Annotated in this window: 46 protein-coding genes; 32 read left to right on the forward strand and 14 right to left on the reverse strand. The window is 71.0% G+C overall.

Annotated elements, in window-relative coordinates:
• Positions 1 to 133: 133 nt before the first annotated feature.
• From meaB to ACIBZJ_RS24045, 8 genes are all read left to right on the forward strand, one after another.
• On the forward strand, positions 134 to 1,123 hold the full coding sequence (gene meaB / locus ACIBZJ_RS24010) for a methylmalonyl Co-A mutase-associated GTPase MeaB (RefSeq protein ID WP_395933102.1): 990 nt from the start codon (positions 134 to 136) through the stop codon (positions 1,121 to 1,123).
• A gap of 10 nt (positions 1,124 to 1,133) precedes the next feature.
• Positions 1,134 to 1,565, forward strand: coding sequence for a DUF6313 family protein (locus tag ACIBZJ_RS24015; protein WP_395933104.1), 432 nt, complete (start codon positions 1,134 to 1,136; stop codon positions 1,563 to 1,565).
• The gene (locus ACIBZJ_RS24020; RefSeq protein ID WP_395933106.1) at positions 1,558 to 1,899 is read left to right on the forward strand and encodes a hypothetical protein; all 342 of its coding nucleotides are present in this window, start codon (positions 1,558 to 1,560) and stop codon (positions 1,897 to 1,899) included. The genes ACIBZJ_RS24015 and ACIBZJ_RS24020 overlap by 8 nt, the downstream gene beginning before the upstream one ends.
• A gap of 10 nt (positions 1,900 to 1,909) precedes the next feature.
• The gene (locus ACIBZJ_RS24025; protein WP_395933108.1) at positions 1,910 to 2,722 is read left to right on the forward strand and encodes a pentapeptide repeat-containing protein; all 813 of its coding nucleotides are present in this window, start codon (positions 1,910 to 1,912) and stop codon (positions 2,720 to 2,722) included.
• Between the two features lie 52 nt (positions 2,723 to 2,774).
• Positions 2,775 to 3,104, forward strand: a complete 330-nt coding sequence (locus ACIBZJ_RS24030; RefSeq protein ID WP_395933110.1) for a DUF3817 domain-containing protein — start codon at positions 2,775 to 2,777, stop codon at positions 3,102 to 3,104.
• A 16-nt stretch (positions 3,105 to 3,120) separates the two neighbouring features.
• Positions 3,121 to 3,543, forward strand: a complete 423-nt coding sequence (locus ACIBZJ_RS24035) for a hypothetical protein (protein ID WP_395933112.1) — start codon at positions 3,121 to 3,123, stop codon at positions 3,541 to 3,543.
• 26 nt (positions 3,544 to 3,569) lie between these two features.
• Positions 3,570 to 4,493, forward strand: coding sequence for a thioredoxin (gene trxA / locus ACIBZJ_RS24040; RefSeq protein WP_395933114.1), 924 nt, complete (start codon positions 3,570 to 3,572; stop codon positions 4,491 to 4,493).
• Positions 4,494 to 4,682: 189 nt separating this feature from the next.
• Positions 4,683 to 9,692: an NAD-glutamate dehydrogenase gene (locus ACIBZJ_RS24045; RefSeq protein WP_395933117.1), complete on the forward strand. Its 5,010-nt coding sequence runs from the start codon at positions 4,683 to 4,685 to the stop codon at positions 9,690 to 9,692.
• 68 nt (positions 9,693 to 9,760) lie between these two features.
• Here ACIBZJ_RS24045 and ACIBZJ_RS24050 read toward each other — a convergent pair whose 3' ends face one another.
• The 5 genes from ACIBZJ_RS24050 to ACIBZJ_RS24070 form a co-directional block, all read right to left on the reverse strand.
• Complete coding sequence (locus tag ACIBZJ_RS24050; RefSeq protein WP_142705173.1) at positions 9,761 to 9,967, reverse strand: hypothetical protein; 207 nt, start codon at positions 9,965 to 9,967, stop codon at positions 9,761 to 9,763.
• Between the two features lie 171 nt (positions 9,968 to 10,138).
• Positions 10,139 to 12,550 (reverse strand): 1,4-alpha-glucan branching protein GlgB, encoded by a 2,412-nt coding sequence (glgB, locus tag ACIBZJ_RS24055; RefSeq protein WP_395933119.1) that lies wholly within the window; start codon positions 12,548 to 12,550, stop codon positions 10,139 to 10,141.
• 26 nt (positions 12,551 to 12,576) lie between these two features.
• Positions 12,577 to 13,977 carry an aminoglycoside phosphotransferase gene (locus ACIBZJ_RS24060; protein WP_395933121.1) on the reverse strand — a complete coding sequence of 467 codons (1,401 nt, stop codon included), beginning with the start codon at positions 13,975 to 13,977 and terminating at the stop codon, positions 12,577 to 12,579.
• 58 nt (positions 13,978 to 14,035) lie between these two features.
• Complete coding sequence (gene treS / locus ACIBZJ_RS24065; protein ID WP_395933123.1) at positions 14,036 to 15,850, reverse strand: maltose alpha-D-glucosyltransferase; 1,815 nt, start codon at positions 15,848 to 15,850, stop codon at positions 14,036 to 14,038.
• Positions 15,851 to 15,859: 9 nt separating this feature from the next.
• On the reverse strand, positions 15,860 to 17,833 hold the full coding sequence (locus tag ACIBZJ_RS24070) for an alpha-1,4-glucan--maltose-1-phosphate maltosyltransferase (protein ID WP_395933125.1): 1,974 nt from the start codon (positions 17,831 to 17,833) through the stop codon (positions 15,860 to 15,862).
• Between the two features lie 208 nt (positions 17,834 to 18,041).
• Here ACIBZJ_RS24070 and glgP point away from each other — a divergent pair, with 208 nt between their 5' ends.
• Both glgP and ACIBZJ_RS24080 read left to right on the forward strand, forming a co-directional pair.
• Complete coding sequence (gene glgP / locus ACIBZJ_RS24075) at positions 18,042 to 20,603, forward strand: alpha-glucan family phosphorylase (protein WP_395933127.1); 2,562 nt, start codon at positions 18,042 to 18,044, stop codon at positions 20,601 to 20,603.
• 25 nt (positions 20,604 to 20,628) lie between these two features.
• Positions 20,629 to 21,333: a hypothetical protein gene (locus ACIBZJ_RS24080; RefSeq protein ID WP_395933129.1), complete on the forward strand. Its 705-nt coding sequence runs from the start codon at positions 20,629 to 20,631 to the stop codon at positions 21,331 to 21,333.
• Positions 21,334 to 21,385: 52 nt separating this feature from the next.
• Here the strand turns inward: ACIBZJ_RS24080 and glgX are convergent, their stop codons facing one another.
• Positions 21,386 to 23,521, reverse strand: coding sequence for a glycogen debranching protein GlgX (glgX, locus tag ACIBZJ_RS24085; protein WP_395933131.1), 2,136 nt, complete (start codon positions 23,519 to 23,521; stop codon positions 21,386 to 21,388).
• 249 nt (positions 23,522 to 23,770) lie between these two features.
• Here glgX and ACIBZJ_RS24090 point away from each other — a divergent pair, with 249 nt between their 5' ends.
• The 3 genes from ACIBZJ_RS24090 to ACIBZJ_RS24100 all read left to right on the forward strand — a co-directional run bounded on the left by ACIBZJ_RS24090 (position 23,771) and on the right by ACIBZJ_RS24100 (position 28,024).
• The gene (locus ACIBZJ_RS24090; RefSeq protein WP_395933133.1) at positions 23,771 to 24,658 is read left to right on the forward strand and encodes an ABC transporter ATP-binding protein; all 888 of its coding nucleotides are present in this window, start codon (positions 23,771 to 23,773) and stop codon (positions 24,656 to 24,658) included.
• A gap of 85 nt (positions 24,659 to 24,743) precedes the next feature.
• Complete coding sequence (locus tag ACIBZJ_RS24095; RefSeq protein WP_395933135.1) at positions 24,744 to 27,155, forward strand: protein kinase; 2,412 nt, start codon at positions 24,744 to 24,746, stop codon at positions 27,153 to 27,155.
• Positions 27,156 to 27,241: 86 nt separating this feature from the next.
• Positions 27,242 to 28,024 (forward strand): enoyl-CoA hydratase/isomerase family protein, encoded by a 783-nt coding sequence (locus tag ACIBZJ_RS24100; RefSeq protein ID WP_395933137.1) that lies wholly within the window; start codon positions 27,242 to 27,244, stop codon positions 28,022 to 28,024.
• Positions 28,025 to 28,030: 6 nt separating this feature from the next.
• Here the strand turns inward: ACIBZJ_RS24100 and ACIBZJ_RS24105 are convergent, their stop codons facing one another.
• The gene (locus ACIBZJ_RS24105; RefSeq protein ID WP_395933139.1) at positions 28,031 to 29,242 is read right to left on the reverse strand and encodes an acyltransferase family protein; all 1,212 of its coding nucleotides are present in this window, start codon (positions 29,240 to 29,242) and stop codon (positions 28,031 to 28,033) included.
• A gap of 178 nt (positions 29,243 to 29,420) precedes the next feature.
• On the opposite strand from ACIBZJ_RS24105, the gene ACIBZJ_RS24110 reads away from it, so the two are divergent.
• From ACIBZJ_RS24110 to ACIBZJ_RS24140, 7 genes are all read left to right on the forward strand, one after another.
• Positions 29,421 to 30,470 carry a hypothetical protein gene (locus tag ACIBZJ_RS24110; RefSeq protein WP_395933141.1) on the forward strand — a complete coding sequence of 350 codons (1,050 nt, stop codon included), beginning with the start codon at positions 29,421 to 29,423 and terminating at the stop codon, positions 30,468 to 30,470.
• Positions 30,471 to 30,532: 62 nt separating this feature from the next.
• Positions 30,533 to 32,152 (forward strand): acetolactate synthase, encoded by a 1,620-nt coding sequence (locus ACIBZJ_RS24115; protein ID WP_395933143.1) that lies wholly within the window; start codon positions 30,533 to 30,535, stop codon positions 32,150 to 32,152.
• A 225-nt stretch (positions 32,153 to 32,377) separates the two neighbouring features.
• Complete coding sequence (locus tag ACIBZJ_RS24120) at positions 32,378 to 32,995, forward strand: dihydrofolate reductase family protein (RefSeq protein ID WP_395933145.1); 618 nt, start codon at positions 32,378 to 32,380, stop codon at positions 32,993 to 32,995.
• A gap of 26 nt (positions 32,996 to 33,021) precedes the next feature.
• The gene (locus ACIBZJ_RS24125; protein WP_395933148.1) at positions 33,022 to 33,375 is read left to right on the forward strand and encodes a YciI family protein; all 354 of its coding nucleotides are present in this window, start codon (positions 33,022 to 33,024) and stop codon (positions 33,373 to 33,375) included.
• Between the two features lie 5 nt (positions 33,376 to 33,380).
• Positions 33,381 to 34,589 carry an RNA polymerase sigma factor gene (locus ACIBZJ_RS24130; RefSeq protein WP_395933150.1) on the forward strand — a complete coding sequence of 403 codons (1,209 nt, stop codon included), beginning with the start codon at positions 33,381 to 33,383 and terminating at the stop codon, positions 34,587 to 34,589.
• A gap of 44 nt (positions 34,590 to 34,633) precedes the next feature.
• On the forward strand, positions 34,634 to 36,055 hold the full coding sequence (locus ACIBZJ_RS24135; protein WP_395933152.1) for a diguanylate cyclase domain-containing protein: 1,422 nt from the start codon (positions 34,634 to 34,636) through the stop codon (positions 36,053 to 36,055).
• A 4-nt stretch (positions 36,056 to 36,059) separates the two neighbouring features.
• On the forward strand, positions 36,060 to 37,466 hold the full coding sequence (locus ACIBZJ_RS24140; RefSeq protein WP_395933154.1) for a diguanylate cyclase domain-containing protein: 1,407 nt from the start codon (positions 36,060 to 36,062) through the stop codon (positions 37,464 to 37,466).
• Here ACIBZJ_RS24140 and ACIBZJ_RS24145 read toward each other — a convergent pair.
• The 5 genes from ACIBZJ_RS24145 to ACIBZJ_RS24165 form a co-directional block, all read right to left on the reverse strand.
• The gene (locus tag ACIBZJ_RS24145) at positions 37,463 to 38,749 is read right to left on the reverse strand and encodes an RNA polymerase sigma factor (RefSeq protein WP_395933156.1); all 1,287 of its coding nucleotides are present in this window, start codon (positions 38,747 to 38,749) and stop codon (positions 37,463 to 37,465) included. The two genes, ACIBZJ_RS24140 and ACIBZJ_RS24145, sit on opposite strands and share 4 nt — an antisense overlap.
• Positions 38,746 to 39,102 (reverse strand): YciI family protein, encoded by a 357-nt coding sequence (locus tag ACIBZJ_RS24150; protein WP_395933158.1) that lies wholly within the window; start codon positions 39,100 to 39,102, stop codon positions 38,746 to 38,748. The genes ACIBZJ_RS24145 and ACIBZJ_RS24150 overlap by 4 nt, the downstream gene beginning before the upstream one ends.
• An 11-nt stretch (positions 39,103 to 39,113) precedes the next feature.
• Positions 39,114 to 39,647: a dihydrofolate reductase family protein gene (locus ACIBZJ_RS24155; protein WP_395933160.1), complete on the reverse strand. Its 534-nt coding sequence runs from the start codon at positions 39,645 to 39,647 to the stop codon at positions 39,114 to 39,116.
• 108 nt (positions 39,648 to 39,755) lie between these two features.
• Positions 39,756 to 41,237: a DUF885 family protein gene (locus tag ACIBZJ_RS24160; protein WP_395933162.1), complete on the reverse strand. Its 1,482-nt coding sequence runs from the start codon at positions 41,235 to 41,237 to the stop codon at positions 39,756 to 39,758.
• A 17-nt stretch (positions 41,238 to 41,254) separates the two neighbouring features.
• Entirely contained in the window at positions 41,255 to 41,806 is a 552-nt protein-coding gene (locus ACIBZJ_RS24165) for a class I SAM-dependent methyltransferase (protein WP_395933164.1), read from the reverse strand.
• A gap of 213 nt (positions 41,807 to 42,019) precedes the next feature.
• Between ACIBZJ_RS24165 and ACIBZJ_RS24170 the strand changes: the two genes are divergently transcribed.
• From ACIBZJ_RS24170 to ACIBZJ_RS24205, 8 genes are all read left to right on the forward strand, one after another.
• Positions 42,020 to 42,799 carry an electron transfer flavoprotein subunit beta/FixA family protein gene (locus ACIBZJ_RS24170; protein WP_395933166.1) on the forward strand — a complete coding sequence of 260 codons (780 nt, stop codon included), beginning with the start codon at positions 42,020 to 42,022 and terminating at the stop codon, positions 42,797 to 42,799.
• 14 nt (positions 42,800 to 42,813) lie between these two features.
• Positions 42,814 to 43,770 (forward strand): electron transfer flavoprotein subunit alpha/FixB family protein, encoded by a 957-nt coding sequence (locus ACIBZJ_RS24175; RefSeq protein ID WP_395933168.1) that lies wholly within the window; start codon positions 42,814 to 42,816, stop codon positions 43,768 to 43,770.
• 105 nt (positions 43,771 to 43,875) lie between these two features.
• Positions 43,876 to 45,291, forward strand: a complete 1,416-nt coding sequence (locus ACIBZJ_RS24180) for an MFS transporter (RefSeq protein ID WP_395933170.1) — start codon at positions 43,876 to 43,878, stop codon at positions 45,289 to 45,291.
• A 13-nt stretch (positions 45,292 to 45,304) separates the two neighbouring features.
• Entirely contained in the window at positions 45,305 to 46,480 is a 1,176-nt protein-coding gene (locus tag ACIBZJ_RS24185) for a cysteine desulfurase family protein (RefSeq protein WP_395933172.1), read from the forward strand.
• Positions 46,481 to 46,543: 63 nt separating this feature from the next.
• Positions 46,544 to 46,972, forward strand: coding sequence for a helix-turn-helix domain-containing protein (locus ACIBZJ_RS24190; RefSeq protein WP_395933174.1), 429 nt, complete (start codon positions 46,544 to 46,546; stop codon positions 46,970 to 46,972).
• A gap of 5 nt (positions 46,973 to 46,977) precedes the next feature.
• A complete protein-coding gene (locus ACIBZJ_RS24195; RefSeq protein WP_395933176.1) occupies positions 46,978 to 47,712 on the forward strand; it encodes an ATP-dependent Clp protease proteolytic subunit in 735 nt (244 codons plus the stop codon).
• A gap of 87 nt (positions 47,713 to 47,799) precedes the next feature.
• On the forward strand, positions 47,800 to 48,891 hold the full coding sequence (gene mnmA, locus ACIBZJ_RS24200) for a tRNA 2-thiouridine(34) synthase MnmA (RefSeq protein WP_395933178.1): 1,092 nt from the start codon (positions 47,800 to 47,802) through the stop codon (positions 48,889 to 48,891).
• Between the two features lie 51 nt (positions 48,892 to 48,942).
• Positions 48,943 to 51,021 (forward strand): ArnT family glycosyltransferase, encoded by a 2,079-nt coding sequence (locus tag ACIBZJ_RS24205; RefSeq protein ID WP_395933180.1) that lies wholly within the window; start codon positions 48,943 to 48,945, stop codon positions 51,019 to 51,021.
• Between the two features lie 27 nt (positions 51,022 to 51,048).
• Here ACIBZJ_RS24205 and ACIBZJ_RS24210 read toward each other — a convergent pair whose 3' ends face one another.
• Entirely contained in the window at positions 51,049 to 51,540 is a 492-nt protein-coding gene (locus ACIBZJ_RS24210; RefSeq protein ID WP_395933182.1) for an ArsR/SmtB family transcription factor, read from the reverse strand.
• A gap of 48 nt (positions 51,541 to 51,588) precedes the next feature.
• On the opposite strand from ACIBZJ_RS24210, the gene ACIBZJ_RS24215 reads away from it, so the two are divergent.
• The 4 genes from ACIBZJ_RS24215 to ACIBZJ_RS24230 all read left to right on the forward strand — a co-directional run bounded on the left by ACIBZJ_RS24215 (position 51,589) and on the right by ACIBZJ_RS24230 (position 56,502).
• Positions 51,589 to 52,491: a S41 family peptidase gene (locus ACIBZJ_RS24215; protein WP_395933254.1), complete on the forward strand. Its 903-nt coding sequence runs from the start codon at positions 51,589 to 51,591 to the stop codon at positions 52,489 to 52,491.
• A 94-nt stretch (positions 52,492 to 52,585) separates the two neighbouring features.
• Positions 52,586 to 53,599, forward strand: coding sequence for a methionine synthase (locus ACIBZJ_RS24220; RefSeq protein ID WP_395933184.1), 1,014 nt, complete (start codon positions 52,586 to 52,588; stop codon positions 53,597 to 53,599).
• Positions 53,596 to 55,833, forward strand: a complete 2,238-nt coding sequence (ligA, locus tag ACIBZJ_RS24225) for an NAD-dependent DNA ligase LigA (protein WP_395933186.1) — start codon at positions 53,596 to 53,598, stop codon at positions 55,831 to 55,833. Before ACIBZJ_RS24220 ends, ligA begins: the two co-directional genes overlap by 4 nt.
• 390 nt (positions 55,834 to 56,223) lie before the next feature.
• On the forward strand, positions 56,224 to 56,502 hold the full coding sequence (locus ACIBZJ_RS24230) for a hypothetical protein (RefSeq protein WP_395933188.1): 279 nt from the start codon (positions 56,224 to 56,226) through the stop codon (positions 56,500 to 56,502).
• Between the two features lie 208 nt (positions 56,503 to 56,710).
• On the opposite strand, the gene arfB is transcribed toward ACIBZJ_RS24230, so the two are convergent.
• Complete coding sequence (arfB, locus tag ACIBZJ_RS24235) at positions 56,711 to 57,145, reverse strand: alternative ribosome rescue aminoacyl-tRNA hydrolase ArfB (protein WP_395933256.1); 435 nt, start codon at positions 57,143 to 57,145, stop codon at positions 56,711 to 56,713.
• Positions 57,146 to 57,671 lie beyond the last annotated feature (526 nt).

The raw sequence follows: 57,671 nt of genomic DNA on the forward strand, positions 1-57,671 counted from the left end.
AGCGCGTTTCCTTGAGATACCAAGGCCGAGGTCTCGGCGTCGGGCCGCTCGACTGTCAGACTCGCCCTCAGCGGGCTCCGGCGCCGTAGCAGGTACAAAAGCCAGTGGCTTTTCCGGACGGAGGACGGTCGGCTTGCGGTCCAGTCGGCGCGATGCGGACGTCCCGGCGCTGGTCGAGGCAGCTCGGGGTGGGTCGGCGCGGGCGGTGGCCCGGCTGGTGAGCATGGTCGAGGACGGCCACCCGGGGCTGCGGGAGGTGGCGGCAGGACTGGCTCCGCACACCGGGCGCGCCTACGTGGTCGGGCTGACCGGGTCGCCCGGCGTCGGGAAGTCGACCAGCACGAACGCGCTGGTCTCGGCGCTGCGCCGCCGGGAGCGACGGGTCGGCGTGCTGGCGGTCGACCCGTCCTCGCCGTTCTCCGGGGGAGCGCTGCTCGGCGACCGGATCCGGATGGAGGAACACGCCACCGATCCCGGGGTGTTCATCCGCTCGATCGCCTCCCGCGGGCAGCTCGGCGGGCTGTCGTTCGGGACCCCGCAGGCGATCCGCGTGCTGGACGGCGCCGGCTGCGACGTGATCCTCGTCGAGACCGTCGGCGTCGGGCAGGCCGAGATCGAGATCGCCTCGCTCGCCGACACGACGATCGTGCTGCTCGCGCCGGGCATGGGCGACGGGATCCAGGCCGCGAAGGCCGGCATCCTCGAGATCGCCGACGTGTACGTCGTCAACAAGGCCGACCGGGACGGCGCGGACACGACCGTGCGCGACCTGCAGGGCATGCTCGGGCTGGCCGGACGCTACGGCGTCGACCCGGACGACCGCTGGCGACCGCCGATCGTCAAAACGATCGCCTCACGGGGCGAGGGCGCCGACGACGTGCTGGCGGCGATCGACGCACACCGCGAATGGCTGGAGAAGACCGGCGGTCTCCGGGACCGCCGCCGCGCCAGGGCCGCCCGGGAGGTCGAGGCGATCGCGATCGCCGAACTGCGCGCGCGGATCGGCGGCCTCCACGGTGGCTCCACTCCCGACTCGCTCGCCGACCAGGTCCTCGACGGCGAACTCGACCCCTATTCGGCGGCCGACCGTTTGTTGCGCGAATCCGCTCGCGAAACCCACTAGCGTTCAGTGCATGGCCGACGTGCCGGCGGACTTCCCCGCGGTGACCGCCGTCGCGCGCGAGCGACGGCGGGAACTGCTGCGCCGGTGGTGGCGCTCGCAGGGCCACCAGCGCAACCTGCGGTACTGGTTATTCTTCCGCGGGCTGCCGGTGCTCTCGGCGCTCGTGGTGCTCTACGTGGTCACCGGGTTCGTGGTCGGCTGGCGGGACGCGTACGACGTCAGCCTCGGTATCGAGTCACCGGCCGAGACGTCGGCACCGGTCCTGGCCTGGTTCCTCTCGGTGGCCGGCTGGCTGGTGATGCCCGGCGTCGCCGGTGCGGTCGCCGGCTACGTGGTGAGCGACTCGATCGGCTCCCGCCGGTCACGCTCCCTGACCGACTCGTTCCCCCAGATCAACAAAGACGATCTGCGCGAGATCCTGCGAGAACTCGACGATGAGTGAGCTCATCCCGTTGCTCTGGGAACTCGGAGAGCAACAGTCCAACGGCAACCGCCGCAGCTTCGTGGCGCTCCCGCCGCCGGTCACCGGCTGGCCGGGCGTGCCGACGGAGTTCGTCCCGTCGTTCGTCGGACTGCACAATGGACCACGAACCGCCCAGGAACATTGGGAAATCGTGGTCGCCCGAGTGCTCGACACCGACGTCGTCAAACCCAATGTGTCCGGAGAACTCGCGATTCGTCGAGCAGTTCGTGCTTCCGCGCTACTCTTGAACAAGATGGCCGGACTCGGGCGCTGCCCGATCTGCCCGCAGCCCGCGTTGACGAGCTCCCACTGAGGAGGCGGCGATGGCACCTCCCGAGCACCTGCGGGGTAGCTTCCGCGAGCTGAGCCGCGAACTGTTCGACGCGGCTTTCCCCGAGGCCCGGCACGGCTGGGTCGATCAGCAGGTCGCCACCGCCGTTCTCGAAATCGGCACCTCACTCGACGTCCGCCTGTTGCCGTCCGACGCCGATCTGCGCGCGGGCCGGCTCGACGGCATCGACCTGCGCGGCGCTGACTTGCGCGACGCGCAGCTCGAGAAGGCCGAGCTGACCGGCGTCGACCTCCGGGAGACCTGCCTGGCCCGGGCCGACCTGAGGGGTGCGGCGCTCCGCGGCGCGAACCTGCGGTCGGCCAACCTGCGCTCCGCCCGCCTGGCCGACGCCGACCTGGTCCGCGCCCAGTTGCGGCGGGCCGACCTGGTGGCGGCCGACCTGGCCGGTGCCGACCTGCGGGAGGCCGATCTCGGTCTGGCCGAGCTCGTCGGTGCCGACGCCGCCCGGGCACGCTTCGACGGCGCGACGCTCCCGGGGGCCGACCTGTCGAACGCCTCGCTGGTCGAGGCGAGCCTGGCCGACGCGAAGCTGCGCCGGGTCGTGCTCGACCAGGCCACGCTCACCGGGGCCGACCTCCGGAACGCCGACCTCACCGCGGCCGTGCTCACCGGCGCCGTGCTGGCCGACGCCGATCTCACCGATGCGGAGCTGTCCGGCGTCGTGTGGTCGGCCGAGACGCGCTGGCCGCTCGCACTCTCGGCGTCGATCCGCTCCCGCTCCGAACGGATCGGTCCCGGCGCTTTCCGGGTCCGTCCGGCCGCGAGCACACGCATCCCGGCCTGACCCGGTCGCCCGCGCGGCCGCCGCGCCACTCGATCGTCTACGCTATGTCGTCATGTCGACGGCATCGAGCACCACGTTCCGCCTGTTCCGCCTCGCGGCCTTCGCCGAGGCCCTGTCCTGGACCGGGCTCCTGATCGGGATGGTCTTCAAGTACCTGATCGTCGAGAACGAGATCGGGGTCAAGATCTTCGGACCGATCCACGGCGCGCTCTTCATCCTCTACGTGGTCTCGGTACTGCTGACCCGTCCGGTCGCGGGCTGGAGCACCCGGGCGACGTTCGTCGGGCTGCTGGCGTCGATCCCGCCGCTGGGGACGCTGGTCTTCGAACGCTGGGCGGTCAAGAAGGCAGCCGAGCAGCCACTGGAGCCGGTTGCGATCTGACGGTTGGATCGAAGGCGTGCAGACGTATGCGACGAGCAGGCACGCCGAGCTCGCGGCCTGGGCCGACCGGACGACCCGTCAGTTCGTCCACCGCTCGGGCGGCCCGCGGGCTCCCGAGCCGTCGATCCGGTGGTCGGCCCACCTCGACGCGTCCGTGCTCTGGTATTTGGAACAACTGCACCCCGACCATGACTTCTGGTCGCTGATCCTGCTGGCCGAGTCGCGCATCAGCCTCGACCTCGACGACACCTACGCGTTCCTCCGGGAGGTCAGGATCGGCGCCGAGCAGTTCGACGCGGGGCCGAGCCGGGTCGCGGTGGTCGAGTCGCTGGACGACCTTTTCGGCAATCCGCGGCCGTGGGATGAGGCGCTCGGACTCACCCGCGCGCTCTTCGCCGAGCTGTCGAGGGACTACCTGCAGGCACACCGTCGGCAATGACGTTCCGGGAGTGGAAGACTAGGGACATGCGACAGCCGAATCCCCGCATGACGGCCGCCTCGCTGGCCGGCGCCGTCGACCTTTCCGCACTGCGTTCCACTCCGCCCGCGGCTGCGCCGGCCGGTGGCGGACCGGCAGGAGCAGCCGGAACGGACGCGCCGCCGTCGAGCGACTCGCCCTACGTCATCGACGTCGACGAAGCCTCGTTCCAGGCCGAGATCCTGCAGCGCTCGCTGCAGACCCCGGTCGTGATCGACTTCTGGGCCGAATGGTGCCAGCCCTGTAAACAGCTCTCCCCGGTGCTCGAGAAGCTCGCGATCGAGGCCGACGGAGCGTTCGTCCTGGCCAAGATCGACATCGACGCCAACCCGCGACTGGCGCAGGCGTTCCGCGTCCAGAGCATTCCGTTCGTGATGGCGATCGCGAACGGGCAGCCGGTCGACGCGTTCGCCGGCGTGCAGCCGGAGGCCAACCTCCGCCAGTGGCTGGCGGCGATCCTGCAGGCGGCCGGAGGGGAGGCCCCCGAGCTGCCTGCCGACCCCCGCCTGACCGACGCGGACGACAAGCTGCAGTCCGGTGACCTCGACGGGGCGGAGGCCGCCTACCGGGCGATGCTCGCCGAGACGCCGAACGACCAGAACGCGACCAGCGGCATCGCCCAGATCGGCCTGATGCGCCGGCTGGAGAACGTGACCGACGGTCGCGCGGTGCTGGCCGCCGCCGAGGCGGCGCCGACCGACATCGACGCCCAGACGCAGGCCGCCGACGTCGAGTTCGTGTCCGGGCTGGCCGAACAGGCGTTCCAGCGTCTGATCGCGCTGATCCGCCGAACGGCGGGTGATGATCGCAACAGGGTACGGACCCATCTGCTCGATCTGTTCGCGATCGCTCCTCCCGACGACCCCATGGTCGCCAAGGCGCGCCGCGACCTGACCAGCGCACTGTTCTGAGAAAGCCCGTTCATCCGGGGCCACGCGAACCCGCGTGGCCCCGGTTTTTCGTACGCGGTGCCGGGTCACCGCGGACCCGAACCGGATGCTGCCACGGGTTAGGGTGACCGCTGACACCCACGGGTAACCGGGCGTCACCGTCCGAGGGCACCCGTGTGTGGTTCGCAGTGTCGCGACGAGGGAGCGTAAATGGAGCGGCGTGCGCTGTCCGCCCGGCAGGCGGACGACCCAGGCCTGGAAGCACTGGTCGACCCCCAGCTGGGCCTCGACCCCAGCGACCCCAGCGACCCCAGCGACCTCCTCGCCTCGGTCGACGAAGTGGAAGCCCACAAGGACGCGCTGATCGCGAAGTCCGCGGCGACCACCGACGACCCGATGGTCGCGGCCCTGTTGCCGGTCTACTACCGGTACGTGGGGGCCGAGGAGCTGCTGAACCGGTCGCCGGCCGACCTGATCGCGGCGACGGTGTCGCACCGGGAGCTGGCCCAGGAACGGGCCCGCGGCGAGCTCAAGCTGCAGGTGCGGACGCCGACCACCGACACCGGCTGGTGCGGCGGGCACACGGTGATCGAGCTGGTCACCGACGACATGCCGTTCCTGGTCGACTCGGTCACCGCCGAGCTGGCCCGGCACGAGCTCGGCGTCCACCTGCTCGTCCACCCGCAGATGGTCGTCGTCCGCGACGAAGCGGGTGTGCTGACCGAGGTGCGCCCGGTGGGCGACCCGGACGCTCCGGTGGCCGGTGAGGTCGTCGAGTCGTGGATGCACATCGAGATCGACCGGCGGCCGAACCGCGGCGCCGAGGAGCAGCTGAAGACCGACCTCGGCCGGGTCCTGGACGACGTCCGGGCCGCGGTGACCGACTGGGACGAGATGCGCGGCCGCGCGCTCACGATCGCCGACGGGCTGACCCACAAGGCGCTGCCGGTACCGGACAAGGACGTGACCGACGCCCGGGAGCTGCTGCGCTGGCTCGCCGACGACCACTTCACGTTCCTCGGTTACCGGGAGTACTCGCTCGAGGGCGAAGACCGCGCTCTCGTCGCCGTACCCGGCACCGGGCTGGGCATCCTGCGCGAGGGCCCGAGCCGGGGCCGGCGGCTGGCCGACATGCCCGACGAGGTCCGCGCCAACGTCCTCGCGAAGCGCCTGCTGATCATCACCAAGGCCAACTCCCGCTCGACCGTGCACCGCCCGGCCTATCTCGACTACGTGGGCTTCAAGACGTTCGACGCCGACGGCAACGTCACCGGTGAACGGCGCTTCCTCGGGCTGTTCTCGTCCGCGGCCTACCTGGACAGCGTCCGGGCGCTGCCGGTCATCTCGCGCAAGGTCGACGAGGTGCTGGCCCGCTCCGGACTCTCGCGCAGCAGCCACTCCGGCAAGGACCTGCTGCAGATCCTCGAGACGTACCCGCGCGACGAGCTGTTCCAGATCGCCACCAGCGAGCTGTTCGAGACCACGATGGCGGTGCTGCGGCTGGGCGGGCGGCGCCGGTTGCGTCTGTTCGTCCGCCGGGACGCCTACGGGCGCTTCATCTCGTGCGTCGTGTACCTGCCCCGCGACCGGTACACCACCCAGAACCGCCTTCGCATGCAAGACCTCCTGATGGATGCACTGCACGGCGTCGGCGTCGACTACACGACCCGGGTCACCGAGTCCGTGCTCGCCCGGGTGAAGTTCGTCGTCCGCACCGACCCGAACACCTCGGTCGGCCCGATCGACGTCGACGCGCTGCAGCAGCGGCTGACCGACGCGACCCGCAGCTGGGACGACGAGTTCGCGTCCGAGATCCGCCGGGAGATCGGCGAGGAGCAGGCCGGGCGGCTGCTGCGCCGGTACGGCAACGCGTTCAACGCCGCTTACCAGGCCGAACACTCGCCGGCCGAGGCGGTCGAAGACCTGTCCCGGATCGAGGTGCTCGAGGAAGACGGCGACCTCGGCGTCAGCCTCTACCGCACCGCCGACCGCGGCCTGCGGTTCACGGTCTACCGGCTCGGTGACGCGATGGCGCTCTCCGACGTGCTGCCGGTGCTGCACTCGCTCGGCGTCGAGGTGGTGGACGAGCGGCCGTACCGGGTGCAGCGCACCGACGACAAGCCGACCTGGGTCTACGACTTCGGGCTGCGCGTCCGGTCGGGCAGCGACGTGCCGCAGATCGGCGGGCCGATCGGGCGGGCGATGACCGAGTCCGGTCCGGCGGCGGCGCCCGGCCCGGTCGACGTCCGCCGGGTGCACTCGGCGATGGAGAACGCGTTCGCCGCCTGCTGGCGGGGCGAGTGCGAGGTCGACGGGTTCAACGCGCTGGTGGTCTCGGCCGGGCTGGCCTGGGACGAGGTCGTCGTCCTCCGGGCCTACGCGAAGTACCTCCGGCAGGCCGGCAGCCGCTGGTCGCAGGAGTACGTCGAGCGGGTGCTGGCCGAGAACCCGCAGATCGCCCGGATGCTCGTCGATCTGTTCACGTCGCGGTTCGACCCGCACTTCCGGGGTGACGACGACGCCAGGGCCGCCGCTTGCGACGCGCTGCTGGTGAGCCTGACCGAGGCGCTGGACGCGGTGCAGAGCCTGGACGCCGACCGTATCCTGCGCAGCGTCCTCACGCTGATCACCGCCACGCTGCGCACGAACCACTTCCAGCGTGGCAAGACCGGGCGGCACAAGCCGTACCTGAGCCTGAAGATCGACCCCCGCGCGGTGCCCGACCTGCCCGCGCCGCGTCCGAAGTTCGAGATCTTCGTGTACTCGCCCCGGGTCGAGGGCGTCCACCTGCGGTTCGGCGCGGTCGCCCGCGGTGGCCTGCGCTGGTCCGACCGGCGCGAGGACTTCCGTACCGAGATCCTCGGCCTGGTCAAGGCGCAGATGGTCAAGAACACCGTGATCGTGCCGGTGGGTTCCAAGGGCGGGTTCGTGGTCAAGAACCCGCCGCCGGCCGGCGACCGCGACGCGCTGATGGCCGAGGGCATCGACTGCTACCGGACGTTCATCCGGGGGCTCCTCGACGTCACCGACAACCTGAAGGACGGCCAGACCGTCGTGCCGCCGGTCGACGTCGTCCGGCACGACGGGGACGACTCGTACCTGGTCGTGGCGGCCGACAAGGGCACCGCGACGTTCTCCGACATCGCCAACGAGGTCGCCGCCGAGTACGGCTTCTGGCTCGGCGACGCGTTCGCGTCCGGCGGCTCGGTCGGGTACGACCACAAGGCCATGGGCATCACCGCCCGGGGCGCCTGGGAGTCGGTGAAGCGGCACTTCCTCGAGCTCGGGCTCGACACCCAGACCGAGGACTTCACGGTCGTCGGCGTCGGCGACATGTCCGGTGACGTCTTCGGCAACGGCATGCTGCTCTCCGAGCACATCCGTCTGGTGGCCGCGTTCGACCACCGGCACATCTTCGTCGACCCGACCCCGGATGCCGCGACCGGCTTCGCCGAGCGGCGGCGGATGTTCGACCTGCCCCGGTCGAGCTGGGCCGACTACTCCGCCGACCTGATCTCGGCCGGCGGCGGAGTGTTCCCCCGGTCGGCCAAGGCGATCGACGTGACGCCGGAGATGCGGACGGCGCTGGGGCTGCCCGACACCGCGACCCGGCTGAGCCCGGCCGAACTGATGCGGGCGATCCTGCTCGCCCCGGTCGACCTGCTCTGGAACGGCGGCATCGGCACCTACGTCAAGGCGTCGGACGAGACGCAGGCCGACGCCGGCGACAAGTCCAACGACGCGGTGCGGGTCAACGGCAAGCAGCTGCGTGCGCGGGTCGTTGGCGAGGGCGGCAACCTCGGCCTGACCCAGAAGGGCCGGATCGAATACGCGCTGGCGGGCGGCCGCGTCAACACCGACGCGATCGACAACTCGGCCGGGGTCGACACGTCCGACCACGAGGTCAACATCAAGATCCTGCTCAACCAGGCCGTGCACGAGGGCGAACTCGACACCGAGGCGAGGAACACGCTCCTCGCCGAGATGACCGACGAGGTCGCCGAGCTCGTCCTGGCCGACAACTACAACCAGAACGAGGCCCTGTCGCTGGCCCGGCACCTCGCCCCGCGCCTGTTCGGCGTCCACCGGCGGCTGATGTCCGAGCTGGAGCGGGCCGGCCGTCTCGACCGCGCACTGGAGTTCATGCCGGACGACGAGACGGCCGCGACGCGAGAAGCGCTCACCTCGCCCGAGCTCTCGGTGCTGCTGGCCTACGTCAAGATCGGGCTGGCCGACGACATCCTCGCCGGGACGGTGCCCGACGACCCGTGGTGCCGCCCGATCCTGCGTGACTACTTCCCGACCGCGCTGCGCGACCGGTATGCACGGTATGCCGAGACCCACCCGCTGCGGCGGGAGATCATCACGACCGCCGTCGTGAACGAGGTGGTCAACCACGGCGGCATCTCGTTCGTGTACCGCGCGGTGGAGGAGACCGGTGCGACCCCGGCCGACATCGTCCGGGCGTACGTCGTGATCAGGGAGATCTGCGGGCTGGGCGAGCTGTGGACGGCCGCCGACGAGCTCGACGTCTCGGTGCCCGCCGGTGCTCAGACCGCGGTGATGGTGCAGGCCCGCCGGGTGCTCGACCGTGGTGTCCGCTGGCTGCTGCAGAGCCGTAGCGGAGCGCTCGACGTCGAGGCCGAGATCGCCCGGCTGAAGCCGGGAATGGACGAGCTGACCGCGGAGATGGGCAGCCTGATGCTCGGCCGGGAGGCCGACCGGTACCGGGGGTTCGTGCGGAGCCTCGAAGAAGAGGGTGTGCCCGCCGATCTCGCCGACCGGGTCACCGCCGCGCTCTACGGGTTCGGCCTGCTCGACGTCGTGGAGCTCGCGCACCACACCGAACTGTCCGGACGCGACCTGGCGAAGTTGTACTACACGCTGTCCGAGCGGTTCCGGGTGGACGAGATGCTCGACCGGATCTCGGCGCTCCCGCGGGCCGACCGCTGGCAGGCGCTGGCCCGGCTCGCGCTGCGCTACGACCTCTACAGCGCGCTCGACAGCCTCACCCGCGAGGTGCTGCGCCGGGTGCCGGGGGAGATGACGGCTCAGGAGCGGGTCGACCGCTGGGCGGACGCGAACGCCGACACGATCAGCCGGGCCCTGACGACGCTCGGGCTGCTGGCCGAAGACGCCCCGTCCGATCTCGCGACGCTCACGGTCGTGCTGCGTCAGATCCGGGCCGTGGTCCGGGCGTCGTCCGCCCACACCGGCTGAGGGCGGCTCGGGCGGTCTTGCCGCAGAAGGGGTCCCTGGCGATGCCAGGGACCCCTTCTGTCAGCCGCTCAGAGCAGTTCTTCGTCTTCCTCAGGGAAGTAGTAGTAGAGCGTCACGTGCGGACGGTTGGCGCCGGCCTCGAGGTCGTAGTGCAGCAGCACGTCCATCACGCCGATGGGGCCGTCGGTCTCCATCTCCTCGATGGTCGCCGCGGCTGCCCTCAGCAGGTCAGGTATCCGGTCCTGACCCGGTCCCTCGGGCAAGGCGATATTCACGTGACGGCATTGGAAGCCGTGGTGGATCCGATCGTGTGCCATCGCCTGTGATCATGCCGTGTAGGTAGGGGATGTCTGCAACCGGCTCCGGAGAGTCGGTGCGGAGGTAATTCGCGTCCTGCTCACAAAGGTGACTTTCCGTCCTGAGTTTTCGTGGGGAAGGTGCGGAACCTAGTCTTCCTCGGTGCGCGGCCCACGGCCAGAAGCGTCCGCGCCGGGGACAACAGCGCCTGGATCGTCAGCCCCGGGAACGTCAGCCCCGGGAACGTCGTCCTTGCCCGGGTCGCGTCCGGCGGCGGCCCCCGGGCCGCTCTCGGCGGCCGCGCCGCTCTTCGGGGCGGGCACCACGATCGTCTCGATCGACACCGCGGGGGCGGGCGGCTCGACGGCGGAGGCCGACGGGCGCAGCCAGATGACGCCCATCGGCGGCAGCGTCACCGACGCCGACGCGGGCTCTCCGTGCCACGGTGCCGCCTCGGCCACGACCGCGCCGAGGTTGCCGACCCCGGAGCCGCCGTAGGTGTCGGCGTCGGTGTTCACGACCTCGTCCCAGGTCCCGATCCGCGGCAGGCCGACCCGGTAGTCGTAGTGCGGGTGACCGGCGAAGTTCGCGATGCAGGCCAGCACCGACCCGTCCGCGCCGTGGCGCAGGAACGAGAACACGTTGCTCGACGCGTCGTTCGCGTCGATCCACGAGAACCCGGCCGGATCGACGTCCTGGGTGTAGAGCGCCGGGCTCTCCCGGTAGACCCGGTTGAGGTCACCGACGAGCTTCTGGACGCCCGCGTGGTCGGGGTTGTCGAGCGTCCACCAGTCCAGCGAGCGGTCTTGCGACCACTCGCCTTCCTGCGCGAGCTCGCCGCCCATGAACAGGAGCTGCTTGCCGGGGTGCGCCCACATGTAGGCGTAGAGCGCACGCAGTTGCGCCAGTTTGCGCCAGCGGTCGCCGGGCATCTTCCCGTAGAGCGAGCCCTTGCCGTGCACGACCTCGTCGTGCGAGAGCGGCAGGACGAAGTTCTCGCTCCACGCGTAGACGAGCGAGAACGTCATCTGGTGGTGGTGGTACTGGCGGTGCACCGGATCACGGCTCAGGTAGTCGAGCGTGTCGTGCATCCAGCCCATGTTCCACTTGAAACCGAAGCCGAGACCGCCGACGTGGGTCGGACGGCTCACGCCCGGCCACGACGTGGACTCCTCCGCCACCATCATCGTGCCGGGGTGGTGCCGGTAGACGGTGGCGTTGAGCTCCTGGAGGAACTTCACCGAGTCGAGGTTCTCGCGGCCGCCGTACTCGTTCGGCAGCCACTCACCCTCCTTGCGCGAGTAGTCCAGGTAGAGCATCGAGGCCACCGCGTCGACCCGGAGGCCGTCGACGTGGAACTCCTCGAGCCAGTAGAGCGCGTTGGCGACCAGGAAGTTGCGCACCTCGTTGCGGCCGACGTCGAAGACGTACGTGCCCCAGTCGGGGTGCTCGCCCCGGCGCGGGTCGGCCGGCTCGTAGAGCGGCGTCCCGTCGAAGCGGGCCAGCGCGAACGCGTCCTTGGGGAAGTGGGCGGGCACCCAGTCGACGAGGACGCCGACCCCGGCGGCGTGCAGCCGGTCGACCAGGTAACGGAAGTCGTCCGGCACGCCGTACCGCGACGTCGGAGCGTAGTAGCCGGTGACCTGGTAGCCCCACGAGCCGCCGAACGGGTGCTCGGCGACCGGCAGGAACTCGACGTGGGTGAAGCCGAGCTCGGTGACGTACGCGACCAGCTCGTCGGCGAGCTGCCGGTACGAGAGCCCCTGTTTCCACGAGCCCAGGTGCACCTCGTAGACGCTGACCGGCTTGGCGTGCCAGCCGCCCTGGTCGCGCTCGGCCACCCACTCGGCGTCGGTCCACTCGAACGACGACTCGGTGACGACGCTGGCGGTGGCCGGCGGTACCTCGGTGGCGTAGGCGAGCGGGTCGGCCTTCTCCCGCCAGTGCCCGTCCGGGCCGAGGATCTGGAACTTGTACCGGGCCCCCACGCCCACGTCCGGGACGAACAGCTCCCAGACGCCGCTGGAGCCCATCGAGCGCATCGGCAGCGCCCGGCCGTCCCAGAACGTGAAGTCACCGGTCACCCGGACACCACGGGCGTTCGGGGCCCACACCGCGAAGCTGACGCCGGAGACCATGCCGCTGGGCGTCCCGTAGTGGCGGAGATGGGCACCCAGGACGTCCCAGAGGCGCTCGTGGCGTCCTTCGGCGATCAGGTGCAGGTCGACCTCGCCGAGCGTCGGCAGCCAGCGGTACGGGTCGTCGACGAGGTGCGCGCCGTGGCCGGGGCCGTGGTCGTACCGGACCTCGAGCCGGTAGTCCGGCGGCTGCTCGCCGAAGTCGACGGCGAAGACTCCGCCGTCGTGGATCCGGGTCATCTCCCGGCGTTCGTCCCCCGACTGCAGCGTGACGGCTGCGGCGTCCGGCCTCAGCGTCCGCACCACCCAGCCGCCGTTCTCGAGGCGGTGGACGCCGAGGATCCCGTGGGGGTTGTGGTGTTCCCCGCGGATGAGCTGGTCCAGCTCGATCCGGCTCACTGACATGTCGGGCTGAATGGTCATGACCTCTCGGTTTCCCGGTGGTTTCGCTAGCTGGTCGCGAGTCTGGCGATCGAGCGCAGGGGGATGTCGACCCAGCTCGGGCGGTTGTCGTACTCGTAGGCCACCTCGTACACGGCCTTGTCGAGCTCCAGAGCCCGGAGCAGCGCCGGGTTGGCCTCCGGGTCGGCGAGCGTCACGCCGTCCTTGGAGTAACCCTCGATGAACGCGGCCCGGTTGCGGTCGGCCCACTCGACGACACGCTCGTCGACCGACGGGTCGATCTCCTCCGCCTCCACGTTGCCGACGAGCAGGTGGTGCGCGGCGTAGTCGAACGACCGGAGCATCCCGGCGACGTCACGCAGCGGAGACATCATCGCGACCCGCTCGGGCAGCGGGCGGGCGGGCTCGCCCTCGAAGTCGATCAGCACCCAGCCGGTGAGCGTCCGCAGCACCTGGCCCAGGTGCAGGTCGCCGTGGATGCGCTGGACGATGACCGGCTCGCCGTGGTCGGCGACGCGGGCGAACACCCGGCGGATGGCGGGCTCGAACGGTGCCAGCCCACCGACCCTGCGCAGCACGGCGTCGAGCCGGGCGTTCATCCCGGCGACGACGCTGTCCAGGCGGTCGACCGGCACCACCTCGGTGCCCAGCGCCGTGACCAGGTCGCGGTGCACCGCAGCGACCGCCTGACCGAGGCGGCAGGCCTCGGTCGAGAAGTCGCTACCGAGCTCGGTGATCGGGGTCTCGGGCTCGTTGATCAGGTCGCGCACCGACGCCGTGGCCATCGCCCAGCCGTCGGCGCAGTTCGCGAAGAACCGCTGCAGCAGCCCATAGGTGACCGGGGCGTCCTGCAGCTCGCCCTCGATCGCGCCGTACAGCTCGGCGATGTGCTCGCTGCCGACGCTGCGCAGCGCCCGGTGCAGCTCGAGGTCGGGGCTGACGCCGCGGTCGAGCTTGCGGAACAGCTTCATGATGTATTCGTCGCCGAACACGACCGAGGTGTTGCTCTGCTCGGCCGAGATCGGGCGGCTGGCCAGGTCGGTGTCGATCTCGGCGCCCGGCTCGTGCCGGAACCGCACACCACTGACGTCCTTGTTGGCCGCGATCAGGTCACGGATCTCGCCGGTCAGATCGAGGTCGTGGGCGGCGTCGTAGGCGGTGAGGCCGGGCTCGACGTCGCCGATGCGGGCGTGATCGAGCCGCTCGGGCAGGTCTCGGCGCAGGCCGACGAGCAGCTGGTACCGCTCCACCCGCCCGCCGGAGGCGACCCCGACCACCACGTGGTCGAGGCGGGGGCCGCCGGCCGTCAGGTCGTCGAACCAGGTGTCGGCCTTCACGACCGACACGTCGTCGATGTGGCTCTGCTTGTCGCCGAACCACCGTTGTTTCGGCAGCCACGAGGAGAGCAGGCCGGTGAGGGCTTCGGCGTGCGCGACCAACGTTGTCATCCGATACCTCCCGTGCGGTTCCCGGTTGTCCGCGCGCTCGGTGGACTCACCACGTCGCCTAGCCGCGCTCTTCGTGCGGGGTGAGCTGGAACCAGTAGAAGCCGTGGCCGGGCAGCGTGAGCAGGTAAGGCAGCTCGCCGATGGGCGGGAAGTGCACCCGCCCGGTGAGCTCCACCGGCGTGCAGCCGCGGAACCGCCCGAGGTCCAGCTCGACCGGCTGGGGGAACCGCGACAGGTTGTTTACGCATATCACTACGTCGTGTTCCCCTTCTGGCGTGACGTACTCACGTACGTAGGCCAGAACGGTGGGGTTTGACCCGCCGAGGTCGGTGAACGTTCCGAGTGGGAACGCGGGGTGCTGCTGCCGGATCTCGATCATCCGGCGCGTCCAGTGCAGCAGCGACGCACTGGCGCCGAGCTGGGCCTCGACGTTCGTCACCTGGTAGCCGTAGATCGGGTCCATGATGACCGGCAGGTAGATCCGGCCCGGGTCGCAGACCGAGAAGCCCGCGTTGCGGTCGGGCGTCCACTGCATCGGGGTGCGGACGCCGTCCCGGTCACCCAGCCAGATGTTGTCGCCCATCCCGATCTCGTCGCCGTAGTACAGCACCGGCGAGCCGGGCAGCGAGAGCAGCATCGCGGTGAACAGCTCGATCTGGTTGCGGTCGTTGTCGAGCAGCGGAGCGAGCCGGCGCCGGATGCCGACGTTCGCGCGCATCCGCGGGTCCTTGGCGTACTCCGTGTACATGTAGTCGCGCTCTTCGTCGGTCACCATCTCGAGCGTGAGCTCGTCGTGGTTGCGCAGGAAGATGCCCCACTGCGCGCCCTCGGGGATGTCTGGCGTCTGAGCCAGGATCTCCGAGATCGGGAACCGCGACTGGCGGCGGACCGCCATGAAGATGCGCGGCATCAGCGGGAAGTGGAACGCCATGTGGCACTCGTCGCCGCCGACCGAGGGGTCACCGAAGTACTCGACGACGTCGGCCGGCCACTGGTTCGCCTCGGCGAGCAGCACGCGGCCGGGGTACTCGTCCTCGATCGTCTTGCGGCACCGCTTGAGGAACTCGTGGGTGCGCGGTAGGTTCTCGCAGTTCGTGCCCTCTTCCTCGAAGAGGTAGGGCACCGCGTCCAGCCGGAAACCGTCGATCCCGAGGTCGAGCCAGAACCGCAGGACGTCGAGCATGGCCTCCTGGACGGCCTCGTTCTCGAAGTTCAGGTCGGGCTGGTGGCTGAAGAACCGGTGCCAGTAGAACTGCCCGCGCACCGGGTCGTACGTCCAGTTCGACGACTCGGTGTCGATGAAGATGATCCGGGCGTCGGCGTACTTGGAGTCGTCGTCGCTCCAGACGTAGAAGTCGCCGTACGGACCCTCCGGGTCGCGCCGGGATTCCTGGAACCACAGGTGCTGGTCGGACGTGTGGTTCATGACCAGGTCGGTGATGACGCGGATGCCGCGCTTGTGTGCCTCGTCCAGCAGCGTCACGAAGTTCTCGACCGTGCCGAACTCCGGCAGCACCGCGCGGAAGTCGCTGATGTCGTAGCCGCCGTCGCGCAACGGTGAGTCGTAGAACGGCGGCAGCCAGATGCAGTCGATGCCGAGCCAGGCCAGGTAGTCCAGTTTGGCGGTGAGGCCGTCGAGGTCACCGGTGCCGTCGCCGGACGAGTCGTAGAACGCCCGTACGAGGGCCTCGTAGAAGACCGCGCGCTTGAACCAGTCCGGATCGAGCGGCATCTGCCGCGCGTGCTTGAAGCTTTCGGACTGGGGTTCGACGAGATGCCCGTCGGCCGTGTGCTGGTGCGCCGCGGCTTCGTCGACGGCGCGCTCCAGAGTGTGAGCACGGAGTCTGGGCGGGTGAGGCAGTGAGATGGTCATGTGGCGCCCTCAGGACGTCTGGCTGTGGATCGTGAAAACGTGCGCGACCTGCTGGTACGGGTCGAGTCGGACGGCGTTGTGCTGTCCCCAGTCGAAGCTTGCCCCGGTGAGCTCGTCGACTACCCGGAACCGGTCATGCCAGTCGAGCCCGAGCGCGGGCATGTCGAGCGCGGTGTTGCCCCAGTGGGTGTTGTGTGCGTCGAGCGTGCACACCACGAGGACCGTGTCGTTGCCCAGCTGCTTGGAGAAACACAAAATCGCGTCGTTGTCGACGTGGTGGAAACGGAGGTTCCGGAGCCTCTGCAGCGCCGGATGAGCACGGCGCAACTCGTTGAGCCGACCCAGGAACGGCGCCAGCGTACGCCCTTCCGCTTCGGCCTGCTTCCAGTCCCGGGGACGGAGCTGGTACTTCTCCGAATCCAGGTATTCCTCCGACCCCGGACGCACGGCGACGTGCTCGTAGAGCTCGAAACCGGAGTAGACGCCCCAGGTCGGCGACATCATGCTGGCCAGCACCGCGCGGATCGCGAACATCGCCGGACCGCCGTACTGCAGCGACGCGTGCAGGATGTCGGGCGTATTCACGAAGAAGTTGGGGCGCATGTAGTGCCCGCTCTCGACCAGCTCGCGGCCGTACTCCTCGATCTCCCACTTGGCGGTGCGCCAGGTGAAGTACGTGTACGACTGGGTGAAGCCGATCTTCGCCAGATGCTGCATCATCGCCGGCCGGGTGAACGCCTCGGCCAGGAACAGCACGTCCGGGTGGACCTTCTTGACCTCCCAGATCAGCCAGTGCCAGAAGTCGGTCGGCTTGGTGTGCGGGTTGTCGACCCGGAAGATCTTCACGCCGTGCTCGACCCAGAGCAACGTCACGCGGAGCATCTCCGCGTAGATGCCGTTCCGGTCGTTGTCGAAGTTCAGCGGATAGATGTCCTGGTACTTCTTCGGCGGGTTCTCGGCGTAGGCGATCGTGCCGTCGGGCAGCGTCGTGAACCACTCCGGGTGCTCGGTGACCCAGGGGTGGTCGGGCGCGCACTGCAGCGCGAGGTCGAGCGCGACCTCCATGCCCAGCTCGCGGGTGCGGGCCACGAACGCGTCGAAGTCGTCGAACGTCCCCAGTTGGGGGTGGATCGAGTCGTGTCCGCCCTCGGAGGCGCCGATGGCCCACGGAGAACCGACGTCGTCGGGCGTCGGGGTGAGCGTGTTGTTCTTGCCCTTGCGGTTCACCCGGCCGATCGGGTGGATCGGCGGCAGGTAGACGACGTCGAAGTTCATGTCGGCGATGGCCGGCAGGCGACGCGACGCGGTGCGGAACGTGCCGTGCACCGGCGGGCTGACCGCGTCCGAACCCGCGTCCGGGACGACGGCGCCCTCCGAGCGGGGGAAGAACTCGTACCAGGAGCCGTACAGCGCGCGCTCGCGGTCGACCCACACGCTGAACGCGGGGGACCGGGTCACCAGGTCACGCACCGGGCGCTCGGCCATCGCCGCAGAGAGCGCGAGCCCGGGCTCGACCCGCTCGGCCAGCGGTTTCGTGGTGTCGCGGAGCGCCGCCGCGGCCTCGAAGAGCTCGTCGCGGCGCTGGCGCGGGGCGAATCGGCCGGCCTTGAGGAGGAGCCGGGCGCCGGTCTCCAGGTCGTTGGCGAGTTCGACCGCCGACTGGCCGGCCGCGATCTTGACCTCCACCGCGTGGTGCCAGGTCTCGAACGGATCGCCCCAGGCCTCGACGACGAACGTCCACCGCCCGGGGGCGTCCGGCACCACGGACGCGTGCCAGCGGTCGTTCTCGCCTTTCACCATCGGGGTGAACGGTGTTCGACGCCCATCGGGCGCGGTCCACACCACATTCGCCCCGACGGCATCGTGTCCCTCGCGGAACACCGTGGCAGAGACGGGCATGAGCTCACCCACGACGGCGCGTGCTGGATACAAACCAGCGGACACGACGGGGGTGATGTCTTCGATCGCGAAGCGTCCGGTCATCAAGGCCTACCGTATCGAGTCAGAGGGACGGTCGCGGTGACGGTCCAGGGGGCTCGCGGCGCACCCCGTCCGCAGGGCCCCCCAAGCATGTTCGCCGGAGTCCCTGCAGAGGTATAGCCGCCCGGACCTGAAAATACTTGCGGGACACGGACGCAATGTTCGCGCCCGTGACACGGGAACCGACCCGAGCGTCGGTAGGGTGCGGCCCGTGAGAGCCCTACGTCGTTTTACCGTGCGGGCCAAGCTGCCCGAACCGCTGGCCCCGCTCGGTGAGCTGGTGATGAATTTGCGGTGGTCGTGGAACCCGCCCACGGTCGATCTTTTCGCTTCCGTGGATCCCAGAGTCTGGGAGCAGGTGCGCCAGGATCCGGTCCGGCTACTGGGAGAGGTCTCCGGTCAGCGACTGGAGTCGCTCGCCGCCGACCCGGACTTCCTCGGCCGCCTCCATGCCACGCACGCGGATTTGAAGCGCTACCTCACCGAGCCCCGCTGGTACCAGGAGCAAGCCCAGGCCGGAGCAGACGCCGGGAAGCCGCTGCCCGCGTCGATCGCGTACTTCTCCCCGGAGTTCGGCATCGCCGAAGTGTTGCCGCAGTACTCCGGCGGTCTGGGGATCCTGGCCGGCGACCACCTCAAAGCAGCCAGTGACCTCGGTGCCCCGATCGTCGGGGTGGGCCTGCTGTATCGATCCGGATACTTCAGTCAGGCCCTCACCGCGGACGGCTGGCAGGCCGAGCACTATCCGCCGCTGGACCCGCACGGCCTGCCGTTGCAGCGCCTGACCGGCGCCGACGGTGCGCCGCTGCGGATCTCGGTCGACCTGCCCGAGCACCGGGTGCTGCACGCGCACATCTGGAAGGCGCAGTGCGGCCGGGTCCCGCTGCTGCTGCTCGACTCCGACATCGAAGACAACGCGCCGACCGAGCGCGCCGTCACCGACCGCCTGTACGGCGGCGGTGCCGACCACCGGCTGCTGCAGGAGATCCTGCTCGGCATCGGTGGCGTCCGGGCGCTGCGCGCGTACGCCGAGCTGTCCGGTGAGACCGCGCCCGAGGTCTTCCACACCAACGAGGGTCACGCCGGCTTCCTCGGCGTCGAGCGGATCCGCGAGCTCGTCGAAGGCGCCGGACTGACGTTCGACCAGGCGTTGCACGCGGTGCGCGCGGGGACGGTGTTCACCACGCACACGCCGGTGCCGGCCGGCATCGACCGGTTCTCCCGCGACCTGATCGCGCACGTGTTCGGTGCGGGCATCCTGTCGGGCGTCCAGGGGGTGCCGATCGAGCGTCTGCTCGCGCTGGGTGCCGAGGACGACCCGGGTGTGTTCAACATGGCCCACATGGGCCTGCGGCTGGGTCAGCGCGCCAACGGCGTCAGCAAGCTGCACGGGATCGTCAGCCGGGACATGTTCAAGGGTCTCTGGCCGGGCTTCGAGTCGAACGAGGTGCCGATCACCTCGGTGACCAACGGCGTCCACGCCCCGACCTGGGTCGCGCGGGAGACCGCGGCACTCGGCCCCGGCGGGATCGACGACGACCTCTGGGCCGCGATCGGCCAGACGCCGAACAAGCAGCTCTGGGAGACCCGCCGGGCACTGCGCGCGAAGCTGGTCGACGAGATCCGCCGCCGGTTGCGGGCGTCGTCACTGCGCCGCGGGCACACCGAAGCCGAGCTCGGCTGGGTCGACTCGGTGTTCGATCCGGACGTGCTGACGATCGGGTTCGCCCGCCGGGTGCCCTCGTACAAGCGCCTGACGCTGATGCTGCGCGACCCCGACCGTCTCCGCTCGCTGCTGCTGGACCCCGAGCGTCCGCTCCAGATCGTCATCGCGGGCAAGAGCCACCCGGCGGACGAGGGCGGCAAGATGCTGATCCAGCAGATGGTGCGGTTCACCGACGACCCGGCGGTGCGCAACCGGATCGTGTTCCTGCCCGACTACGACATCGGCATGGCCCGGTACCTGTACTGGGGCTGCGACGTCTGGCTGAACAACCCGCTGCGTCCGCTCGAGGCCTGCGGGACGTCCGGCATGAAGGCGTCGCTCAACGGCGGCCTGAACCTGTCCATCCGGGACGGGTGGTGGGACGAGATGTACGACGGCGAGAACGGGTGGGCGATCCCCACCGCCGACGGCGTCCTCGACCCGGACCGGCGCGACGACCTGGAGGCGGCGGCGTTCTACGACCTGCTGACCACCCACGTCCGGACGCTGTTCTACGACCGCGGCGAAGACGGCGCCCCGGCGCGCTGGCTGGAGATGGTGCGGCACACGCTCAGCTCGCTCGGCCCGAAGCTCACCGCGACGCGGATGGTGGCCGAGTACGTCGAGCGGCTGTACGCGCCGGCCGCACGCAGCTCGGCCCGGGTGCTCGCGGATCACTTCGCGGGCGCGCGCGAGCTGGCCGAGTGGCGTGCGAACGTCGCCGAGCACTGGACCGGCGTCAAGGTGGCGCACGTCGAGTCGTCCGGCATCGGCGACACGCCCGAGCTGGGCGCGACCGTCAACATCCGGGCCGAGGTCAATCTTGGTGGGCTGGCGCCGGAAGCCGTGGCCGTGCAGGCCTGCTACGGCACTGTGGACTCCGACGACGTGCTGCACGAGATCAACACCGTTCCCATGCGTGCGCTGGGCAATGGCGGCGACACCTATCGGTACGAAGCCGATATTCCGCTGGAGCAGGCTGGTCCGTTCGGGTATACCGTCCGGGTCCTCCCGCACCACGAGTTGCTGACCGATCCGGTCGAGCTCGGGCTAGTCACGACCGCCTGAACCGGTTCTGGCCCATAATCCGAGCATGGCGTTTGCAGGTGGTGCCGGTCGGTCCGCCACGGAGTCCTCGGAACCCGTGGCGGACCGGCCGAGCGGCGAGCCCGAGCTGAGGATCCTCGACGACCAGTTGCGCATCGTCGACTCGAAGATCCAGCAGCACCGGCGGCGGATGCGGGCCGCGATCGACGTGTTCGGCCTGCTCGGTTTCGGGCTCGCGTTCGTCGGTCTGATCGTCGTCGCGAGCCTGGCCGCGGTCTCGTTCGCGTCCGGCGAGTCCGGGGTCGGCATGCTGTTCAGCGCGCTGACCGTGGTCGCGCTGCCGATCGTCGGCATCGCGGCCTGGCACGCGTTCGGCGGCCTGTGGTCGCTCTCCCAGGAGTTGCGCGAACTGCGGCGGCGGCAGTCCGAGCTGTACAACCAGATCTCCCGGGCCGAGGCGGCCGCGCCGGTCGACGCCACCCGGGTGGATCAGACCAGGGTCGACGGCGCGCCGGTCGACACCGGGCCGCCGTCCGGGCTCGGCGGTTTCATGGGCGGGCTCGGCCGGGGCGCGCCGCGGGTCGCCCTGCGTGAGCCTCCGGCAGGCAACAGCCCCGACGGCTTCCGCGAGATCACCGATCAGAACCGCGGCATCTTCGGCCGGACGGCCGCACTCTGGTTACTCGTCGGGGCCGGGATCCTGTTCCTGATCTTCATCGTCGGCGTGGCCCTGGGCACCGCCAGCACCTGACCGCGGCACGGCCGGTCCGCCGCCGGTCGGCTGCCGGTGGTACGCGATCGGGTCAGCGCACCGCGCGGAGCAGGACGGTGGACCACGCCGACAGCGGGCGGGCCGTGCCGCCGTCCAGCGTCTCGCTGCCGTCCGGCAGATCGGGCCGGGCGGTGTCGAACACCACCTGGTAGCACCGCGCCCACGGCGGCCCGGGCAGCCGGACCTCCAGGTCGCCGTCGGCGGCGTGGATCCACAGCAGGTACGAGTCGTCGACGATCCGCTCACCACGCAGGGTCCGGTTCCGGATCTGCTCGCCGTCGAGGAACATGCCGAGCGTGCGAGCGTCGTGGCGGTTCCAGTCGTCCGGGCTCATCAGGCCGCCGTCGGGCCGGAACCACGAGAGGTCGCTGACCGGGCTGTCCAGGTCGGCCGGTGCGCCGACGAAGAACGAGCGTTGCCGGAAGACCGGCGCCTTCGCCCGCAGGTCGAGCAGCCGGGACGTGAACCCGAGCAGCGACTCGGCCTCCGGATCGAGCTTCCAGTCCATCCAGGACACCTCGTTGTCCTGGCAGTACGCGTTGTTGTTGCCGCCCTGCGTGCGGCGCATCTCGTCCCCGGCGGTGAGCATCGGGACGCCGGCCGACAGCACGAGCGTGGCCAGCGCGTTGCGGATCTGCCGGTTGCGCAGCGCGATCACCGCGCCGTCGTCGGTCTCGCCTTCGACGCCGCAGTTCCAGGACCGGTTGTCGTCGGTGCCGTCCCGGTTCTGCTCGAGGTTGGCCTCGTTGTGTTTGTGGTTGTACGTGAACAGGTCGCGCATCGTGAACCCGTCGTGCGCGGTGATGAAGTTGATCGACGCGAACGGGCGGCGGCCGTCGTCCTGGTAGAGGTCGGACGAGCCGGACAGCCGGTAACCCAGCTCGCCGAGGCCGCTGGTGCCGCCGCGCCACAGGTCGCGCACGGCGTCCCGGTAGCGGCCGTTCCACTCCGTCCAGAGCGGCGGGAAGTTGCCGACCTGGTAGCCGCCCGCGCCCACGTCCCAGGGCTCGGCGATCAGCTTGAGCTGGTTGACCACCGGGTCCTGGTGGATGACCGCCATGAACGCCGAGAGCTGGTCGACGTCGTGCATCGACCGGGCCAGCGCGGACGCCAGGTCGAAGCGGAACCCGTCGACGCCCATGTCCAGCGCCCAGTAGCGCAGCGAGTCCATCAGCATCTGCAGCACCGCGGGCTGCCGGGCGTCCAGCGTGTTGCCGCAGCCGGTGTAGTCGACGTAGCGGCTGGCGTCGGAGGAGTCGACCCGGTAGTAACCGATGTTGTCGATCCCGCGGAAGCTCAGCGTCGGACCGTCCGCACCGCCCTCGGCGGTGTGGTTGTAGACGACGTCGAGGATCACCTCGATTCCGGCCGCGTGCAGCGCGGCGACCATGTCGCGGAACTCCTCGACCTGGCCTCCGGTGTCGCCGCGGGAGGAGAACCGGGAGTCCGGCGCGAAGTAGCCGAGCGTGTTGTAGCCCCAGTAGTTCGTCAGGCCGCGTCCGCTGATGAACGGTTCCGGAACCATGTGGTGCACCGGCAGCAGCTCGACCGACGTCACCCCGAGCTTCACCAGGTGGTCGATCACCGCGGGGTGGGCCAGGCCGGAGTACGTGCCACGCAGGTGGTCGGGCACGTCCGGGTGGCGCATCGTGAAGCCGCGGACGTGCAGTTCGTAGATGACCGTGTCCTCCCACGGCACCCGCGGACGGGTGTGCGAGAGGCCGATCGTCCGGGCCAGCACGACCGAGCGCAGCGTGTCGGGCGCCGAGTCCTGCCCGTCCGGCCAGCCGCGGGACGCGTCCCCGTTGTGCCCGTACAACGACGGGCCGTTGACGACGTGCCCCGAGTACGCCCGCGCGTACGGGTCCATCAGCAGCTTCGCCGGGTTGAAGCGGTGACCGGCCTGCGGGCTCCACGGGCCGTGCACCCGGAAGCCGTACCGCTGTCCCGGCCCGATGTCTGGCACGTACCCGTGCCAGACGTGGTACGTGCTCTCGCTGAGCATCAGCCGGCGCTCGTTCCCGGCCTCGTCGAACAGGCACAGGTCCACGCCGACCGCGTGCGGGCTCCACAGCGTGAAGTTCACGCCGTCGCCGTCCCAGTTCGCGCCGAGCGGGAACGGACTACCCGGCCACGGCCCGTTCGGGTCTGCCGTCGCTGTGCTCATAGCGCCCCCTAGCAGCCTGTTGTGCACAGATTAGGGGGCTGCTCGGGTAAACGTAACTAGACCTCCCAAGATGTGTCAGGGCGCCTGGTTCTGTTGAGTACCACGCGGCGCGTCGGGACGGGGGAGGGCGTCCGAGGTTGGCCCTCGTGCTGTTGGATGGGGCATGTGCCTGCCGCTTCCCGTCCCGAGCCGGCCCGCGCCGTCGGTCGAGCCTCTGTTCCCCCCGCGTCCGTTTCACCGATCTTCTCGGTGACGTCCGGCGTTTCGGTCGTTCCCGACGCGGCGCTGCCCAAATCCGCGCCGCGCGCGCCCGAGCCGGCCGCCCCGGCGCCCCGGACGTATCCGGAGCCGGACCCGGACGCGGTGCTCGACCTCGCCGGCGTCACGGTCACCCGCAGCGGCAACGACCTGCTCGACGAGATCGACTGGAAGGTCGCTCCGGAAGACCGCTGGGTCGTGCTCGGCCCGAACGGCGCGGGCAAGACCACGCTGCTCTCGGTCGCCGCGGCCCGGCTCCACCCGACCCGCGGCCGGGTCGCGATTCTCGGCGAGCAGCTCGGCAAGGTCGACGTCTTCGAGCTCCGGCCCCGTATCGGTCTGTCGTCCGCGTCCCTCGCGGAACGCATCCCGTCCAGCGAAACCGTGGCGGACGTCGTGGTCACGGCCGCGTACGCCGTGGTCGGCCGCTTCAACGAGCAGTACGACGGTCTGGACGCTACGCGAGGCGCCGCGCTGCTGGCCCAGTTCGGGGTCGAGCACCTGGCCGATCGGCTGTACGGGACGCTCAGCGAGGGCGAGCGCAAGCGCGTGCAGATCGCGCGGGCGCTGATGACCGATCCGGAAGTGCTGATGCTCGACGAGCCGGCCGCCGGGCTCGACCTGGGCGGACGGGAAGACCTGGTCCGTCGCCTCTCGACGCTGGCCCGCGACCCTTATTCGCCGGCGCTGGTGCTGGTCACGCACCACGTCGAGGAGATCCCCCCGGGCATCACGCACGCGCTGCTGCTGCGGCAGGGCCGGGTGACTGCGGCCGGGCCGGTCGCCGAGTCGCTGACCGCGGAGACGCTGTCGAACACGTTCGGCCTGCCGTTGCGGCTCGACCAGCGCGACGGAAGGTACAGCGCGAGGGCCCTCTGATTTCGCCCTGTTGATCCCGGGCCTAGAGTGGACGGTAAATTGTCGTCGCTCGTTTGGGGCGCCATCCGTGGGCCGTCATGACCAGATGCTCCTCGAGGTCGGCGAGGACATCGCCGGGTACACGGTGGAGTCTTTCGTCGCCCGCGGAGGGATGGCCGTTGTCTACAAGGCGGTCGACAATCGCCTCGGGCGGCCGGTCGCACTCAAGCTGATCGCGCCCGAGCTCGCGTCGGACTCGACTTTCCGGGCCCGGTTCACCCGGGAGAGCGAGCTCGCCGCGTCGCTCGACCATCCGAACGTGCTGCCGATCTACCAGGCCGGCGAGTTCGACGGAATGCTCTACACGGTCATGCGCTATGTGGACGGCGAAGACCTCGACCGGGTGTTGAAGCGGCGCGGGCGCCTGACGCCGTCGGAGACGATCACGATCTTCTCGGCGGTGGCGGCGGCACTGGACGCCGCCCACGAGCGGCAGCTCGTGCACCGCGACGTGAAGCCGGGGAACGTGCTGCTCACCGGCGCGGACGACCAGTACGGGATGAACCTCGCGCAGCGGCACGTGTACCTGACCGACTTCGGGCTGACGAAGCGCGCCGCCGACGTCACCGGGCTGACCACCGCCGGCCAGTTCCTCGGGACGATCGCCTACGTCGCGCCGGAGCAGATCGCGAACCAGCCGGTGGACCACCGGGCGGACGTGTACTCGCTCGGGTGCGTGCTCTACCACGTGCTGAGCGGGGTGGCGCCGTTCGACCGGCAGGACTACGTGGCGATGATGTGGGCGCACATCTCGTCGCCGCCGCCGGTGCTGTCCGAGGCGGCGGCCGACGTGCCACCGGCGGCCGACTCGGTGCTGCAGTCGGCGATGGCCAAGCGGCCGGGTGCGCGGCCCGACAGCTGCAGCGCGCTGATCGGTCAGCTGCGTGACGCGTTCGGTCTGACGTCGGAGACGCCGCTGAGGCTGGCCGACCGTAAGGCGCGCCCGACGCCGGGCGTGCTCGAGCGCTTCGCGGGCGAGCCGGCCGACGACCGTCCCACGCTCAAACGCGGGGCCGCCACCGTGTCCACGGGCCCGAACCCGGCCCCACCCCCAGCGGCCGCCACACCCCCAGCCGCCGCACCCCCGGCGGTCGCGCCCCCAGCCGCCGTGCCTCCGGCGGCCGCGGCCGCCGTGCCTCCGGCCGCCGCCGTGCCTCCGGAGGTCGCCGCCGCCGCTGCGGCGCCGTACGTCGAGCAGACCGGCGGGCCTGCGCCGAGTCTCGCAGAGGTGCTGGCGCAGCCCGCGTCTCCGCCACCGCCGCGGCCGCCGCGGATCGCGCCGCCGACCGAGCGACGCCGCCGGCCGGAGCCGGAACGGGATTCGCCCCCGACCCTGCTGAGCCACCGGGCCGACCCGGTACCTCCGCGGACGAGCGCGATCCCCCGCCGCGCCGCGGTGCTGGCCGGCCTGATCGTGCTCGTGATCCTGCTGGGCGGAGGCGCGTTCATCCTGTTCGGCCCGGACGACGCCGACCCCGGCACCGTGGCGGCGCCGTCCACGTCGCCGACGCCCACCGTCGGCACCTCCACCGCCGTCACCACGCTCGCGAAGCCGACCGAGGTGACGTCGGTCCAGGTCGGCAAGTCCCCGCAGGGCATCGCGTTCTCGCCGACCGGCGACGAGGTCTACGTCGCCAACAGCGACGACCGGACGATCTCGATCGTCGACACCGAAGACCTTCGCCAGGTCTCGACGATCAAGATCCCCAACCAGCCCCAATACCTCGCGATCTCCGAAGACGGCAAGACGCTCTACGTGTCCACCCACAACGACGACGGCACCGGCAACACCGTGACGGTCGTCGACACCACCCGGCGCAGCGTCGCCAAACAGATCGACGTCGCCCAGGGCCACCCGTCCGAGCCGTACGCGCTCTCGCTGTCACCCGACGGCAAGCTGCTCTACGTCCCCGACCACCAGCGCAGCGTCCTCACCGTGATCGACACGGCCCAGCGGGGCATCCTGATGTCGCTCGCGGTCCCGCCGGAGCCGCACTGGGTCACGTTCGGCCCGGGCGGGACGCGCGCCTACGCCGCCGACCACGAGTCGAACCTGATCTCGGTCATCGACGTCTCGCAGACCAAGGTCATCAAGACGATCCCCGTCGACAAGAGCCCGCACAGCGTCGCCGTGCTGCCCGACGGCAGCCGGGCGTTCACCGCGAACTACGAGGTCAGCACCGCCTCGGTCATCAACCTCAAGACCAGTGCGGTGACGAACGTGAAGGTGGGGGCCAACCCGCGGTGCGTCGCGCTCTCCCCCGACGGCAGGTACGCGTATTTCGCGGCGACCGGCGACGACGTGCTCACGGTCCTCGACACGAAGACGCTGCGGCAGACCGCGAGCGTGCCGGTGGGCAAGGACCCGTGGGTCGTCGCGGTGTCGCCGGACGGACGCACCGGCTGGGTGAGCAACCGGTCGTCGGGCACGGTGTCGGTGGTCACGCTCGCGCGGTGAGCCCGGCCGAACTACCCGCCGGTAGGCTGCCGCCAACGGCATCGATGCCGGGCGGCTCCCCGTCCGGAGAAGGGTGGTCGGGGCGGATGACCGGCGAATTCGTGACGCTCGAGGTGGCCGAAGGGGTCGGCACGATCCGGCTCGACCGGCCGAAGATGAACGCACTCAACACCCAGGTGCAGCAGGAGCTCAGGGCGGCGGCCCAGGAGGCCACCGAGCGGAACGACGTGCGGGCGGTCGTGCTCTACGGCGGTCCGAAGGTGTTCGCGGCCGGCGCCGACATCAAGGAGTTCGCCGAGACCGACTACACGCAGATGGTGGCTCGGGCCGAGGCGCTGACCGGGTCGCTGACCGCGGTCGCGCGGATCCCGAAGCCGGTGATCGCCGCGGTGACCGGGTTCGCGCTCGGCGGCGGCTGCGAGCTGGCGCTGACCGCCGACTTCCGGGTGTGCGGCGAGAACGCGAAGCTCGGCCAGCCGGAGATCCTGCTCGGCATCATCCCGGGCGCGGGTGGCACCCAGCGGCTCACCCGGCTGGTGGGGCCGTCGAAGGCCAAGGACCTGATCTACTCCGGTCGGTTCGTCGACGCGGCCGAGGCGCTGGCGATCGGACTGGTCGACAAGGTCGTCGCTGCCGACGACGTCTACACCGTGGCGGTCGAGTGGGCGTCGACGTTCACGAACGGCCCGGCGTGGGCGCTGCGGGCGGCGAAGGCCGCGATCGACGGCGGGCTCGACGTCGACCTGGAGACCGGTCTGCGGCTGGAGAGCCAGCTGTTCGCGGGCCTGTTCGCGACAGAAGACAAGCGGATCGGCATGGAGTCGTTCCTGGCCAACGGCCCGGGCAAGGCGAAGTTCACGGGCGCCTGACGGCCCTCAGAGCGCTCGCGACACCGGCGTGAAGCCGGAGTAGGCCGCGAGCACGCGCGCCTCCGCGTCATGCGTCCGCGTCGCGGGGGTCGCGCGTGGCGCGATGCGTGTGTGCTGCCGGCTGCGCGCCTGCAGGGTCTTGGTGAGGCGGCCCATCCGCCTGCTGCCGGGTTCCTCGACGTAGTGGTTGAGCGCCCAAGCCAGGGCGACGACCACCGCGACGGCGAACGCCAGCACGAACCAGCGGTTGAACCCCAGCCGCACGTTGCCGATCGTCAGCAGCGTGTAGCCGATGTTCTCGTGCAACAGGTACAGCGGGTACGTCAGCGTGCCGAGGAACGCGACCCGCGCCGCGCCCGGCACCCGCACACCGCTCACCAGCAGCGCGAACGCGGCGAACGTCGCCAGCAGCACCCCGGCCACGACCCAGCCGGAGAACGGCAGCCCGTACTTGCGGGTCAGCGCGTCCGCGAACGAGATGCCGCGCACCAGCGCCCACCCGCACGACGCCACGGTCACCGCGAGCGCCGCCACCCGCTGCCGCGCGCTCAGCGTCGCGCCCGGCCCTTCCTTCGCCAGCAGCGCGAACCCGACCCCGGCGGTGAAGTACGGGGTCCACTCCGGGACGAACACCCGGGCCCACCCGTCCGGCATCGACCAGGCCGCGTGGACGAGCGAGATGCCGAGCCACACCGAGGCGCCGGCCAGCACCCGGTTCACGGTCAGTCCGACGATCGTGCCCAGCGCCACCAGCCCGTAGAACGCGAGCTCGACCAGCAGCGTCCAGTACACGCCGTCGACATAGGTGACGCCGAACGCCTCGCTGCCCATCGTCAGATTGGCGGCCCACTGGCCGAACGAGACCGAGAGCCGGTCGCCCGGCAGGAGCGTCACGGCCAGCGCGGTGACGGTGCAGGCGACCCAGAACGCCGGGTACAGCCGACCGGCGCGGTTGAGCAGGAACGTGTCGGGGGAGCGGCCCCAGGCGCTGCGCAGGATCACGAACCCACTGATGACGAAGAACACGTCGACGCCGAGGTAGCCGTACCGGAACAGCGCGGCCTGGCCCTCGAAGCCGGTGGTCGCCAACGGGGTCGTCCCGGTGGTCGACCGGAACATCCAGTGGAACGCCACCACGGCCGCCGCCGCTAAGAAGCGGAGGAGGTCCAACTCATGGCAGCGCCGGAGACGGTCGCGGGACGAGATAGTGACACTCACTGTTCCCGGGTATCCACGGGCGGTCAGGAATGAACTGAGGGAGCATCGTTTGTGAGCAACTTCGCCCCGGTACCGAGTTGGCAATCCCGACCCCGGGGCGGTGGATTCACAGGTGTCGCCTACCCTGGCGGCGCCAAGCGTCCGCGCGGCCGCTGTAGACGCGGTGGAGGAGAACGGGATGACGTACCCACAGGACCCGCAGGGCTACGGGCAGCAGCAACAGCCCGGTGGCTACGACCCCAGCGGTGCTGGTTACGGAGACCCGTATGCCCAGCCGGGTGCCTACCCGCCCGCGTACGACCCCACGACGGGCCAGCCGATCCAGCCGGGTCAGCCCGGCCAGCAGGCGCCTCCGGGCAGTCCGTTAGCTCCCGGTGGGTACGACTACAACCAGCAGCAGTACCCCGCGCAGCCCACGTCGGGCTACCCGGCCGGTGCACCGGTGTCCGGGTATCCGACGTCCGGATATCCGACGTCCGGGTACCCCGGGGCGCCGACGTCCGGGTATCCGACCTCTGGCTACCCGGGTGCGCCGACGTCCGGTTATCCCGCCGCCGGGTACCAGGCGGCCGGCTACCCGCCGCAGCCCGCGTACGGCTACCCGCCGGTGCCGCCGCCGAAGAAGAGCAACACCGGTCTGATCCTCGGCATCGTCGCGGGTGTCGTCGTCCTGCTGGTCATCGTCGTCTCGCTCGGGATCTGGGCGATCTCCGGTGACGACCCGCCGAAGCCCGGTCCGACGATCGCGGCCCCGACGCCGTCCGCCTCGGCGTCCCCGTCGCCGTCCGATCCGCCGCTGCTCTCGCAGTTCAAGGACCCCGACCTGCGTGATTTCGCCCGCCGCGCGGCCGCGGAGGCCGACCGGTGCGAGGTCATCACCTCGACGATCCCCGGGGCGAACAACGCGGCCGAGGCGCTGAAGTGCACGTTCACCGGCACCGGCACGTACGAGATCTACTTCGTCCGCTACAAGACGCTCTCCGATCGCGACTCGTACGCGAAGTCCGCGCGCGGTGGCTTCTCCGACGACTCGCTGGTCGTCGACGGTGACACGTTCTGGACCGACGACCAGCAGACCCGGCAGGGCAGCTACATCACCGGCCACGCGACGTCGGACGGCGGCCGCTACGTCTACTGGGACCTTCCGGGCAAGGCGGTCTCCGGCGAGATCTACACGAGCAGCACCGACGCGGTAGGAACCGAGACGTTCTGGAAGAAGATCCGCTGACCCCGGTTACCCCTGAGTAGGGTCGCGCGTAGCGAAACGCCCTACGAGGAGGAGCCCGAGCTATGACCGAGTTGGAGGGGCACGGGGGTGAGCTCGCGCTGGCGGCGCTGCGGGCTCGTGGTGTCGAGGCGATGTTCACGCTGTCCGGCGGGCACGTTTTCCCGCTCTACGACGCCGCACACACCACCGGCTTCCCGCTGATCGACGTCCGGCACGAGCAGAGCGCGGTGTTCGCCGCCGAGGCGACCGCCAAGCTCACCCGCCGGCCCGGGCTCGCGGTGCTGACCGCCGGGCCCGGCGTCACGAACGGGGTCTCCGCGGTCACGTCGGCGAAGTTCAACGGCTCGCCGGTGGTCGTGCTGGGCGGACGGGCGCCGCAGATGCGCTGGGGCGCGGGCTCGCTGCAGGAGTTCGATCACGTCCCGGTGCTCGCGCCGATCACCAAGCACGCGGCGACGGTCACCGACGTGAACGCGATCGCCGCCGACGTCGGCGCGGCAGCCGATCTGGCGCTCGCGCCGCATCGGGGCCCGGTCTTCCTCGACCTGCCGATGGACGTGGTCTTCGACCGGGCGAAGTCGGTCATCACGCCGCCGGCCGCGCCGGAGGTCCCCGGGGCCGACCCGGAGGAGGTCGCCGCCGCCGCCGCGCTGATCGCGCGCGCGGACCGGCCGGTGCTGATCGCCGGGTCGGACGTGTACGCGGGGAGCGCCGAGCAGGCACTGGTCGCGGCGGCCGAGGCACTGCGGGTGCCGGTGTTCAGCAACGGGCAGGGCCGCGGGTGCATCCCGGCCGACCATCCGCTGGCGTTCGCCCGGGTCCGCGGCAAGGCGTTCAAGTCCGCCGACCTGGTGGTGGTCGTCGGTACGCCGCTGGACTTCCGGCTGGGTTTCGGTGCGTTCGGGGAAGCGGCGGTCGTGCACGTCGTCGACTCGCCGTCGCAGAAGGCCGGTCACGTGACCCCGGCCGCCGCGCCGGTCGGCGACCTGGCGTCGATCCTGACCGCGTTCGCGAACTACACCGGGCCGAGGGCCGACCACGAGGGCTGGATCGCGTCGCTGCGCGACCTCGAGGACGCCGCCCGGTCGGCCGAGCTCGACGTGTTGCGGGCCGACACCGACCCGATCAAGCCGGCGCGGATCTACGGCGAACTGCGGCAGGTGCTCGACCGGGACGCGGTGGTGATCTGCGACGGCGGTGATTTCGTGTCGTACGGCGGGCGGTACCTCGACTCGTACACGCCGGGTTGCTGGCTCGACCCGGGGCCGTACGGGTGCTTGGGCACCGGCTCCGGGTACGCGATCGGGGCACGGGTGGCGCGGCCGTCCGCGCAGATCTGCGTGCTGTTCGGCGACGGGGCGGCCGGGTTCTCGCTGATGGACGTCGAGTCGCTGGTGCGCCAGAACCTGCCGGTCGTGATGGTGGTGGGCAACAACGGGATCTGGGGGCTGGAGAAGCACCCGATGCAGGCGGTGTACGGGTACGACGTGGCGGCGGATCTGCAGCCGGGGCTGCGGTACGACGACGTGGTCGGCGCGCTGGGCGGGGCCGGCGAGACCGTCGAGAAGCCCGGAGATCTCGGTGCGGCCCTGCGCCGGGCCTTCGAAGCCGGCGTCCCCTACCTGGTCAACGTCCTGACCGACCCGACGGATGCCTACCCCCGCAGTTCCAACCTCGCTTAGGTGGGCGGCCCGCCCAGGGCGACGCTGACAGCCGCGCCACACGACTTGAGTGCGACACCAGCACGCGGCGTCGTGTGGCGCGGCTGTCAGCGCCCCCCTGGGCGGGCTCCAGGTCAATACGCTCGCGCCTTCGGCGCATCGAAAAAAGAATTCGGGCGGGGTGTCGTGGGACGCGGTCGGGCTTCGTAGGGAGGGTGAGAGGCACCCACACCCGGAGGACGAACGATGAAGCTCAGCGTCAACATCTTTCTTACGCTCGACGGCGTGATGCAGGGACCGGGCGGCCCGAAGGAAGACACGTCGGGCGGGTTCGAGCGCGGCGGCTGGGTCGTGCCGCACTTCGACGAGGCCGGTGGCGCGTTCGTCAGCCGCTACTTCGAGCAGGCCGAAGCGTTCCTGTACGGGCGGCTCACGTACCAGATCATGGCGGCCCACTGGCCGCTGGTCACCGACCCCGCCGACCCGGTGGCCGGTCGGCTCAACACGTACCCGAAGTACGTCGTCTCCAGCACCCTCACCGACGCCGAGGCGAGCTGGGAGAACAGCACGGTGCTCCGCGGTGACTTCCTGGCCGCGATCCGCGAGCTGAAGCAGCAGCCCGGCAAGGAGCTCCAGGTCCACGGTTGCGCCCAGCTGGCCCGCACCCTGCACGAAGCCGGCTTGATCGACGTCTACCGGCTGATGATCTTCCCGGTGACCGTCGGCGACGGGAAGCGCCTGTTCTCACCCGGAGCGCCCGCTACCGGCTTCCGTACGGTCAGCGCGGAGACCACCTCCACGGGGGTCTCGCTGCTGACGCTCGAGCCGGTACCGTTCGCCGCCGGCGACTTCACGATCAACTGATTCCCGACTCCGACAGGAGAAACGTCATGGCTCAGCAGTACCTGCTCTCGGTCTGGCACGTCGGCGCATACCCCGAGGTCGACCCGGAGACGATGCAAGCCCAGTTCGCCGCCGTCAACGCGTTCAACCAGGAGGTCATGGACGCCGGAGCGTGGGTGTTCGCGGGTGGCCTGATGCCGCACGACACCGCGACGACCGTCGACAACACCGGCGCCGAGATGGTGCTCTCCGACGGCCCGTTCGCCGAGACCAAGGAACACATCGGCGGGTTCTGGGTGATCACCGCCGAGAACCTGGACGAGGCGCTGCGCTGGGCGGCCAAGGGCTCGAAGGCCTGCGAAAACAAGGTCGAGGTCCGTCCGTTCCAGGGCGAGGTCTGACGCCGGTGGGCGCCGCGTCGGACGAGGAGGTCGAGGCCGTCGTACGCGCGGAGTACGGGCGGGTGGTCGCGACGCTCGTCCGGCGCTTCTCCGACGTCGACATCGCCGAGGAGGCGGCGAGCGAAGCGCTCGTCATCGCCGTGCAGTCCTGGCGGCGCGACGGGCTGCCGCCGAACCCGGGCGGCTGGCTCGTCACCACGGCGGGCAACCGGGCCATCGACCGGATCCGGCGCGAGTCGACGCGCGACGCCCGCCAGAAGGAGGCGGCCATGCTCACCCCACCCGACTCCGATCCGCTCGGTGCGGTGGACGACGACCGGTTGCGGCTCATCTTCATGTGCTGCCACCCGGCCCTCGCCGTCGAATCCCGGGTCGCGCTGACGCTGCGGCTGGTCGTCGGACTGTCGATGGCCGAGATCGCCGACGCGTTCCTCGTCCCCGAAACGACGATGGCGCAACGTCTCACCCGGGCGAAGCGGAAGATCAAGGCGGCCCGCATCCCGTTCGGGGTGCCGTTCGCCAGCGACCTGCCGTCCCGGGTGAACTCGGCGATGGCCGTCGTCTACCTGGTGTTCAACCAGGGGTACTTCGCCACCACGGGTGACGTCCCGCTGAGGGACGAGCTCTGCGCGGAGGCGATCCGGCTGGCCCGGCTGCTGCGGCAGCTGCTGCCGGACGAACCCGAGACGACCGGCCTGCTGGCCCTGATGCTGCTGACCGACGCACGTCGTCCGGCGCGGTTCGAGGGAACCACCCTGGTGCCGCTGGCCGAGCAGGACCGGAACCGGTGGATCCGGCCGTTGATCGACGAGGGCCACGACCTGGTCCGGGAGTGCCTCCGGATCCGGCGTCCGGGCTATTACCAGATCCTGGCCGCGGTCAACGCCGTGCACACCGACGGGCCGGCCACCGACTGGCGGCAGGTCCTGGCGCTCTACGACCAGCTGATGACGGTGGCGCCGTCACCGGTCGTCGCGCTCAACCGGGCCGTCGCGCTGGCCGAGGTCGAGGGCCCGGCGGTCGCGCTGACCGCGGTCGACGCGCTCGACCTGGTGCCGTACCACGCGTGGCACGCGACCCGGGCCGACCTGCTCCGACGCCTCGGCCGCGACCGGGACGCCGCTCAGGCCTACGAGTCGGCGATCGCGCTGGCCGACAACCCGGCCGAGCGGGACTTCCTCACCGCCCGGCGAAGGCTCGTCACGACGGATTGACTTCAGTCGGGCGATCTCCGGCCGATTGAGGAGTCGTGCCGTGGTTGCGTCGGGTAAAGGCGCTGGCCCACACGGTGATGGTCGGCGTCGTCGTCATGTTCCTGATCGTCCTGCTCAGGAAACTCGGCCTGGTCGGGACCACCCCGCTGTGGGTGTTCGCGATCCTCGTCGTCCTGGGTTCGACGGCCCACGATCCGATGCTCCACCGAGCGCTGACCGGCGGCGACCTCAACCGGCGGCTCTGGCCGCGGGTCGCGATGCGGTACGTGATCAACACCGCGACGATCTACGCGACCGGCTGGGGCCCGGTGCTGGCCGTGACCCACCTGATCCTGCTCTCCGAATTCACCGCCCAATCCGGTTCCCGGTCCTGGCGTCCGGCTGCGTTGTGCAGCGCCGCGACGATCGCGCTGGGCCAGGTGGCGATCGCGGCCGGGGTCTACTGCTACCTCCCGCAGCCGCAGGTGCACGGGGTGGCCGTGCTGGTGGCGGCCGGAACCGTGCTCGCTTGCCGGTTCTTCGGCGCCGCGGTGCGGGCGCGGGAGGACGGCGAGACCGCGCTGCGGGAGAGCGAGGAGCGGTTCCGGTCGGTCGTCCAGGACGGCACCGACATGGTGGCGTTCGCCGACCGCGACGGCACGCTGCGTTACGTCAGCCCGAACGCCAAACGGGTCACCGGGCACGATTCCGAGGCGCTGTTGTCCGACGGACTCTGGAAGCTCATCCATCCGGAGGACCGGACGATCGCGCTCGACCTCACCGCACGGACGCACGAGCAGCCCGATACCGAGCACGTCGCCGAGATCCGGATCCGGCGCGCCGACGGGGAGTGGCGGTGGCACGAGGTCGTCGTCCGCAACCTGCTCGACCACCCCGGGGTCCACGCGCTCGTCAGCCATCAGCGGGACGTGCACGACCGCCGGAGCGTGCAGGACCGCATCGCCTACGCGGCGACCCACGACGCGCTCACCGGGCTGCTGAACGCGTCGGCGTTCGTGGTGGCACTGGAGGAGGCGCTCGTCCACGGTGCGAACGGCGGCTACCCGATCGGCGTCCTGTTCCTCGATCTGGACGGGTTCAAGCAGGTCAACGACGATCGCGGGCACGATGCCGGTGACGAGATGCTCCGCCTGGTCGGTGACGTGCTGCGCCGGTGCTGCCGGGAGCGCGACGTGCTCGGCCGGATCGGCGGTGACGAGTTCGTCGCCGCGCTGAACGGCGTCGCCGGCACCGCGCAGGCGGCGTCGATCGCGGCGTCGATCATCGAGGGCATCGACGCGGCGCAGCCCCCTGACGACGGGTCTCCCCGGGTAGGGTGCAGCATCGGTATCGCGCTGTCCGAGCCCGGCGTGGTGGATGCCAGGGGCATGCTCCGCCGCGCGGACCTCGCCATGTACACGTCGAAGCGCAGGCGCCGGAACGGGTTCGAGATCCACGCCGATTCGGTACCCGCCGTGGCCGGTTGACCCGGTGCGTTTTCTCCGGAACGCGCCCGAGCAGATCGTCGTGCTCGTCGTCCTGGTCGTACTGCGGCTCTTCGGCCTGGCCGGGCCCTCTCCGTTCTGGGTGTTCGTCGTGCTGCTGGCCGCGGACGCGGTGCTGCAGCAACCGGCGGTTCAGAACCGGCTGGCCGGCGGCCGCGGCAGGCGGCTCCGGCTCCGCGTCGCGCTGCGGATCGCGATCAGTACGACGCTCATCTACGCGATCGGGTGGGGCGCGATGCTGGCCGTCGCCCATCTGAACGTGTTCTCCCGGTTCGTCCAGCGGGACGGCTCGCGGGCGTGGCGTCCGCTGGCGGTCTGCAGCGCGGTGTCGCTGGTGATCGGCCAGGTCGCGGTCACCCGGGGGCTCTTCTCCTACCTGCCGGAACCCGAGGTGCACGGCGTCGCGGTGCTGATCGGGTTCGGGGTCGTCAGCACCAGCGCCGTGCTCGGTGAGACGGTCCGCAGGCGGGAGGTGGCCGAAGCCGCGCTCCGCGCCAGCGAGGAGCGGTTCCAGGCCGTGCTGCAGGACGGCGCCGACGTCATCACGCTCACCGACGTCGACGGGCGGGTCGTCTACGTCAGCTCGACGGCGGAACGGATCACCGGCCATCGGCCGGAGAACCTGCTCGGCGAGGGCCTGTGGAGGTACCTGCATCCCGACGACCGGGCGGCCGCCGCGGCGTTCCACGCGCGCATCCACGCCGACCCCGACGTCGAGCACGCGATTGAGCTGCGCATCCGGCGCGCCGACGGCGTCTGGCGATGGCACGAGTTCGTGGTCAGAAACCTGCTCGCGCATCCCGGCGTGCGGGCGCTCGTGGGCCACCACCGCGACATCGACGACCGCCGGACCGCGCAGGAACGGATCTTCCACGCGGCGACGCACGACGAGCTCACCGGCCTGCTCAACAACTCGGCGTTCAAGCTCGCGATGGAGCAGGCACTCGACGACGCGGCCGAGGGCGGCTACCCGGTCGGCCTGATGTTCCTCGATCTCGACGGGTTCAAGCAGGTGAACGACGTCTACGGGCACGAGGCCGGTGACGACAAACTGCGGCTGGTGAGCGGCGTGCTGCGCAGCACCTGCCGGGACCGGGACGTCGTCGGGCGGATCGGCGGCGACGAGTTCGTGGTCCTCTGCAGCGGTGTGGCAGGGTGCGAACAGGTGGAGGCGATCGCCCGGCTGATCCTCACCGGGATCTCGACCGCCCAGCCGCTCGGCGACGGCCCGGACCACGTCGGGTGCAGCATCGGGATCGCGCTCGCCGCGCCCGGCGCGGTGGACGGCAGAGCGCTGCTGCGCCGCGCGGACGTGGCGATGTACGTGTCGAAGCGGCGCGGGCCCAACGGGTACGAGGTCTACGACGACTCGATGATCGTCAACGTCGGCTAGCCGTTCCCGGCGGTCCCGTGCCCGGCGGTCCCGTGCCCGGCGGTCCCGTGCCCGGCGGTCCCGTGCCCGGCGGCGCAGACCGCGGCCCGGGCCTGCATCGTCGTGCGGTCGGCGCTGTTGCGCGTGATCGAGGCGGCCGTGAGGAAGTGCTCGCGGGCGTGTTCGTGGTCGCCGGCCCGGCAGTGCAGATCCCCGGCCACGGCGTACAGCAGGTGGTACTCGGCGAGACGGCTGAACAGCGGTGCGAGGATCTCCAGACCTGCCGCCGGCCCGAACGCCCGGGCGGTCGCGACCGCCCGGTTGAGCTCGACGACCGGCGACGGGCTGATCCGGGCCAGGCCGTCGTAGAGCGCGGTGATCCGCTCCCAGTCGGTGTCTTCCGGGGTGGCGGCGCGGGCGTGACAAGCCGCGATCGCCGCCTGCAGCGCGTACGGCCCCACGGTTCCGCGGAGCTGTTCGATCCGGTTAATGGTGGCCAGGCCGCGCTGGATGAGCAGCCGGTCCCAGCGGGTGCGGTCCTGGTCGTTGAGCAGGATCGGCGTACCGTCCGGGGTCTCCCTGGCGCCCAGGCGCGAGGCCTGGATCTCGATCAGGGCGAGCAGGCCGAGCGTCTCGGTGTCGTTCGGCGTGAGCGCGGCCAGCATGCGCCCCAGCCGCAGTGCCTCCGCGCACAGGTCGCCACGGATCCACCGGTCTCCGCTGGTGGCCGAGTAACCCTCGTTGAACACCAGGTAGATGACCTCGCGGACGGCGTCCAGACGCGGTTTGCGGTCGTCCGGGAGCTCGAACCGCACCGTGGCCGCGGCGAGCGTCTTCTTGGCCCTGACGATGCGTTGCGCGATCGTCGGGGCCGGGGTGAGGAACGCGCGGGCGACGTCCTCGGTACTCAAGCCGCAGACCAGCTTGAGCGTGAGCGCGGAACGCGCGTCCGGCGACAGGATCGGGTGGCAGGCCATGAAGATCAGCCCGAGCAGGTCCTCGGCCAGGTCGCCGCCGGAATCGTGCTCGACGGAGACCGGCTCCGACGCGGCCACCAGCCGGTACTTGCCGCGCTGGGTGTCGCGGCGGCGGATCCGGTCGACCGCGAGGAACCGCGCGGTCGTCATCAGCCACGCCGCCGGGTTGGCCGGGACGCCCTCGAGCCGCCATTTCTCGATCGCGGCGACGAAGACGTCCGCGGCCAGTTCCTCGGCGGTGTCGAGGTCACCGACCAGGCGCATCAACCGGGCGATGACCCGTGGCGATTCGACCCGCCACAGGACATCGATCCGGTCCTCGGTCATTGCAGGTCTTCGGACTCGTTGACCTTGCGGATGTCGATCCGCTCGACGTCGATGAGCAGGGCGAACTTGCGGGCGTGCTCCACGGCCTCGGCCAGCGAGTCGACCTCGAGGATCGCGAAGCCGCCGATCAATTCCTTGGCCTCGGCGAACGGCCCGTCGATCACCCGGACGTCGCCGTTCTCGAACTCCAGGCGGGCACCGTTGCGGCTGGACGAGACGCCCTCGCCGGCCAGCAGCACGCCGGACATCGCCAGCCCCTGGACGTACTCGCCGATCTCGGCCAACTTTTCCGGCGACGGCTTGACACCGTCTTCGTCGGCCTGGGTCTGGTAGTGCATCAGCATGTAACGCATCGGAGGTCTCCTTACTCGGCCGGGCCGTAGACGGCGTGCACCACACCGGTGCCGAACGTGGCCGACGAGAGCAGCGCCAGCCGGACCGTCGGACCGTCGGTGAACAGCTTCCGGCCGTGCCCGACGACGATCGGGTGGATCAGCAGGTGCAGCTCGTCGAGCAGCCCGTTCTCGACCAGCCACTGCACCAGCCCGGCGCTGCCGGTCACGCCGAGCCGGGTGTCTTTCTTCAGCTCGCGCAGCTGTGCCGCCACGTCGCCGCTGATCACGGTGGTGTTCTCCCACGTCGCTTCGGTGAGCGTGTTCGAGACGACGTACTTCTTCGAGCCGTTCATCTGCGCGGTCATCGGGTCTTCGGGGTCGGCCTTGGGCCAGAACTCGGCGAATCCGTCGTAGGTGTTCCGGCCGAGCAGCGTGGCGTCGTTGTCCATCAGGCCACCCAGCGCGGTGCCCATCTCGTCGTCGAAGTACGGGGAGTGCCAGGTCTCCGGCGCTTCGATGACGCCGTCGACGGCGATGAACAGACCGGCCTTGATGTATCCCATGGGTGGCTCCTCGTTCGGTGGTAGTGCTGCTTCACCCGGTACGCCGAATCACGTCCGCGGGAATCGACACGTCCGCCGAACTTTTTTTCGAATTATTGTTCGTGCTGGTCAGAACCCTTGCATGGCCGACAGGGCGAGGCCGAGTGGGGGCGCGCCGAGCGCCAGCAGCGCCTCGTGGAAGTCCCGCGGGCCGGCACCGGTCCGGGCGCGGAGGCGTCGCAGGACGAGCTTGCCCCAGGTGTACCGGCCGTAGGTCGGGTCGAACGTGCCCCGGCGGGCCTCGGAGAGCGCCGCCGGTCCGGACAGGAACGCCTGCTCGGTGAAGAGCGCGGTGGCGCCGGGCACGGTCAATTCGCCGGTGTGCAGGCCGATCGCGCAGATCAGCCGGACGACCCGCACCAGCGCCTCGAGCGCGACCCCGGCCGCGAACCGCGGCTCACCGGCCCGGAACCCCTCCTCGAGAGCGAGCTCCTCGACGTAGTGCGCCCAGCCCTCGACGAACGCGTCCGAGAGCAGCAGCCGCCGGACGTCGGAGTCGAGGCGGCGCAGCGCCCGGCCGTGGGTGTAGTGGCCGGGCGCGACCTCGTGGACGGTGATCGCCGGGAGGCTCGCGCGGTTGAAGACCGACAGCCATTCGGCCTGCTCCTCCGGCGGCCAGACCGGGTCGGGCGGCGTGACGTGGTACCAGGACGGCGCGTCGTGCTCGTACGGCGCGGCCCAGTCCATCATCGCCATCGCCCACTGCCGGGACTCGGGCGCCGGGCCGACGAGGCACTCGCCGTCGGTGTCCGGGAACAGACCGCTGGCGTTGCTCCACGCGATCACCTCGTGGGTGACGACCTGGGCCTCGCTGATCACGCCGTCGAGGTCGGGGTGGTCGGCGAGCAGCTCTTTCACCGTGGCGGCGGTCGGCTGCCCGGGGGCGATGCGTTCGCACGCGTCGTCGAGCAGTGCGCGGAGGCGGGCGAGCTCGGTCTGCCCGTCGGCGGCGAGTTCGGTCAGATCCACCGGCATCGCCTCGGCGCTGGACAGCAGTGCGGTCAGTCCGTCGGCGCCGAGTTCGACCGGGGCCTCGCTGGTGGCGGCGGTCGTGCGCAGGTGTTCGACCAGCCGTTGCTGGGCCGCGAGGGCCGTGGCGTCCCGTTCCGGGTCGAGGCCGGCCGCGAGCCCGGTCGCGCTGCCCAGGCTCGCCTCGGCGACCGCCGCCGGCACGGCGTCCAACGCCTCGATCGCGGCGTCGACCGCGTCCGGCCAGCCGAGGAGGTGCCGGGCGCGGGCCTCGGCCCGCTCCGCGGCCGGCGCGTACTCGCGGTCGTAGCCGGCCAGGTCGAGGTTGGAGAGGTGCGGCAGGGGGTTGCGGCGGTGCAGACGGAGGTCGCCGTAGGCGACCAGGGCCCGCCGCTCGAACGCGGCGACGTGCGCTTCGTCGTGGGGGCCGGGGTAGGCGGGACCGTTCCCCAGCCTGCTCAGACCTCTGCGGACGCCGTCCGGCGAGAGGTCTTGCAGCACGCCGTCGTACTCGTGTCGCCCACAGCCTTCGCGGGTCCCCGCGACATCCAGATCAGCCAACGCGCGCAGTCGAGATTCCACCCGCGCACGCTAGTCGATCACCGGCGGATCGCGAGGGCGAAGAGGTCCAGGCCGGTGTCGGGGGCTTCCTCGCCGAAGTGGAAGTCGCGGTGGGTCACCGGAGCGCCCGGGCGACGGAGCCGGCGGCGGGGGTGGACGCCGTACAGGCGGTCGACCCGGAAGTGGGGTGCCAGCGCCTCGGTGAGACCGGCGGCGGAGAGTTCGGTAGTGGCGGTGCTCACGATCAGCACGCCGACGGGCCGGAGGATCCGCGCGGCCTCGGCGACGAAGGCCGGCTGCGGGACGGCCGCCAGGTGCACGACCGCGTCGGCGCGGTGATCCGCGAACGGCAGGGCGGTCAGTGATGCTCTGGCGACGGTGAGCGCCGGGTAGGCCTTGGCGGCGTATTCGCAGGCCGCAGCGTCGGGATCGACGGCGACGACCCGGCGGGCGACCCGGGAGAGGATGTCGGCGCCGAAGCCCTCACCCGCACCGGCCTCGACCACGGTCGCGCCGCGGATCCAGGGGCGGGTGGCGAGGTAGGCGGCCTCGTGCCGTCGGGACCGGTAGTTGTCCGCTGCGATTCCCACCGCGCGCACTGTAGTGCACCGGGTGTTCGGGCTGCGGCGTGAGCGGGGACACGCTGACTTCGGCCCGCAGACGTGGTGATATGGCTAACAAGCCCGTGTGTTAACAGCAGGTGTGTCGCCATGCTACCGACGGGTAACATCAATCGTGACTGTATTACTCGCCGTGCGTAGCACGAGCCGTGGACGATCTGAGCGGGAGGTCTGAACAGACCCATGAACATCGTCGTACTGGTCAAGCAGGTTCCGGACTCCGGTACCGAACGGTCACTCCGCGCAGACGACAAGACCGTTGAACGTGACTCGGCCAACCTCGTGATCAACGAGATGGACGAATACGCGATCGAAGAGGCCCTGAAGGTCAAGGAAGCGGTCGGCGGAACGGTCACCGTGCTGACGATGGGGCCCGACAAGGCCACCGAGTCGATCCGCAAGGCCCTGTCGATGGGCCCGGACGGCGCGGTCCACGTCAACGACCCCGCACTGCACGGGTCGGACGCCCTGGCCACCTCCAAGGTGCTGGCCAAGGCCCTCGAGAGCCTCGAGTGGGACCTGGTCATCTCCGGCGCCGAATCGACCGACGGGCGCGCCGCCGCGATGGCCGCGATGCTGGCCGAGCGTCTCGGTGTCGCCGGCCTCACCGGCGCCCGCAAGCTCACCGTCGACGGCAGCACGCTCACGATCGAGCGTCAGCTGGAGGACGGGTACCAGGTCGTCGAGGCGCAGACCCCGGCGATCGTGAGCGTCTGGGACACGATCAACGAGCCGCGGTACCCGTCGTTCAAGGGCATCATGGCCGCGAAGAAGAAGCCGGTCGACACGTTGTCCCTGGCCGACCTGGGCGTGGACGCGTCCCAGGTGGGTGCGGGTGCGGCGACGTCCGCGGTCGTGGACGCCAACCCGCGCCCGCCCCGCGCGGCCGGCGAGAAGGTCACCGACGAAGGCGACGCCGGCGCGAAACTGGTCGCGTACCTGGCCACCGAGAAGATCGTCTGAGGAGGATCACACCCATGGCTGAAGTGCTGGTTCTCGTCGAGCACGTCGACGGTGCAGTCAAGAAGATCACGACCGAGCTGCTCACCGCGGCCCGGGCGATCGGCGAGCCGTCCGCCGTGGTCGTCGGCACGCCGGGTACGGCCGCGGGCTACGCCGACACGCTGAAGGAGTTCGGCGCGGCCAAGATCTACGCGGCCGAGTCCGACGACGTTCTGTCGTACCTGGTGGCGCCGAAGGCCGCGGTGCTGGCGTCGATCGCGGGTGACGCGTCGCCCGCGGCGATCCTGATCGCGGCCACCGCCGAGGGCAAGGAGATCGCCGGCCGGCTGGCCGTCAAGCTCGAGTCCGGCCTGCTCTACGACGTGGTCGGCCTCGAGGGCGACACCGCCACCCAGGCGATCTTCGCCGGGCAGTGGATCGTGAAGTCGAAGGTCACCGCGGGCACGCCGATCTACGTCCTGAAGGGCGGTGCGGTCGACGCGTCGCCGTCGGCCGGCGCCGGTGAGCTCGTCGAGGTGCCGGTCTCGCTGGACGAGTCCGCGACCAAGGCGAAGATCCTGGACCGGGTCGTGGAGTCGAGCGGCTCGCGTCCGGAGCTGACCGACGCGAACATCGTCGTGTCCGGTGGCCGGGGTGTCGGTTCGGCCGACAACTTCAAGGTCGTCGAAGACCTGGCCGACTCGCTCGGCGCGGCCGTGGGTGCGTCCCGGGCCGCGGTCGACTCGGGCTTCTACCCGCACCAGTTCCAGGTCGGGCAGACCGGCAAGACCGTGTCGCCGCAGCTCTACGTGGCGCTGGGCATCTCCGGGGCGATCCAGCACCGGGCCGGTATGCAGACCTCGAAGACGATCGTCGCGGTCAACAAGGACGCCGAGGCGCCGATCTTCGAGCTCGCCGACTTCGGTGTGGTGGGCGACCTGTTCGCGGTCGCTCCGCAAGCCGCCGAAGAGGTACGCAAGCGCAAGGGCTGATTTTTTTGCGCACACGGCCGGGTTCCCCTGCAAGGGGGCCCGGCCGTTCGTGATGGTGGGAACAGTCTGGAAAATTCGTCGTATCGACGTCGTAACGTTCACAGGGTGACGACGACCGCCGCTGCGCCTCCCTTACCCACTGTCTTCGGCAAGGGTCTGCGGTCTACCACGGTCGGTATCTTACTGATCGTCACGATTGTGGCGTTCGAAGCAATGTCGGTCGCGACCGCCATGCCGATCGTCGTCCAGTCGCTGCACGGCATGGCGTTCTACGCCTGGCCGTTCTCCGCGTTCATGATCGCGAACCTGCTCGGCATGGTGCTGGCCGGCGAGGTGTCCGACCGGCTCGGTCCGGTGAAACCGACGATCGCCGGGCTGGTGACGTTCGGCGCCGGGCTGATCATCGCCGGTACCGCGACGACGATGGCCCAGCTGATCGCCGGGCGGCTGGTGCAGGGGCTCGGCGGCGGCGTGCTGATCGTCGTCATGTACGTGCTGATCGGCGCGGGGTACCCGCGGGAGCTGCACCCGCGGGTGTTCGGGCTCACCGCGATCGGGTGGGTGATGCCGTCGCTGATCGGCCCGGTGGTCGCCGGCACGCTCGCCGAGCATGCGCACTGGCGGCTGGTGTTCCTCGGCCTGGTGCCGCTGGTCGTGGTCGGGGCGGTACTGATCGTCCCCGGGCTGCTCAGACTGCCCGCGGCAGGGGCGAAGGAGAAGACGGCCTCCACCACCTACCGTGGTGGCACCGGCTCGCGCTGGCCGTTCGCGCTGCTGGCCGGAGCCGGCGTCATCATGCTGCAGGTGGCGGGTGATCGGCTCGATCTGTTCGCGATCCCGCTCGCGGTGGTGGGCCTCGGCGCCGTGGTCGTCGCGATCCGGTCGTTGCTTCCGGTCGGCACCGCGTCCTCCCGTCCCGGGTTGCCGGCCGTCGTCGTGATCCGAGGGCTGGCCGCGGGCTCGTTCTTCGCCGTCGAGACGCTCGTCCCGCTCACGCTGGGCTCGATCCACGGCTGGAGCCCCGCCGCCGCCGGTCTGCCGCTGACGATCGGTGCGCTCGGCTGGTCGAGCGCTTCCTGGATCCAGGGGCGGTACCCGTCGGTGCCGCGCTCGCTCGTCGTCGGCACCGGGATGGGTTGCGTCGCGGTCGCGTGCGCGCTGATGGCGGTCGTCGCGTGGGTGCCGGGCTCGGCCTGGGCCGCGTACCCGACCTGGGTCGTCGGCGGTCTCGGCATGGGCCTGATCATGCCGTCGCTCTCGGTGTTGCTGCTCGAGTTCTCCACCGACGGCGACCGCGGCCGCAACAGCGCCGCGATGCAGATCTCGGACGCGCTGCTCAGCTCGCTGACGATCGGCTTCGGCGGGGTCGTGGTGGCCGCTGCCACCGCGGGTGCGTTCGGGCTGCCGACCGCGATCGCGTCGAGCAACCTGGTGATGGCGGGCGTCGCGATCGTCGGCATCCTCGTCGCGCCCCGGCTCCGGCGCCGGCTTCGGCAACGGACGAGCGTCGGCGCCGGATAGTCTGAAAGGCGCCATGGCGTACCTCGATCATGCGGCGACCACGCCGATGCTGCCGGAGGCGGTTGCCGCGCTGACCGGTGCACTCGGCGTCGTCGGCAATCCCTCGTCCCTGCACGCTGCCGGGCGCCGAGCCCGGCGGGCCGTGGAAGAAGCACGCGAGCGGCTCGCCGCCGCGCTGGGGGCCAGACCGTCCGAGGTGCTGTTCACCGGTGGCGGCACCGAGAGCGACAACCTGGCCGTCAAGGGCATTTTCTGGGCCCGGCGCGACGCGGATCCGCGTCGCACGGTCGTACTGGCCTCTGCGGTCGAGCACCACGCGGTGCTCGACGCGGTCGACTGGTTGCGCGACCACGAGGGCGCGACCGTCGAACTGCTCCCGGTCGACGCGTCCGGGAGGGTGGCCCCGTCGACGTTGACCGAGGCTCTCGAACGGCACGGGGACGCGGTCGCGCTGGCCACCGTGATGTGGGCGAACAACGAAGTCGGCACCGTGCAGCCGGTGGCCGAACTGGCCGCGATCGCCCGGGCCGCCGGCGTCCCGTTCCACACCGACGCCGTGCAGGCCGTCGGGCAGGTGCCGGTCGGCTTCGCCGCGTCCGGGGTGGATGCGCTGACGCTCACCGGGCACAAGGTCGGCGGGCCGCTCGGCGTGGGCGCGCTGCTGCTCGGGCGGGACGTGGCGTGCGTGCCGCTGCTGCACGGCGGTGGCCAGGAGCGTGACGTCCGGTCCGGGACGCTCGACACTCCGGCGATCGTCGCGTTCGCGGTGGCGGTCGAGACCGTGGTGAAGGCGCAGGAGTCGTATGCCGTCCGGGTGTCGGCGCTGCGCGATTCGCTGGTTTCGCGGCTGCTCGACGAGGTGCCGGACGCCGTGCTCAACGGAGGCCCGGGCTCGTCGCGGCTGCCGGGCAACGCGCACTTCTCGTTCCCCGGCTGCGAGGGCGACGCGCTGCTGATGCTGCTCGACGCGCGCGGTATCGAGTGCTCGACCGGGTCGGCGTGCTCGGCCGGCGTGGCGCAGCCGAGCCACGTGCTGGTGGCCATGGGGTCGGGTGTCGAGCGGGCTCGCGGGTCGCTGCGGTTCTCGCTCGGTCACACGTCGACCGAGGCAGACGTGGACGCGCTGGCGGCGGAGATCGCCGGTGTCGTCGAGCGGGCCCGCCGGGCGGGGGCTGTTCGCAAAGCCTGAAGTTCCTCGAGGTTCGCTGTCGGCTGAGTGCCGGTATCTCTTATTAGAGATACCGTTCTTGATATGGACGACGATCTGCCCCGGATGCCGGGGATGCGAGAAGCGGCGCTGCGGCGTCGGCGGGAGACCGCTGGTGCGCTGGCCGACCATCGGCGCGCCGCCGGGCTCTCGCAGACCGAGCTCGCGGCCCGCATGGGCACGTCCCAGTCGTCGGTCGCCCGGCTCGAGGCGGGCGACGTCGACCCGCGGATGTCGACGCTCGAGCGTTATGCCGAGGCGCTCGGCGGCCACCTCGACGTCTCGCTCCGATTCGACCCGGTACGACCGGCGGCTCGGCCGTACGACCCGGCCGTGCGTCTGTTCCCGGCCGTCGCGCCGGGCTTCCGCGCTACCCCGGACGTCGCCCCGGCCGCGGCGCACCTTCCGAACCCGACCTCGCCCGCGGCCGGCGACTCGCCGAACCCGCGAACTCCGAACGATCGACGGTGGTGATGCGAATGTCTTCCGCAACCTGGTTCCCTCCCGAGCGCCCCGAGCGTCCGATGCACCCCGGGCGTCCCTGGCCCGGCGAGCCGACGCAACCCGAGTGGCGTCCGCCGGGCTGGCAGCCCCCGCCCGACCCGCCGCAGCCTTCCCGGCCCCAGCCGTTCTGGCCGCCCGCCCCGCCGCCCCAGCCGCCGGTGGAGGACGTCCGCGAACTCTGGGAAGACCGCCTCCTCGACCAGCGGATCGTCCAGATCAACGGCCCGATCGACGCCGACGCGGCGAACCGGGTCGTGTCCCGCCTGCTGTTGCTCGACTCGCGTACCAGCCGCCCGGTCACGCTGCGGCTCAACAGCGGCCACGCCGACCTCTCCGCGGTCTGGACGGTCGTCGACACGCTCGACGCGCTGGTGGTGCCGGTGCACGCGCTGGTGGTCGGTGAGCTCGGCGGTGGCAGTATCGCGCTGCTCACCGCGGTCGCGGAACGGTACGCGCACCCGCACGCGCGCTTCCGGCTGTCGGAGCCGTCGATACCGAACATCACCGGCACGGCCGGCGAGCTCGCCGGTGAGGCCGCGGCCAACAAGCAACTCGTCGACTCGTTCCACGCCCGCGTGGCCGAGCTCACCGGTAAAAGTCTCGATCAGATCGCAGACGACTTCCGCCGCGGTCGCTTCCTCACCGCCGCGGACGCGATCGGGTACGGCCTGATCAACGACATCCGTCCCCGGTCGGTCCGTCCGGAGTGAGCTGACCCCGGCGCCCTCCGGTGGCGGGAACGCCCTCGGAGGGCCCGGTACGCTCGTACCGACGGCAAACCGGGAAGGATCCATACGATGCGTGTGCTGGCGGCGATGTCCGGCGGGGTCGACTCCGCAGTGGCGGCTGCCCGCGCGAAAGACGCCGGCCACGAGGTGACCGGCGTCCACCTGGCCCTCTCGCCCTCTCCGCAGCAGCACCGCCTCGGTGCGCGCGGCTGCTGCACGGTCGAAGACTCGCGTGACGCCGCCCGCGCCGCCGACGTCATCGGCATCCCGTTCTACGTCTGGGCGATGGCCGACGAGTTCGGCCGGGACGTCGTCGACGACTTCGTCGCGGAGTACGCGGCCGGACGCACGCCGAACCCGTGCCTGCGCTGCAACGAGAAGATCAAGTTCGAGGCGGTACTCGACCGTGCACTCGCGCTCGGTTTCGACGCGGTGGTCACCGGCCACCACGCCCGCCTGGAGCCGGGGCCCCGGTTGCGCCGCAGCGTCGACGAGGGCAAAGACCAGTCCTACGTCCTCGCGGTCTTGCGTCCCGACCAGCTCGCCCACGCGATGTTCCCGCTCGGCGACTCGACGAAGGCACAGGTCCGGATCGAGGCCGCGGAACGGGGCCTCGGGGTCGCGGAGAAGCCCGACTCGCACGACATCTGCTTCATTCCCGACGGCGACACGGCCGGCTTCCTGCGCAAGACGCTCGGCGAGGCCCCGGGCGACATCGTCGACGCCGCGACCGGCGAGGTGCTCGGCAGCCACGAGGGCGCCTACGCCTACACGGTCGGCCAGCGCCGCGGCCTCAAGCTCGGCCGTCCCGCGCCCGACGGCAAGCCCCGGTACGTCCTCGACATCTCGCCGGTCGAGAAGACGGTCCGCGTCGGCCCGGCCGAGGCGCTCGACGTCGACGAGGTCGTCGGCGTGCGCCCGGTCTGGACGAACGCGGCCCGCACCGAGCCGTTCGAGTGCCTCGCCCAGCTGCGTGCGCACGGCCAGGTGTTCCCGGCCACCGCGTCGCCCGGCGGCGACCGCCTGGTCGTCCGCCTGCATGCGAACGCCCGCGGTATCGCGCCTGGTCAGGCCGTGGTTCTGTACGACGGCGACGTGGTGATCGGCTCGGCCACGATCGATTCGGCTTCTCAGAAGGCTCTCAGCGGGTTCACGGGATGACAACAGGGCGGTTGCCGATCGTCGAACCATGACGATCCCCGGAACCGCCCCATGACCGGAACTCGGACCCTGTACCGACCCGATCTCGACGGTCGCGAATCCGCGCTCGGAACCCACCGGGCGAAACCCGCGGGCCGGATGCGGCGGTTCGTGCGCGGACCGGCCGACCAGCCCGGTTGGCACCGTCCGTCGTTGTTCGTGTTGCTCCTCGGTACCGCCGCGCTCTACCTCTGGAACCTCTCGGCCTCCGGCTACGCGAACGAGTTCTACGCCGCCGCCGTCCAGGCCGCGACCCGGAGCTGGAAGGCGCTGCTGTTCGGCTCGCTCGACAGCGCGAACTACATCACGGTCGACAAGCCGCCCGCCGCGCTGTGGGTGATGGGCCTGTCCGGCCGGATCTTCGGCTTCGGCTCGTGGAGCATGCTCGCGCCCCAGGCCCTGATGGGCGTCGCCGCCGTCGGGCTGCTGTACGCCGCCGTCAAGCGGTGGTTCGGCCACGTGGCCGGCCTCTTCGCCGGAGCGGCGCTCGCGCTCACGCCGGTCGCCGTTCTCATGTTCCGGTTCAACAATCCGGACGCTCTGCTGACGCTGTTGCTGGTGGCCGGCGCCTACTTCGTCACCCGGGCGGTCGCTAGCGGACGCACCGGGTGGCTGCTGCTGGCCGGGTCCGCGCTCGGGTTCGGCTTCCTGACGAAAATGCTGCAGGCGTTCCTCGTGCTCCCGGCGTTCGCGCTGGTCTACCTCATCGCGGGTGAGCCGCGGCTGCGGCGCCGGATCGGGCAGTTGCTGCTCGCCGGCCTCGCGCTGGTGGTCTCGGCGGGCTGGTGGATCGCGCTGGTCGAGCTGTGGCCGGCCTCGTCGCGTCCGTACGTCGGGGGGTCGGAAGGCAACAGTGCGCTGGAGCTGGCGCTCGGCTACAACGGCGTGAGCCGGCTCACCGGCGGCGAGGGCAACGGCGGTGGCGGTGGTTTCAGCGGGACGGCGGGATTGTTCCGGCTGTTCAACGAGAACATCGGTGGGCAGGTCTCGTGGCTGCTGCCGGCGGCGCTGATCGGGCTGGTCGCCGGGCTGGTGCTGACGGCGCGGCGGCCGCGGACCGACCGGACGCGCGCCGGGCTGGTGCTGTGGGGTGGCTGGATGGTGGTCACCGGGCTGGTGCTCTCGTTCATGGAGGGCACGGTGCACGAGTACTACACGGTGGCGCTGGCGCCGTCGGTGGTGGCGGTGCTCGCGATCAGCGGGATGCTGCTGTGGCGCGAGCGGAGCCGGTTCGCGGCCCGGGCGGTGCTGGCGTCGATGGTGGCGGCTACCGGTGCCTGGAGCTACGTGCTGCTCGACCGCACGCCGGAGTGGTACGCGCCGCTGCGGTACGTCGTCGTGATCGGTGCGGCGGCCGCGGTGGTGGGGCTGCTGGCCGGTGGCCGGTGGAAGAAGCTGGCGGCGGTCGCGCTGATCGCCGGGGTGCTGACCGGGCTCGCGGGCAGCGGTGCGTACGCGGTCGAGACGGCGGCCACCGCCCATGGCGGCAGCACTCCTACTGCGGGCCCGGCCGCGACCGCCACCATGGGCGGCAGCGGTCCCGGCGGCGGTCCCGGCAGCGGTTCCGGCGGCACCGGGGGCGGCGATCGGGGCGGGACGCCGCCGATCGGGCGGGGCGGCACCGGCAGCAGTTCCTCCGGCTCGACTTCGGCGGGCTCGATGTCTGGGGGCTCGATGTCTGGGGGCTCGACTTCGGCCGGCTCCACGGCGTCCGGATCAATGGCGTCCGGATCGACGGCGGGGAGTCCGGGTGGGACCGCGGCCGGCGCGGAGCTGACCGCTCTGCTGGAGAAGTCCGACGCGACCTGGGCCGCGGCCGTCGGGACCTCGCAGTCCGCGGCCTCGCTGGAGCTCTCGACCGGGAAAGCGGTCATGTCGATCGGAGGCTGGAGCGGTAGCGACGAGTCCACCACCCTGGCCCGGTTCCAGGCCCTGGTGAAGGCGGGCAAGATCGGCTACTTCGTCGCCGGCGGTCAAGGCGGCGGCCAGAACGGCGGCAACAGCGTCCTGAGCCGGATCACCACCTGGGTGGAGGCCAACTACACCGCCACCACGGTCGGCAGCACGACGGTCTACGACCTGAGCAGCTGATCCCGCCGACCCGCAGCGGGCCGGCGCTCACCGCGCGTCGGTCTGCTGCGGTTTGTACAGCGTGACCAGCACCCCGTACCGGTCGGCGTCGTCACCCGCGTCGGCGAGCTCGTCGACGATCCGCTCGAGCGCCGCGGCCGCCGTCTCGGCCTGGGCCGCGGTCAGCCGTACGTTGCGGATCCGCCCACCCACCTCCTCGCCGGTCGTGAGTTCGTCGGCCACCGCGCGCACGATGACCGGCGCCGCCTCCGGACTGCTGAACGTGAGCCGCCGCGCCGCCCGCAGGTAGTAGTGCTCGGTGCCTCCGCGCACCTGCCGCGACTCGACGATCCGCACCAGCCCGGCCTGGTGGAGTACTCCGAGATGGTGGGCGATGTTGCCTTTGCGCTGGTCGAGCGCCTTGGCGAGCTGGCTGGTCGTGGCCGGTTGCTGCCCCAGCGCGAACAGCAGCCGATGCCGCAGCGGGTGCCCCAGCGCCCGGTACTGCGCGGCGTCGGAGATCTCCAGGTGCTCGTCCATGGCTAAAGCGTCAAGGTCTCTTGACGCTTTGTCAAACGCGCTGCTTCACTGCTCCTCATGCGACAGAACGAGGTCTCCGCAGTGGTGCAGCAGGTCGTCGAACTCCTCGCCGATCACTACGTTTTTCCGGACGTCGGACAGCAGATCGGTGCGGTGCTGAGCGCCGCGCGGTATCCGGACGGGGTGGAGCCGGAACAGCTGGCGGCGCTCGTCACCGACGACCTCCGGTCGGTCAACGGCGACTTGCATTTACGGCTGCTCTACAGCGAGGAGCCGCTGCACGAGAACCTGGGCGACCCGGCCGCCGACCTGGCGGCGCACACCGACTGGGCGCGGCGGTCGGGCGGCGGGATCGGCCGGGTGGAGCGGCTCGACGGCAACATCGGGTACGTCGACGTGTCGCCGCTGCTGTTCCCGCCGTCGCTGTCGGGGCCGGCGATCGCGGCCGCGATGACGCTGGTCGACGGGGCATCGGCGCTGATCGTCGACGTGCGGCACTGCCGTGGGGGAGACCCGAACACGGTCGCGCTGCTGTGCAGCTACCTGTTCGACGAGGAGCCGCTGTACCTGAACGGGGTGTACTACCGGGCCGACGACAGGATCCAGCAGTACTGGACGCACGCCTACGTCGACGGGCCGCGGTTCGGGACGGCCCGGCCGGTCGCGGCGCTGACCAGCGGGACGACGTTCTCCGGCGCTGAGGAGCTGGCGTTCGATCTGCAGGAGCTGAAGCGGGCGACGATCGTCGGCGAGGTGACCAGGGGCGGTGCGAATCCCCGGCAGGGCTACCCGGTGCACGAGCATCTGGAGGCGACGATTCCGGTCGGGCGCGCGGTCAGCCCGCGGACCGGTGACAACTGGGAGGGCAGCGGCGTTCAGCCGGACCTCGAGGTGGTGGCGTCGGCCGCACTGGGAAGGGCGGTCGAGTATTTGCGGGGTGTCGTCGCCTGACTCGTGGAGGTGGGGACCGGCCGCACAGCGGGCCGTAAGGTTCTGGGCTGTGGATTATCCCTGGTCTGAAGGATCGGCGACGGGTGTCGGGTCGATGCCCGGCACCGACGTGATCGAGGCTGTGCGCACGGTGCTCGGCGAGCTGCCGGATCTGCCGCACCTGCCCGAGCTGCCGGGGCGCGGTCCCGGCTCCGATCTGGTCGGCCGGGGTGCGTCGTTCCTGGTGGAGCTGCCGGTCGACCTGCAGCCGTCGGGGTGGCGGCTGGTCGACCGGCCGGGCCGCGACCTGCGTCGCGCGCTCGACCTGATGGAACGCGATCTGGACGCGTTGACCGAGCACGCCGAGGGGTACTCCGGGCCGCTGAAGGTCCAGGCCGCGGGCGTGTGGACGCTGGCCGCGTCGATCGAGCTGCACAACGGGTCGAAGGCGGTGTCGGACCCGGGCGCGGTCCGAGACCTGGCGTCGTCGCTGCTGGGCGGGCTGGTGGCACACCTGGCCGAAGTGGGCAGGCGGGTGCCGGGGGCGTCGCTGCTCGTGCAGCTGGACGAGCCCTCGCTCCCGGCCGTGCTGGCCGGGCGGATCCGCACGCCCAGTGGGTACGGCACCGTGCGTCGCCCGGAGGAGTCGACGGTCGAGTCGATGCTGGCCACGCTGGTGGAGAAGGTCGGTGTGCCGGTGGTGTTCCATTGCTGCGCACCGGACGTGCCGTGGGGAGTGTTCCGGCGGGCCGGTGCGGTCGCGGTGTCGGCCGACCTGACGCTGTGGGGTCCGCCCGACCGGTGGAGCACCCGCGCGACCGACGCGCTGGGCGAGGAACTGGACGCCGGGCTGGGGCTGTTCGCCGGGGTGGTGCCCGCGGTGGCACCTCCGGTCGGCAATACCCCTGACCAGCGGGCGAAGGCCCGGGAATTGTCGGACCCGGGGATTAGCGTGATGCCCGTGCGGACGTTGTGGCAGCGCCTGGGTTTCGACCCGGCCACTCTGGCGCGTCAGGTGGTGACCACGCCGGCCTGTGGGCTGGCGGGCGCTACCGACGATCGTGCGCGAGCGGTGCTGGCGCAGATCCGGGCGGCCGGGCGCACCCTCGTCAAGGATCCGGAGGCATGAACGTGGACGAGTCAGCGGCACCGCCCGAGGTTCGCAAGCAGCACGACGAGCTGGCCGAAGAGATCCTCGGGGCCCAGTTCGCGTACTACGTCTCGGACGCGCCGACGATCGCCGACGCCGAGTACGACCGGATGATGCGCGAGCTCGAGGCGATCGAGGAGGCGCACCCCGGCCTGCGGACGCCCGAGTCGCCGACGCAGCGGGTCGGCGGCACGTTCTCGACCGACTTCACCGCGGTCGACCACCTCGAGCGCATGCTCAGCCTCGACAACGCGTTCAGCGACGAAGAGGTCGGCGAATGGGCCGAGCGGGTCCACCGCGAGGTCGGGGACGACGTCCACTACCTCTGCGAACTGAAGATCGACGGGCTCGCGATCAACCTGCTCTACGAGAACGGACGCCTGACCCGGGCGCTGACCCGCGGCAACGGCGTCACCGGCGAAGACGTCACACTGAACATCCGGACGATCGCCGACATCCCGAACGTGCTGTCCGACGACGGCGGGCACGACATCCCGGCGCTGGTCGAGGTCCGGGGCGAGGTGTTCTTCCCGGTCGAGGCGTTCGGCGACCTGAACGCGTCGCTGGTCGAGGCGGGCAAGGCCCCGTTCGCGAACCCCCGCAACGCAGCCGCCGGTTCGCTGCGCCAGAAGGATCCGCGGGTCACCGCGTCGCGGCCGCTGCGCATGCTCGTGCACGGCATCGGCGCCCGTGAGGGCTTCGCGCTGACCCGGCAGTCCGAGGCGTACGAGCGGCTCAAGGCCTGGGGCCTGCCGACCTCGGCGCACTACCGGGTCGTCGACACGCTCGACGAGGTGCGGGCGTACATCACCGACTTCGGCGAGAACCGGCACTCGGTCGAGCACGAGATCGACGGCGTCGTCGTCAAGATCGACGAGGTCACGGCCCAGCGGCGGCTCGGCTCGACGTCCCGGGCGCCGCGCTGGGCGATCGCGTTCAAGTACCCGCCGGAAGAGGTCAACACCAAGCTGCTCGACATCCGGGTCAACGTCGGGCGCACCGGGCGGGTCACCCCGTACGGCGTGATGGAGCCGGTGCTGGTGTCCGGGTCCACGGTCGAGATGGCGACGTTGCACAACGCCAACGAGGTCAGGCGCAAGGGCGTGCTGATCGGCGACACCGTCGTGCTGCGCAAGGCCGGTGACGTGATCCCCGAGATCGTCGGCCCGGTCGTCGACCTGCGCGACGGCAGCGAGCGCGAGTTCGTCATGCCGACGCATTGCCCCGAGTGCGGCACCGAGTTGCGTCCGATGAAGGAAGCCGACGTCGACATCCGGTGCCCGAACGCGCGGTCGTGCCCGGCCCAGCTGCGGGAGCGGATCTTCTTCCTGGCCAGCCGGTCGGCGCTCGACATCGAGGCGCTCGGGTACGAGGCCGCGATCGCGCTGACCCATCCGGACGCCCCGGCGAAAGCGCCCCTGGAAGACGAGGGCGATCTGTTCGCGCTCACCCCGGACGACCTCGCCGAAGTGGCCATCAAGCGGGTGAACAAGAAGACCGGCGACGAGGAGCTCGTGCCGTTCTTCTACACGAAGGGCACGCCGAAGGTGCCGTCGGTGCCGACGAAGAACACCGAGCGGTTCTTCGCCGAGATCGCGGCGGCGAAGGAGCGGCCGCTCTGGCGGGTGCTGGTCGCGTTGTCGATCCGGCACGTGGGGCCGACCGCGGCGCAGGCGCTGGCCCGGTCGTTCCGCTCGATCGACCGGATTGCGTCGGCCTCGTCCGAGGAACTGGTCGGGGCCGAGGGCGTCGGCCCGACGATCGCGACCGCGGTGCACGAATGGTTCGAGGTCGACTGGCACCGGGCGATCGTCGAGAAGTGGCGCGCGGCGGGCGTACGGCTCGAGGAGGAGGCCGTCGACGAGGGACCGCGTCCACTCGAGGGCGTCAGCGTGGTGGTGACCGGGTCGCTGGAGGATTTCAGCCGCGACTCGGCGAAGGAAGAGATCCAGAATCGCGGCGGCAAGGTGTCGGGTTCGGTCTCCAAGAAGACGGGGTTCGTCGTGGTGGGGGAGGCGCCGGGGTCGAAGTACGACAAGGCGGTGCAGCTGAAGGTTCCGGTGCTCGACGAGGCCGGGTTCAAGGTGCTTTTGGCCGACGGGCCGGATGCCGCGCGCGAGGTCGCCGCGATCGGAGACCCGGACGCGTCCGAGGACGCCGCTGAGGATGCCGCGGCTGCGGAGTCGGCTGAGCCGGCCGAGCGGGCCGAGTAGGCGAGCCGGCCGAGTAGGGCCGGGCAGGGCGGGCTGGCCGAGTGGGGCGGGCTGGCCGAGTAGGGCGAGGCCCTTGGGCGTGACGGCTGTGAGTGAGTCGGCCGGGGGCGTGCTGGCTGCGGGCGTATCGGCTGTGGGCGTGCTGGCGTACTGGGCAGGCAGGCAGGCAGGCAGGCAGGTGGGCGGGCGTGCTGGGCGGGCGGGCGTGCTGGGCGGGCGGGCGTGCTGGGCAGGCTGGCGTGCCGGGCGTGGGCGTGTCGGCTGTGGGTGAGCCGAAGGCGTGCGGTGCGGCAGACGCTCCGGGCGGGGGCCCCGGGTAGGGGTAGCTCTACCCCGGGTTGGGCGTCGGGCTCCACTGTGCGGGGAGTGGCGTACCGGCAGGGTTCGGGTATGACGGATCTACGGGGTCGGCGGGCTGCCGGGGTCTCGGCGGCGGTGACGTGTCTGGCGCTGAGCGCGGTGCTCGCGGTCTACGCGTGGGTGGCCTCCACGTCCGACGTCTTCCTAGTACTGGCTGAGGCCTTCCGGGCCGCTGTCCACCTCGGACAGCTGTTCGGCCACCTCTGGACGCCGGCCGCCGTCGCCGCGCTGATCGTCATGCGGCTCGGGCGGCAATCGCCGGCCCGCTCAGCCGATCAGCGTCGCCCGCCCACGCCGGGTCGCGACTGATCAGCACAGCGACGCACCCAGCCCTCAGCGAGCCGAACAGACCGGGCCGGTGGTGGGCCGCCGAGCTGGCGGTGGCCCGGCCGGCGGTCGCGTGCTGGCGGTGGGCCGGGCTGGTAGTGGGCCGGGCCTCAGCCGGGGAGGGGTCCGGGCACGATGTTCTGCCGCGCGGTCACTTTCTCTGCGGCCCCCGCTGTCCGAGACGTCCGCGTCAATCGTCGGTATTGCGGCGCATGCGCTTCGTCTGCGAGCGCCGGGCCTTTTCGCTCAAGCGACGCTCGACCGAACCCCGACTGGGCCGGGTAGCACGCCGCGCCCGCGGCGGCGGCGCGATCGCCTCGTTCAGCAGCGCCGCCAGCCGTTCCTCGGCCGCCAGCCGGTTGCGGTACTGCGACCGATGCTCGGACGCCGCGACCGTCACCACCCCGTCGACGAGGCGCCCGGCCAGCCGCTCGCGAGCGCGGTCCTTCATCGCCGCACCCAGCGCGGAGGAGGATTCCAGGTCCCACGACAGCTCGACCCGCGAGTCCGCGGTGTTCACCGACTGCCCGCCGGGTCCGCTGGACCGGGAGAACCGCCAGTAGAGCTCGGCCTCCGGAATGATGACCGAGCCGCGAACTTTCAATGGCCCGGGCATACCCTCCAGCCTGCCACCCCCCGCCAGCCATTTGCCCCGCGCCCACCGCCCGCCACAGCGCGCCCACCGCCCGCCCACGCCGCAACCGCGATCCGGCCCCGCCGAGCCTCCGCAAGCAACCCACTCCGCGCCGCGCGACCTGCGCCAGCGGTGCGACGCCTGAGCAGGGTGCGGTTTGCGGGACTGATACCTGGTCCACGCTGAGCAGGATGCGCCGACGCTGCGCGCGTCGGCTCTTCGCTCTGTGCGGCAGCGTGTCGGCCCTGGCCCCGCGGGGCAGCGTGTCGGTCCTGGCCCCGCGGGGCAGCGTGTCGGTCCTGGCCCCGCGGGGCAGCGTGTCGGTCCTGGCCCCGCGGGGCAGCGTGTTGGTCCTGGCCCCGCGCGGCAGCGTGTCGGGCCTCGCTCTGTGCGCAGCGCGTCAGCCCTGGCCCCACGCGGCAGCGTGTCGGGCCTCGCTCTGCGCGGCAGCGCGTCGGCCCTCGCCGCGGGCGGTAGGCCGGCGGCGGGTCTGGAACCCGGGCGGCGCAACGGAGGC

Source organism: Cryptosporangium sp. NPDC051539 (genome assembly GCF_044454545.1).
GTDB lineage: Bacteria > Actinomycetota > Actinomycetes > Mycobacteriales > Cryptosporangiaceae > Cryptosporangium.

Excerpts from the sequence above, each read along its gene's own strand:
- ACIBZJ_RS24115 (WP_395933143.1), top strand. The coding sequence starts at position 30,533 with ATGACCGAGTTGGAGGGGCACGGGGGTGAGCTCGCGCTGGCGGCGCTG.
- ACIBZJ_RS24110 (WP_395933141.1), top strand. The coding sequence starts at position 29,421 with ATGACGTACCCACAGGACCCGCAGGGCTACGGGCAGCAGCAACAGCCC.
- ACIBZJ_RS24095 (WP_395933135.1), top strand. The coding sequence starts at position 24,744 with ATGCTCCTCGAGGTCGGCGAGGACATCGCCGGGTACACGGTGGAGTCT.
- ACIBZJ_RS24210 (WP_395933182.1), bottom strand. The coding sequence starts at position 51,540 with ATGGACGAGCACCTGGAGATCTCCGACGCCGCGCAGTACCGGGCGCTG.
- ACIBZJ_RS24195 (WP_395933176.1), top strand. The coding sequence starts at position 46,978 with ATGTCTTCCGCAACCTGGTTCCCTCCCGAGCGCCCCGAGCGTCCGATG.
- ACIBZJ_RS24230 (WP_395933188.1), top strand. The coding sequence starts at position 56,224 with ATGACGGATCTACGGGGTCGGCGGGCTGCCGGGGTCTCGGCGGCGGTG.
- ACIBZJ_RS24080 (WP_395933129.1), top strand. The coding sequence starts at position 20,629 with ATGGCGTTTGCAGGTGGTGCCGGTCGGTCCGCCACGGAGTCCTCGGAA.
- ACIBZJ_RS24145 (WP_395933156.1), bottom strand. The coding sequence starts at position 38,749 with ATGACCGAGGACCGGATCGATGTCCTGTGGCGGGTCGAATCGCCACGG.
- ACIBZJ_RS24205 (WP_395933180.1), top strand. The coding sequence starts at position 48,943 with ATGACCGGAACTCGGACCCTGTACCGACCCGATCTCGACGGTCGCGAA.
- ACIBZJ_RS24185 (WP_395933172.1), top strand. The coding sequence starts at position 45,305 with ATGGCGTACCTCGATCATGCGGCGACCACGCCGATGCTGCCGGAGGCG.
- mnmA (WP_395933178.1), top strand. The coding sequence starts at position 47,800 with ATGCGTGTGCTGGCGGCGATGTCCGGCGGGGTCGACTCCGCAGTGGCG.
- trxA (WP_395933114.1), top strand. The coding sequence starts at position 3,570 with ATGCGACAGCCGAATCCCCGCATGACGGCCGCCTCGCTGGCCGGCGCC.
- ACIBZJ_RS24020 (WP_395933106.1), top strand. The coding sequence starts at position 1,558 with ATGAGTGAGCTCATCCCGTTGCTCTGGGAACTCGGAGAGCAACAGTCC.
- ACIBZJ_RS24175 (WP_395933168.1), top strand. The coding sequence starts at position 42,814 with ATGGCTGAAGTGCTGGTTCTCGTCGAGCACGTCGACGGTGCAGTCAAG.
- ACIBZJ_RS24125 (WP_395933148.1), top strand. The coding sequence starts at position 33,022 with ATGGCTCAGCAGTACCTGCTCTCGGTCTGGCACGTCGGCGCATACCCC.
- ACIBZJ_RS24170 (WP_395933166.1), top strand. The coding sequence starts at position 42,020 with ATGAACATCGTCGTACTGGTCAAGCAGGTTCCGGACTCCGGTACCGAA.
- glgB (WP_395933119.1), bottom strand. The coding sequence starts at position 12,550 with ATGACCATTCAGCCCGACATGTCAGTGAGCCGGATCGAGCTGGACCAG.
- ACIBZJ_RS24150 (WP_395933158.1), bottom strand. The coding sequence starts at position 39,102 with ATGCGTTACATGCTGATGCACTACCAGACCCAGGCCGACGAAGACGGT.
- ACIBZJ_RS24025 (WP_395933108.1), top strand. The coding sequence starts at position 1,910 with ATGGCACCTCCCGAGCACCTGCGGGGTAGCTTCCGCGAGCTGAGCCGC.
- ACIBZJ_RS24155 (WP_395933160.1), bottom strand. The coding sequence starts at position 39,647 with ATGGGATACATCAAGGCCGGTCTGTTCATCGCCGTCGACGGCGTCATC.
- treS (WP_395933123.1), bottom strand. The coding sequence starts at position 15,850 with ATGACCATCTCACTGCCTCACCCGCCCAGACTCCGTGCTCACACTCTG.
- ACIBZJ_RS24220 (WP_395933184.1), top strand. The coding sequence starts at position 52,586 with ATGCCCGGCACCGACGTGATCGAGGCTGTGCGCACGGTGCTCGGCGAG.
- ACIBZJ_RS24030 (WP_395933110.1), top strand. The coding sequence starts at position 2,775 with ATGTCGACGGCATCGAGCACCACGTTCCGCCTGTTCCGCCTCGCGGCC.
- ACIBZJ_RS24015 (WP_395933104.1), top strand. The coding sequence starts at position 1,134 with ATGGCCGACGTGCCGGCGGACTTCCCCGCGGTGACCGCCGTCGCGCGC.
- ACIBZJ_RS24100 (WP_395933137.1), top strand. The coding sequence starts at position 27,242 with ATGACCGGCGAATTCGTGACGCTCGAGGTGGCCGAAGGGGTCGGCACG.
- ACIBZJ_RS24190 (WP_395933174.1), top strand. The coding sequence starts at position 46,544 with ATGGACGACGATCTGCCCCGGATGCCGGGGATGCGAGAAGCGGCGCTG.
- ACIBZJ_RS24045 (WP_395933117.1), top strand. The coding sequence starts at position 4,683 with ATGGAGCGGCGTGCGCTGTCCGCCCGGCAGGCGGACGACCCAGGCCTG.
- ACIBZJ_RS24120 (WP_395933145.1), top strand. The coding sequence starts at position 32,378 with ATGAAGCTCAGCGTCAACATCTTTCTTACGCTCGACGGCGTGATGCAG.
- ACIBZJ_RS24070 (WP_395933125.1), bottom strand. The coding sequence starts at position 17,833 with ATGACCGGACGCTTCGCGATCGAAGACATCACCCCCGTCGTGTCCGCT.
- ACIBZJ_RS24060 (WP_395933121.1), bottom strand. The coding sequence starts at position 13,977 with ATGACAACGTTGGTCGCGCACGCCGAAGCCCTCACCGGCCTGCTCTCC.
- ligA (WP_395933186.1), top strand. The coding sequence starts at position 53,596 with ATGAACGTGGACGAGTCAGCGGCACCGCCCGAGGTTCGCAAGCAGCAC.
- glgX (WP_395933131.1), bottom strand. The coding sequence starts at position 23,521 with ATGAGCACAGCGACGGCAGACCCGAACGGGCCGTGGCCGGGTAGTCCG.